Annotated in this window: 54 protein-coding genes and 1 pseudogene (1 of these 55 running past the window's edge); 30 read left to right on the plus strand and 25 right to left on the minus strand. The window is 58.7% G+C overall.

All coding sequences use genetic code 11. The features are described 5' to 3' along the window. Positions 1–132: 132 nt before the first annotated feature. Positions 133–396: pseudogene (locus QSK43_RS17780) on the minus strand (IS110 family transposase); the annotation flags it as partial. A gap of 201 nt (positions 397–597) precedes the next feature. Between QSK43_RS17780 and QSK43_RS17785 the strand changes: the two are divergent. Further along, the gene (locus QSK43_RS17785) at positions 598–1758 is read left to right on the plus strand and encodes an AAA family ATPase (protein ID WP_332304571.1); all 1161 of its coding nucleotides are present in this window, start codon (positions 598–600) and stop codon (positions 1756–1758) included. Positions 1759–1877: 119 nt separating this feature from the next. Here QSK43_RS17785 and QSK43_RS17790 read toward each other — a convergent pair whose 3' ends face one another. Beyond that, positions 1878–2345 carry a heme-degrading domain-containing protein gene (locus QSK43_RS17790; RefSeq protein ID WP_332304572.1) on the minus strand — a complete coding sequence of 156 codons (468 nt, stop codon included), beginning with the start codon at positions 2343–2345 and terminating at the stop codon, positions 1878–1880. A 705-nt stretch (positions 2346–3050) separates the two neighbouring features. Here QSK43_RS17790 and QSK43_RS17795 point away from each other — a divergent pair. Continuing rightward, a complete protein-coding gene (locus QSK43_RS17795; RefSeq protein WP_332304747.1) occupies positions 3051–3407 on the plus strand; it encodes a gamma-glutamyl-gamma-aminobutyrate hydrolase family protein in 357 nt (118 codons plus the stop codon). Positions 3408–3590: 183 nt separating this feature from the next. Here QSK43_RS17795 and QSK43_RS17800 read toward each other — a convergent pair whose 3' ends face one another. Genes QSK43_RS17800 through QSK43_RS17810 form a run of 3 tightly spaced genes read right to left on the minus strand, consistent with a single transcriptional unit; the run spans position 3591 to position 6176 of the window. Next, positions 3591–4487 (minus strand): dihydrodipicolinate synthase family protein, encoded by an 897-nt coding sequence (locus QSK43_RS17800; RefSeq protein WP_332304573.1) that lies wholly within the window; start codon positions 4485–4487, stop codon positions 3591–3593. 32 nt (positions 4488–4519) lie between these two features. Next, a complete protein-coding gene (locus tag QSK43_RS17805; RefSeq protein ID WP_332304574.1) occupies positions 4520–5401 on the minus strand; it encodes an SMP-30/gluconolactonase/LRE family protein in 882 nt (293 codons plus the stop codon). 55 nt (positions 5402–5456) lie between these two features. After that, positions 5457–6176: a FadR/GntR family transcriptional regulator gene (locus QSK43_RS17810; RefSeq protein WP_332304575.1), complete on the minus strand. Its 720-nt coding sequence runs from the start codon at positions 6174–6176 to the stop codon at positions 5457–5459. Between the two features lie 300 nt (positions 6177–6476). Between QSK43_RS17810 and QSK43_RS17815 the strand changes: the two genes are divergently transcribed. The 6 genes from QSK43_RS17815 (at position 6477) to QSK43_RS17840 (ending at position 14498) form a co-directional block, all read left to right on the plus strand. Beyond that, a complete protein-coding gene (locus QSK43_RS17815) occupies positions 6477–8426 on the plus strand; it encodes an ABC transporter substrate-binding protein (protein WP_045020731.1) in 1950 nt (649 codons plus the stop codon). 121 nt (positions 8427–8547) lie between these two features. Then, positions 8548–9534 (plus strand): ABC transporter permease, encoded by a 987-nt coding sequence (locus QSK43_RS17820; RefSeq protein ID WP_045020733.1) that lies wholly within the window; start codon positions 8548–8550, stop codon positions 9532–9534. A gap of 9 nt (positions 9535–9543) precedes the next feature. Continuing rightward, positions 9544–10668: an ABC transporter permease gene (locus QSK43_RS17825; RefSeq protein ID WP_332304576.1), complete on the plus strand. Its 1125-nt coding sequence runs from the start codon at positions 9544–9546 to the stop codon at positions 10666–10668. Positions 10669–10676: 8 nt separating this feature from the next. Then, entirely contained in the window at positions 10677–12401 is a 1725-nt protein-coding gene (locus tag QSK43_RS17830; RefSeq protein WP_332304577.1) for an ABC transporter ATP-binding protein, read from the plus strand. Between the two features lie 44 nt (positions 12402–12445). After that, a complete protein-coding gene (locus tag QSK43_RS17835) occupies positions 12446–13633 on the plus strand; it encodes a galactarate dehydratase (RefSeq protein WP_332304578.1) in 1188 nt (395 codons plus the stop codon). Beyond that, on the plus strand, positions 13620–14498 hold the full coding sequence (locus QSK43_RS17840) for an aldose 1-epimerase (protein ID WP_332304579.1): 879 nt from the start codon (positions 13620–13622) through the stop codon (positions 14496–14498). Before QSK43_RS17835 ends, QSK43_RS17840 begins: the two co-directional genes overlap by 14 nt. Positions 14499–14558: 60 nt before the next feature. On the opposite strand, the gene QSK43_RS17845 is transcribed toward QSK43_RS17840, so the two are convergent. Beyond that, positions 14559–15485 (minus strand): LysR family transcriptional regulator, encoded by a 927-nt coding sequence (locus tag QSK43_RS17845; protein WP_045020741.1) that lies wholly within the window; start codon positions 15483–15485, stop codon positions 14559–14561. Between the two features lie 122 nt (positions 15486–15607). Between QSK43_RS17845 and QSK43_RS17850 the strand changes: the two genes are divergently transcribed. Genes QSK43_RS17850 through QSK43_RS17885 form a run of 8 tightly spaced genes read left to right on the plus strand, consistent with a single transcriptional unit; the run spans position 15608 to position 24558 of the window. Continuing rightward, positions 15608–16528, plus strand: a complete 921-nt coding sequence (locus QSK43_RS17850; RefSeq protein ID WP_332304580.1) for an ABC transporter permease — start codon at positions 15608–15610, stop codon at positions 16526–16528. A 10-nt stretch (positions 16529–16538) separates the two neighbouring features. Continuing rightward, entirely contained in the window at positions 16539–17378 is an 840-nt protein-coding gene (locus tag QSK43_RS17855) for an ABC transporter permease (protein ID WP_332304581.1), read from the plus strand. A gap of 26 nt (positions 17379–17404) precedes the next feature. Beyond that, positions 17405–18982 (plus strand): ABC transporter substrate-binding protein, encoded by a 1578-nt coding sequence (locus QSK43_RS17860; protein WP_332304582.1) that lies wholly within the window; start codon positions 17405–17407, stop codon positions 18980–18982. 8 nt (positions 18983–18990) lie between these two features. Beyond that, entirely contained in the window at positions 18991–19806 is an 816-nt protein-coding gene (locus QSK43_RS17865) for a creatininase family protein (protein ID WP_332304583.1), read from the plus strand. Between the two features lie 2 nt (positions 19807–19808). After that, on the plus strand, positions 19809–21455 hold the full coding sequence (locus QSK43_RS17870; RefSeq protein WP_332304584.1) for an ABC transporter ATP-binding protein: 1647 nt from the start codon (positions 19809–19811) through the stop codon (positions 21453–21455). Then, positions 21452–22129, plus strand: a complete 678-nt coding sequence (locus tag QSK43_RS17875; protein ID WP_332304585.1) for an RraA family protein — start codon at positions 21452–21454, stop codon at positions 22127–22129. Before QSK43_RS17870 ends, QSK43_RS17875 begins: the two co-directional genes overlap by 4 nt. Continuing rightward, entirely contained in the window at positions 22126–23676 is a 1551-nt protein-coding gene (locus QSK43_RS17880; RefSeq protein ID WP_332304586.1) for a gamma-glutamyltransferase, read from the plus strand. Before QSK43_RS17875 ends, QSK43_RS17880 begins: the two co-directional genes overlap by 4 nt. Before the next feature lie 12 nt (positions 23677–23688). Further along, entirely contained in the window at positions 23689–24558 is an 870-nt protein-coding gene (locus tag QSK43_RS17885) for an N-formylglutamate amidohydrolase (protein ID WP_045020755.1), read from the plus strand. Between the two features lie 9 nt (positions 24559–24567). On the opposite strand, the gene QSK43_RS17890 is transcribed toward QSK43_RS17885, so the two are convergent. Next, on the minus strand, positions 24568–25464 hold the full coding sequence (locus QSK43_RS17890; protein WP_332304587.1) for a LysR family transcriptional regulator: 897 nt from the start codon (positions 25462–25464) through the stop codon (positions 24568–24570). A gap of 316 nt (positions 25465–25780) precedes the next feature. On the opposite strand from QSK43_RS17890, the gene QSK43_RS17895 reads away from it, so the two are divergent. After that, positions 25781–26674: an MBL fold metallo-hydrolase gene (locus QSK43_RS17895; protein WP_332304588.1), complete on the plus strand. Its 894-nt coding sequence runs from the start codon at positions 25781–25783 to the stop codon at positions 26672–26674. 129 nt (positions 26675–26803) lie between these two features. On the opposite strand, the gene QSK43_RS17900 is transcribed toward QSK43_RS17895, so the two are convergent. Beyond that, positions 26804–27289 carry an Lrp/AsnC family transcriptional regulator gene (locus QSK43_RS17900; protein WP_045020763.1) on the minus strand — a complete coding sequence of 162 codons (486 nt, stop codon included), beginning with the start codon at positions 27287–27289 and terminating at the stop codon, positions 26804–26806. 161 nt (positions 27290–27450) lie between these two features. Between QSK43_RS17900 and QSK43_RS17905 the strand changes: the two genes are divergently transcribed. Together QSK43_RS17905 and QSK43_RS17910 are read left to right on the plus strand one after the other, a co-directional pair. After that, positions 27451–28017 carry a DUF296 domain-containing protein gene (locus QSK43_RS17905; RefSeq protein WP_332304589.1) on the plus strand — a complete coding sequence of 189 codons (567 nt, stop codon included), beginning with the start codon at positions 27451–27453 and terminating at the stop codon, positions 28015–28017. Continuing rightward, positions 28004–28411, plus strand: a complete 408-nt coding sequence (locus QSK43_RS17910; RefSeq protein WP_332304590.1) for a PPC domain-containing DNA-binding protein — start codon at positions 28004–28006, stop codon at positions 28409–28411. The genes QSK43_RS17905 and QSK43_RS17910 overlap by 14 nt, the downstream gene beginning before the upstream one ends. 56 nt (positions 28412–28467) lie before the next feature. Here QSK43_RS17910 and QSK43_RS17915 read toward each other — a convergent pair whose 3' ends face one another. The 8 genes from QSK43_RS17915 to QSK43_RS17950 form a co-directional block, all read right to left on the minus strand. After that, complete coding sequence (locus QSK43_RS17915; protein ID WP_425961410.1) at positions 28468–29346, minus strand: PCC domain-containing protein; 879 nt, start codon at positions 29344–29346, stop codon at positions 28468–28470. Further along, on the minus strand, positions 29343–30122 hold the full coding sequence (locus QSK43_RS17920; RefSeq protein WP_045020770.1) for an SDR family NAD(P)-dependent oxidoreductase: 780 nt from the start codon (positions 30120–30122) through the stop codon (positions 29343–29345). The genes QSK43_RS17915 and QSK43_RS17920 overlap by 4 nt, the downstream gene beginning before the upstream one ends. Positions 30123–30153: 31 nt before the next feature. Beyond that, a complete protein-coding gene (locus QSK43_RS17925; RefSeq protein WP_332304591.1) occupies positions 30154–31794 on the minus strand; it encodes an acyl-CoA synthetase in 1641 nt (546 codons plus the stop codon). Then, positions 31791–32960: an acetyl-CoA acetyltransferase gene (locus QSK43_RS17930; protein WP_332304592.1), complete on the minus strand. Its 1170-nt coding sequence runs from the start codon at positions 32958–32960 to the stop codon at positions 31791–31793. Before QSK43_RS17930 ends, QSK43_RS17925 begins: the two co-directional genes overlap by 4 nt. Continuing rightward, positions 32957–33814: an IclR family transcriptional regulator gene (locus tag QSK43_RS17935; protein WP_332304593.1), complete on the minus strand. Its 858-nt coding sequence runs from the start codon at positions 33812–33814 to the stop codon at positions 32957–32959. The genes QSK43_RS17930 and QSK43_RS17935 overlap by 4 nt, the downstream gene beginning before the upstream one ends. Before the next feature lies 1 nt (position 33815). After that, positions 33816–34619: an SDR family NAD(P)-dependent oxidoreductase gene (locus QSK43_RS17940; RefSeq protein ID WP_332304594.1), complete on the minus strand. Its 804-nt coding sequence runs from the start codon at positions 34617–34619 to the stop codon at positions 33816–33818. 76 nt (positions 34620–34695) lie between these two features. After that, on the minus strand, positions 34696–35706 hold the full coding sequence (locus tag QSK43_RS17945; RefSeq protein ID WP_332304595.1) for a TRAP transporter substrate-binding protein: 1011 nt from the start codon (positions 35704–35706) through the stop codon (positions 34696–34698). A gap of 65 nt (positions 35707–35771) precedes the next feature. After that, complete coding sequence (locus QSK43_RS17950; protein WP_332304596.1) at positions 35772–37649, minus strand: TRAP transporter large permease subunit; 1878 nt, start codon at positions 37647–37649, stop codon at positions 35772–35774. 476 nt (positions 37650–38125) lie between these two features. Between QSK43_RS17950 and QSK43_RS17955 the strand changes: the two genes are divergently transcribed. Next, positions 38126–38800 (plus strand): DUF2161 domain-containing phosphodiesterase, encoded by a 675-nt coding sequence (locus QSK43_RS17955; RefSeq protein ID WP_332304597.1) that lies wholly within the window; start codon positions 38126–38128, stop codon positions 38798–38800. Positions 38801–38818: 18 nt separating this feature from the next. On the opposite strand, the gene QSK43_RS17960 is transcribed toward QSK43_RS17955, so the two are convergent. Further along, positions 38819–39715 carry a LysR family transcriptional regulator gene (locus QSK43_RS17960; protein WP_045020785.1) on the minus strand — a complete coding sequence of 299 codons (897 nt, stop codon included), beginning with the start codon at positions 39713–39715 and terminating at the stop codon, positions 38819–38821. Between the two features lie 105 nt (positions 39716–39820). Between QSK43_RS17960 and QSK43_RS17965 the strand changes: the two genes are divergently transcribed. The 6 genes from QSK43_RS17965 to arsK all read left to right on the plus strand — a co-directional run bounded on the left by QSK43_RS17965 (position 39821) and on the right by arsK (position 45314). Further along, entirely contained in the window at positions 39821–40903 is a 1083-nt protein-coding gene (locus tag QSK43_RS17965) for a 4-oxalomesaconate tautomerase (protein WP_332304598.1), read from the plus strand. Positions 40904–40951: 48 nt separating this feature from the next. Further along, positions 40952–41953 (plus strand): ABC transporter substrate-binding protein, encoded by a 1002-nt coding sequence (locus QSK43_RS17970; protein ID WP_332304599.1) that lies wholly within the window; start codon positions 40952–40954, stop codon positions 41951–41953. Between the two features lie 63 nt (positions 41954–42016). After that, a complete protein-coding gene (locus tag QSK43_RS17975) occupies positions 42017–42784 on the plus strand; it encodes an ABC transporter ATP-binding protein (RefSeq protein ID WP_045020883.1) in 768 nt (255 codons plus the stop codon). Continuing rightward, a complete protein-coding gene (locus QSK43_RS17980) occupies positions 42771–43547 on the plus strand; it encodes an ABC transporter permease (RefSeq protein WP_332304600.1) in 777 nt (258 codons plus the stop codon). Before QSK43_RS17975 ends, QSK43_RS17980 begins: the two co-directional genes overlap by 14 nt. Before the next feature lie 194 nt (positions 43548–43741). Next, the gene (locus tag QSK43_RS17985) at positions 43742–44113 is read left to right on the plus strand and encodes an ArsR/SmtB family transcription factor (protein WP_332304601.1); all 372 of its coding nucleotides are present in this window, start codon (positions 43742–43744) and stop codon (positions 44111–44113) included. Further along, positions 44091–45314, plus strand: a complete 1224-nt coding sequence (arsK, locus tag QSK43_RS17990) for an arsenite efflux MFS transporter ArsK (protein ID WP_332304602.1) — start codon at positions 44091–44093, stop codon at positions 45312–45314. Before QSK43_RS17985 ends, arsK begins: the two co-directional genes overlap by 23 nt. Before the next feature lie 4 nt (positions 45315–45318). Here arsK and arsH read toward each other — a convergent pair whose 3' ends face one another. The 5 genes from arsH to QSK43_RS18015 all read right to left on the minus strand — a co-directional run bounded on the left by arsH (position 45319) and on the right by QSK43_RS18015 (position 49482). Beyond that, positions 45319–46047 (minus strand): arsenical resistance protein ArsH, encoded by a 729-nt coding sequence (arsH, locus tag QSK43_RS17995; protein WP_332304749.1) that lies wholly within the window; start codon positions 46045–46047, stop codon positions 45319–45321. Further along, positions 46022–46444: an arsenate reductase (glutaredoxin) gene (gene arsC, locus QSK43_RS18000; RefSeq protein ID WP_332304603.1), complete on the minus strand. Its 423-nt coding sequence runs from the start codon at positions 46442–46444 to the stop codon at positions 46022–46024. The genes arsH and arsC overlap by 26 nt, the downstream gene beginning before the upstream one ends. 2 nt (positions 46445–46446) lie before the next feature. Beyond that, positions 46447–47505, minus strand: a complete 1059-nt coding sequence (gene arsB, locus QSK43_RS18005) for an ACR3 family arsenite efflux transporter (RefSeq protein ID WP_332304604.1) — start codon at positions 47503–47505, stop codon at positions 46447–46449. Then, complete coding sequence (locus tag QSK43_RS18010; RefSeq protein WP_045020802.1) at positions 47505–47858, minus strand: ArsR/SmtB family transcription factor; 354 nt, start codon at positions 47856–47858, stop codon at positions 47505–47507. The genes arsB and QSK43_RS18010 overlap by 1 nt, the downstream gene beginning before the upstream one ends. A gap of 82 nt (positions 47859–47940) precedes the next feature. Continuing rightward, positions 47941–49482 (minus strand): M48 family metalloprotease, encoded by a 1542-nt coding sequence (locus QSK43_RS18015; RefSeq protein WP_332304750.1) that lies wholly within the window; start codon positions 49480–49482, stop codon positions 47941–47943. Between QSK43_RS18015 and QSK43_RS18020 the strand changes: the two genes are divergently transcribed. Further along, positions 49375–49671 (plus strand): hypothetical protein, encoded by a 297-nt coding sequence (locus QSK43_RS18020; protein ID WP_332304756.1) that lies wholly within the window; start codon positions 49375–49377, stop codon positions 49669–49671. The two genes, QSK43_RS18015 and QSK43_RS18020, sit on opposite strands and share 108 nt — an antisense overlap. A gap of 182 nt (positions 49672–49853) precedes the next feature. Here the strand turns inward: QSK43_RS18020 and QSK43_RS18025 are convergent, their stop codons facing one another. Then, the gene (locus tag QSK43_RS18025; protein WP_332304605.1) at positions 49854–51890 is read right to left on the minus strand and encodes a DUF4034 domain-containing protein; all 2037 of its coding nucleotides are present in this window, start codon (positions 51888–51890) and stop codon (positions 49854–49856) included. Between the two features lie 260 nt (positions 51891–52150). On the opposite strand from QSK43_RS18025, the gene QSK43_RS18030 reads away from it, so the two are divergent. Next, a complete protein-coding gene (locus QSK43_RS18030) occupies positions 52151–52900 on the plus strand; it encodes a GntR family transcriptional regulator (protein ID WP_045020808.1) in 750 nt (249 codons plus the stop codon). 111 nt (positions 52901–53011) lie between these two features. After that, the gene (locus QSK43_RS18035; RefSeq protein WP_332304606.1) at positions 53012–54484 is read left to right on the plus strand and encodes a mannitol dehydrogenase family protein; all 1473 of its coding nucleotides are present in this window, start codon (positions 53012–53014) and stop codon (positions 54482–54484) included. 133 nt (positions 54485–54617) lie between these two features. Here the strand turns inward: QSK43_RS18035 and QSK43_RS18040 are convergent, their stop codons facing one another. Further along, complete coding sequence (locus tag QSK43_RS18040; protein ID WP_045020812.1) at positions 54618–55844, minus strand: MFS transporter; 1227 nt, start codon at positions 55842–55844, stop codon at positions 54618–54620. A gap of 119 nt (positions 55845–55963) precedes the next feature. Between QSK43_RS18040 and QSK43_RS18045 the strand changes: the two genes are divergently transcribed. Next, positions 55964–56557 carry a TetR/AcrR family transcriptional regulator gene (locus QSK43_RS18045; protein WP_332304607.1) on the plus strand — a complete coding sequence of 198 codons (594 nt, stop codon included), beginning with the start codon at positions 55964–55966 and terminating at the stop codon, positions 56555–56557. Positions 56558–56721: 164 nt separating this feature from the next. On the opposite strand, the gene QSK43_RS18050 is transcribed toward QSK43_RS18045, so the two are convergent. Continuing rightward, a protein-coding gene (locus tag QSK43_RS18050; protein WP_332304608.1) for a glucarate dehydratase family protein crosses the window boundary here: on the minus strand, positions 56722–57671 show its 3' portion. The gene runs 298 nt beyond the window's last position; only the last 950 of its 1248 coding nucleotides appear in the window; its start codon lies off the right edge, out of view; it ends in the stop codon at positions 56722–56724.

Raw genomic sequence — 57671 nt, forward strand, 5'->3', positions numbered from 1 at the left:
TGTCCACCTATTTTTGGTGGACACTTCATGCATCAGAGCACTGCGCCTCAGAAGGCGCACAGAAATTCGCGCTTACGTTGAAGCGGGTGAGCACCAACTTTCAATTCCCGCTCGTTTTCTGCTGCTGATTCAGCCTTTCGACCCGGCCTCCTGGATCGCTACCAGTGAGTCAAGTATGTTCTTTCGCCGAGTGGCTTTCTGCCGAAGCGCTGCAAAGCATTCGAACAAGCCAGCGATATCCCCTTCGGTAACGGTGTGGCGCGATATCTTCTCGCTGCCAAGTGTCAGAGCTGTCGGCAGCCACGTCGATTTACTCAATTCCAACGAGACGAATATTGCGCCAAGATCGACGGGGCTAGTGGTCTGCGCTTGAGTTTGATCTGCTGTTGTCGGCATGATTGGTCTCCAGAGAGTTTTCTAGCGACCCCACTCTGCCATGGTGCATGGCCGTTACTCACCCCTGATGGAATCTCAAGAGCAATGAGGTAGATACCGAGGCAAATACCTGCTGAAGCACCTCTTCTACGGAGACATTGCCGAAATGCCCACACAGCTCGTCTCTTGCCTTTTACCTGCGAACCGGGAGAGCTTACGCACATGATTTTGACTATTGCCATCTCGGGTTATCGTTCGATTCGTAACCTAGTCTTGCCGCTTGAAAAACTTACGGTCGTGACCGGCGCGAACGGTTCGGGAAAATCGAGTTTCTATCGCGCGCTGAGACTTCTCGCTGATGTTGCGCAGGGAAAGGCGATTGCTTCATTGGCAGCAGAGGGTGGGCTGCAATCGACGGTCTGGGCGGGGCCAGAGGCTTTCTCGCGTGGCATGAAGGATGGTAGCCTGCCGGTGCAGGCGACGGTGAGGAGGAACCCAATCGCACTTAAACTGGGGTTCGCTTCGGAAGATTACGGCTATGCCATCGATCTCGGCCTGCCGGTTCCACCGCCTCCGCCTAGCTATTTTTCGCTTGATCCGGTCATCAAGGCGGAGGCTGTCTGGGTAGGTGAAGTGCTGAGCCGCCGCAATGTTTTTGCAGAGCGAACAGGACCTGCGGTAACCTCGCTTTCAGCGAATGGCCGACGTGAAGTCTTGCTTCATGATCTCCCAACGTTCGAAAGCATGATGACGCATTCGGCTGATCCGAAGAACCTTCCCGAACTGCTTTATCTTCGCGCCCGCATGAGTGGTTGGCGCTTTTACGATCACTTCCGCACCGATCCTTCCGCTCCTGTCCGGCAGATGCAGATTGGTACCAGAACGCCGGTGTTATCATCCGATGGTGCCGATCTGGCCGCAGCCGTCGCGACGATCCTGGAGATTGGAGATGCAGCGGGCTTTCATGCGGCAATAGAAGATGCATTTCCCGGCACCTCCATCGAGATTAGTGAGGATCGTGGTCGCTTTGAGCTTCTGATGCGGCAGGAGGGTTTGTTGCGACCGCTCTCAACTGCCGAATTGTCGGATGGCACATTGCGTTATCTGTTACTTGTCGCTGCACTTATGACACCCCGACCTCCGTCCCTTATGGTGCTAAACGAACCCGAGGCCAGTCTGCATCCGAGCCTCCTGGCGCCCCTGTCGCGCCTAGTCCTGCGGGCGTGCGAACGGTCGCAGATCATTGTCGTTTCCCATGCGGACGAACTGGTGTCGGGCTTAATCGCCGAGGGCGGAGCTCTGATGGTGACACTCAACAAAGTACTCGGCGAAACTATAACGGCAGGGATCGATTCGCCCGCTTGGGCTTGGCCTGGACGCTGAGGTTCCGGCATCCACCGGTTGCTCGCGAGTGTGCAAACCGCATCGAGTCCTTTATTATCTTAGTAGTGCCTTCGTGTGCTCAATCTGTGCCAAGCCCGTCCCCTTATTGGTGGATGGCCTCAGTGGTGAAGCATCTCGCGCAGAGCATCCGTTACCAGATTGTGATCTTCGACATTGGGCAATCCACTGACAGCGATCGAGCCAATCAGTGTGCCGCCCTTGAGGATAAGCGGCACTCCGCCGCCGCTCGCAACATAATCAGCGACCGGAAGCCGAAACTTTTCATTGAAATCGTACTTGCTCTCTTCAGCTTCAAGCCTGATTTGCAGCGAGCTGCGGTGGAACCGATGCGCCACCGCGCACTTGCGACGGGTCCAGTCAAAATTGTCGATTGTTGCTCCACCCACCAGCGTGGCGAACACAACGTCGGTTCCATGTCTCACCTGGATTGCCACTGGCAGACCATCCTGGTGCGCACGCGATCGAATGCGGCTGCCAAGCTCCCAAGCAAAGTCGTAATCAAACCGGTCCAGCCTGATCGCGTTCTGTTCATCCACAAGTTCCGCGATACTTGGTGTTCTCAACATTATCCGATGCTCCTTCAGGTTTACATTCTTGCCAGTCGCGGCTTGCCGCCCACCGGCAGGCCCGGAATGCGGTAAATTTCTTCCAGCGCCGCCAATGTATGCAAAGGAATGCTTTCGCTACACTCTATTCGAGGCAATATCCATGCGTCGTCAAACGAATAGTTCCAGCCTTCCGAGCCCTGTTTATTTTGCCACGTACGGGTCTCTTCGAAAATGTCTGCGGGGGTCCTCCCGTCTCAAGACCTACCGCTGAATTTCAATTTCAGGGTTTTGTCGTTCATCAATTGCGCCATGAATCGCTGGTTGTGATCTCATGACCAAGCATGTTCAAAAGACGCGTTAAAAACGACCGAAGCGGAAAGTTAGATATACATGCGGCAGCCTCGCATAGCCATAATTCTTGACGAGAACACCAGCTCAGGCGGAACTCGTTATGAAGCAGCCAAGAGATATTTTCGCGGGGTAAGGGACGCGGGCAATATACCGTTCGGTATCCCATATCTCCCTGAGGTTGTGGACATTGTTTTGAACGAATTCGATGGCTTGGTATCTGTTGGTGGCCGGTATGCTTACCCCGACGACTGGTACATAGCCGGTGAAGTCTCTAAAGCGCCACGATCGGAACGCTTTGACGTTGAAAGGGCAATCGTTGAGGCCTAACTGGAGAGAAATAAGCCGGTCCTCGGCATATGCGCCGGAATGCAGATGCTCGCTTGCCTGAACGGATGTCGTCTCACTCCGAATCTGCGCGCCTCGTTTCCGGATGCGAATGAACATGACATGCGGGACCCTCTTCATACCGTCGAGATTCTTCCCGGTTCGCAACTGGCTCAGATCATTTGCATGCCTCATATCGAAGTGAATACGTTCCATCGTGAAGCGATCGTACAATTGTCGCCAGCGGTTATGGCGAGCGCTCATTCTGAAGACGGTATCGTCGAGGCCATCGAAGTCTTTTTCAGCTCGTTTGCGATTGGCCTTCAATGGCACCAGGAACTGTTCACCCAACTGGACCATCCAGGAAATTCGGTATTTCGCGGTCTCGTAGAAGCGGCGTCCTAGCGGCCAATAAGTCACTCACTGCCGGTGCGATTCCCCAAAATAGGATGTAATGAAGCAGCCCTGCCGGATACTTTGGCTGCTCAGAGCTGAGGCCGACAGGTCCATCCCATTGGGGGCCGGGTTAACGATGACGGCACTCTGATCGGTGGCGGATGGACGATGTTTCCGCAGATGAGGCTTCGGTCATTGCCAGCTGGCAAGAAGGCCTTCAAGTGTTGCACGATCCTCTTTGTCCAGACGTGCAAGTCCTGGCGCTCGAACGGGACCGACCGCAAGCCCCAGGATTTCCATCGCTTCCTTCACCACCGTCACATTGGCACCGTTTCGATATCGTGTCCGCAGCCGTTCGAACAACTCGATCTTTTCAACGATCTTCCTGGCAGCCGAGAAATCGCCGGCCGTCAGGGCATCATGAACTTGCAGGGAAAATTGCGGTGCGACATTGACGAGACCGGATGTGAAACCGCGGGCGCCGACGGCGCAGAAGGCGGGCGCCCAGCTTTCCGCCAGTCCGCAGACGTAGAGTGCGCCATTCGGATCAGAAGCGGCAATCGCGCGCGACAGAAGCATGATGTCCGTCGTCGCAAACTTGATACCTGCGACATTCGGGTGGCTGGAAAGCCTGACCATGTCATCGACTGAAAACCCGTCGGCACGGACATAGGCCACCAGCGGCAACTCACTGCCCTCTGCCAGGCCGATAAAATAGTCGATCTGCGACTGCGGGGCTGCGAAGGGGTCGACCGGCTGATGTGACATGACGGCGGAGGCGCCCATTTCTCTGGCTTGTCGCGCCATGGACAGGGCCTCCCGCTGCGAACGTCCAATCGCGGCTGTAACGGGAGCTTGCCCGCTCACCCCTTCAATCGCAGCTTCGTAGACCTTGAGAATTTCGGCGGGCGTCAAAGCGTAAAACTCGCCTGTATTGCCTGCGGCAACGATATTGTGGATGCCCGCCCTTGCAACACGGGCATAGGCTTCGGTTGTGACACCTATATCGACTTCCCCGTCTGTCTCGTAAGCCGTTACGGGGACGCCGGAAATGCCGTGCAGAGCCTGGCGAAAATCGAATGTTGTCATCAACTGGGTTCCTTAAAAATCAAAGGGCGTCTTCAGATGGAAAACTTGTGAATGGCTGCACCCGCGACAGGTGCATCAAACGCAACAAGCGTGCCTGCGGTGGTTGTTCCGTTCGTTTCGGTCACGAGGCTCGTGAGATAGATCGTTTTGAGATCCGGGCCGCCAAAACACGGCATCGTCGGCCCCTTGAATGGCAGCCTATAGATCTCGAATAATTCGCCATCCGGTGAAAAGCGATTGAGACGTCCGGCCTGAACGCCGGCGCTCCAGTAACAGCCTTCGCAATCGGTCGCTGCGCCATCCGGCCTGCCTTCGTCGGACGCGAAATCATGAAGGCGTTCGGCCGGACCGATTTTGCCGGTCGCGGCATCGAAATCGAATGCTTGAAACATCAGGCCGCTGCTGTCGGAATGATACATCCGCTTTCCATCGGGGCTCCAGGCAAGTCCGTTTGAAGTGAACATGTCCCCATCGATGATACGCTCGAAGCCACCGTCAGGTGCGACACGGTAGAGCCTCGCATTGCCGGTCGGCACGGCGGCCTCATCGCGGGTGCCCACCCAGAAATACCCGTCCGGGCCAACCTTGCCATCGTTGAGGCGGCTGTCGGGCCGACCTTCATCCGGGTCACACAGAAGGTCGAGCTTGCCGTTTGCCGGATCGAGCAGGTGCACGCCGGTCTTGAGGCCGGCCACGATCAGGCCGTTGTCGCAAAGACCGAGACAGCCGACCTGGGCGGGCATATCGTATCTGTCGAGCTTTCCGTCCGCGCGCAGGCGGAAAATGGCGGGAGCGAGAATGTCCACGAACCACAGGTCGCCGGTTCGCTCGTCCCATGTGGGCGATTCACCAACCTTCAACGGCGTATCGATGAGGGTACGCAGCTTCGGTTCTATGATGCGCGGCTGGCTCACTGATTACTCTCCATCGCCTTTTTACGGCCTCGTCTTTCGAATTGCTGGAACGGTGCTAGCTGCCGACGCCCTGAAACATGCGGGCGCGTGCTTTCAGGATGTGGTCTTTCATTGCGTCATGCGCAGCCTGCTCCCGCCGCGCGAAAATCGCTTCGACGATCAAGGTATGCTCGTTCTGCACCTCGCGCACATGCTGCGGTGTACGCTTGAGGCTGAGGCTGCGTGTCACCGACTGGCCGATTGCGAAATGAGGTTTGAACCATATCCGTACCGTGATGTGGAACTGGTTATGGCTCGCCCTGGCAATGGCTTCGTGCAGCGCAAAGTCCTCGTTCGCGCCAAGTTCGTTGCGCTCGAGGCACTGCTCCAATGCGGCAATGGCCTGTTCGATCCGCGATTTGTCGGCCGCTTGCCAGTTTCGTGCCGCAAGCTCCGCAGCAGAGGCCTCAAGACCGGACCGGAACTCGAAAAAGCGCTGTACGTCGGCCAGCGAGCCGACCGGTACCTGTTGCAACACAGAGGAATCCGGTTGCTGGCGCACATAGGAGCCTGAACCTTTCTGGGAAACGACAAGCTCGTCATTGCGCAGCCGCTCCAGCGCTTCACGCACAACCGGCCGCGATGCTCCGAACAAAGACGCCAGATTTTGCTCCGACGGCAGCCGCTCGTTCACGGGAAACCGCCCGTCCGAAATCATGCCAACGATCTTTTCGTAGACAATGTCGCTGAGCCGGGTCTCGCCTCGCGCAGCCGACGATGTAGTCGTATTGTCCATCAGCACACCTTTCGTTGCAAATCGCTGAAGTTGAACGGTTTCCTGTATGTCATCCGCAACAGAAATACCGGAGTTTTATCAGCGGGGGCGCTGCCGTTCCGATCTTTATCGTCGAGCCTGTTTTCGAAAACTGGGCCTACGAATAAAAAATATGTAAAAATCTGTCAATACTTGTAATCATCTGAAAACGTCCATATGGTCTGCCTGCCGATGGAGGATCGGTGCGCTGGCTGGCCTGGTGGGCTGTTGCGACACAGTGAAAGCCGTTTCGCTGCCGGTGATTTTTTGGGAGGATAATCGATGCGCGATGGCGATACATTTTCACTGGGCGTAACGCGCCGAACCTTTGTGGCGGGGCTTGGCGGCGTCGCCGCGCTTTCCGTCATCGGGACCTCGGCGAAAGCTGCGGCCGGCAAGGAAGCGCCCGAACTGGCAGCCCTGGTGAAAGACGGCAAATTGCCGCCCCTGGCCGAGCGTCTGCCGAAAAATCCGATGGTGGTGACGCCACACGAGAAAATCGGCACCTATGGCGGCACGCTCCGCCGAGGCCTGCGCGGCTCTTCGGACCACAATGGCATCCTGCGCATGGTCGGCAATCAGGGACTGGTTCGCTGGAACATGGACTTCACCGAAGTCCTGCCGAACCTGGCCGAGAAATGGGAGGTTAACGAGGACGCTACGCAGTTCACCTTCCATCTGTTGCAGGGGGCGAAATGGTCGGATGGCCATCCCTTCACTGCGGATGACGTCGTGTTTGCCATTGAGGACTGCATCAAGAACAAGGAACTCTATAGCGCCACGCCGGCGCAGCTTTCCGTTGCAGGCAAAGCGGTCGACGTCGAAAAAGTCGATGATTTCACGGTAAAGTTCAAATTCGCGGCGTCCAATGCGCTCTATCTCGAGAACCTGGCCACGCCGCTTGGTCAGCACCCAACGTTGTTTCCCAAGCATTATTGCAGCAAATTCCTGCCGAAATACAACACGTCGCTCGATGCCGATGTGAAGGCTGCGGGCGTATCAAGCTGGACGGAACTGTTCCGGGCCAAGTGCGGCGATATCGAAATTCCGTCCCGCTGGTCGAATGTCGACAAGCCGACGCTTGACCCATGGGTGGTCAAGGAACCCTATTCCGGCGGCGCGACGCGGGTTGTTATGACCCGTAACCCTTACTTCTGGCAGGTCGATACTGAAGGCAATCAACTGCCCTACATTGATGAAGTCAACTTCGGCATTTCGCAGGATGTCGAATCGCTGATGTTGAACGTCATTTCCGGCAAGATCGACATTCAGGAGCGCCATATCAGCGTGCTGGCCAACAAGCCGACCCTGTCGCAGAACATGAAAAAGGGCGACTACCGCCTGCTGACGCTGGTGCCATCAGCCGCACAGCAATGCCAGATTTACCTGAACATCACCCATAAAGACCCGGAAATGCGCAAGATGTTCGGCGACAAGTCGTTCCGTCAGGCGTTGTCCATCGCGCTCAACCGGCAGGAAATCATCGACATCGTCTATTTCGGTCAGAGCGAGGGGTATCAGGCCGGGCCACGCCCGACACATCCCTGGTATAATGAAAAGCTGGCGCGTCAGTACACCGAGTACGATGCCGACAAGGCGAACGATCTTCTCGACAAGGCCGGTTACGACAAGAAGAACGGCAACGGCATGCGGCTGCGGCCTGACGGTCAACCGATCTTCTTCTCGATCGATGTCATACCGACCCTTTATCCCGATCTTGTCGATGCGCTGGAACTGGTGAAGGCGCAGTGGGCGCAGATCGGCGTCGATATCAAGGTCAACACCATCGAACGCGCGCTTTATTATACGCGCGGCGACGATAACGCTCATGACGCGGCGGTCTGGCCGGGTCCGGGCGGTCTCGATCCGATGCTCGATCCACGCGACTTTTTCGCGTTCCACCCGCAGGGATCGCGCTACGCCATTCCGTGGGCGCTCTGGTACACGTCCAACGGCCAGAAGGGTGAAGAGCCGCCCGAAAGCCAGAAGAAACGCTTCAAACTGTTTGACGAGGCGCGTTCGACAGCCGACCTTGCCAAGCGCGGCGAGAAGATGAAGGAAATCTTCGATATTGCGGCCGAAGAGTTCGAGACGATCGGTCTTTGCCTTGCGGTGGGTGGTTTCGGTATCATCCGCAACAATCTGCGCAATGTGCCGGAGAAAGAACCCGACAGCTGGTCGTGGCCCAACCCCGGCCCGGCGTTGCCGCAACAGTTCACCTTCACAAGCTGACACCGCCACATGGGCGTCGCTGCCTTAAAGCGGCGACGCCTCTCAGGTTGTTTCGACCACCGACAACCCGACTTTCCGGTGAAAGGCGGCGCGTGCGGTATAATGTGATTGCGAGAGCGACATGCTGCTATTTATCGTAAAACGCCTGCTGTGGATGATACCGTCCCTGTTCGCCGTCAGTTTTCTTGCCTTTGTCCTGATCCAGTTGCCGCCCGGCGATTATGTGACGACCTACATCGCCACACTGGCTGCCTCCAACGAGGTCATCGACCACAATACGGCGGCGCAGCTGCGTGAACGCTTCGGCCTCGATGACCCGATGATCATGCAATATCTGAAATGGATATGGGGCATTATCAGTCGCGGCGATTTCGGCATCTCGTTCGAGTGGCAGCAGCCCGTTTCCGGCCTCATCTGGGAGCGCATGGCGCTGACGCTGGTTCTGGCCCTCGCAAGTCTTCTCGCAACCTGGGCCATTGCGCTTCCCATCGGCGTTTTCTCCGCCGTGCGCAAATATTCGATCGGCGATTATCTCTTTACCGCCTTCTCGTTTTTTGGCCTTTCCATACCGTCATTTTTGCTGGCGCTGGTGCTGATGTATGTCGCGGCGGTCGAATTCGGGGCCGATGTCGGCGGGCTGTTTTCTCCGGAGTATGAGACTGCCTCGTGGAGCATCGCCAAGATGGTGGATCTGATGGCCCATATCTGGCTGCCGGTCGCTATCCTTGCTGTGTCCTCCACGGCAAGCCTCATCCGCGTCATGCGTGCCAACATGCTGGACGAATTGCCCAAACCCTATGTGACCACCGCGCGCGCAAAGGGATTGTCCGAGTTCCGGCTGTTGACGAAATATCCTTTGAGAATTGCGCTCAACCCGTTCATTTCCACGATTGCATGGCTGTTGCCCAATCTCATTTCAGGCTCTGTGGTGGTCGCCATCGTGCTCAATCTGCCCACTGCGGCTCCGCTGCTTTTGCAGTCGCTGATGGCGCAGGACATGTATCTCGCCGGCGCTTTCGTGCTTCTGATCTGCGCGCTGACGTTGATCGGATCGCTTATCAGCGACATCCTGCTTGCGCTGGTCGATCCGCGCATCCGTCTCGAATAGGAGGCCGCCATGAGCGATATCGCCGTTACCACCACTATCCGGCCAGACCGTGCCGCCGTCGCCTCGCAGTGGCAGCTCATCTGGTGGGCGTTCAAACGCCACAGGCTGGCCATGGCCGCCCTGTTCGTCACAATAGCCATGTATGTCGTTGCGCTCATCCCCGGATTTTTCGCCATAAACGATCCGGTGTTGCAGAATGCGCGCGCCACCTTCCATCCGCCGCAGAGCGTGCATTTCATCGACAGGACCGACGGTTTCTCGTTCGGACTGCATTATTATCCGCTGAAGCTGACGCGCGATCCTGAGACGCTGGCGGCGGTGTTCGTCGAAGATACGGGCAAGAAAATCCCGATCCAGCTTTTCGGTCGCGGTTACGAATATTCCGTGTTTGGCCTGTTCACCACGGATATCCATCTGCTGGCCTCCACCGACAAAACGCGGCCGCTCTTTCTTTTCGGTGCGGACCGTCTTGGCCGCGATGTCTTCAGCCGTGTCGTACAGGGGTCGCAGATTTCCCTGTCGATCGGCCTCGTGGGCGTGTTTTTCTCGCTTCTGCTCGGCGTCGTCCTCGGTGGTATCTCGGGATATTATGGCGGCCGTATCGATTTCGTCATGCAGCGCGTGATCGACTTCGTTTTGTCGCTGCCCACCATTCCCATCTGGCTGGCGCTTGCCGCCGCCCTGCCGCAGGGCTGGCCGGCAACCCTTCAATACATGATGATCACCATCATCCTGTCCTTGACCGGCTGGGCCCAGCTTGCCCGCGTCGTGCGGGGCAGGTTCCTGTCGCTGAGGACGGAAGAATTCGTGGCTGCTGCCCGGCTGGATGGCGTACCGGAAGGGCGCATCATTTTCCGCCATATGCTGCCCAGTTTTTCGAGCCACATCATTGCCTCGGTCACCTTGGCTGTTCCGGCAATGATCCTTGCGGAAACCTCGCTGTCCTTCCTCGGCCTTGGCCTCCAGCCGCCCACCATCTCCTGGGGCGTGCTTCTTCGCGAGGCGCAGAACATTCGCTCGATCGCAACGGCGCCGTGGCTGTTCCTGCCCGGCGTGGCGGTGGTCGTGGCCGTCATGGCGCTCAATCTCCTGGGTGACGGTCTGCGTGACGCAGCCGATCCCTACAACAAGTGAGGCCCCGGATGAGCGATATCCTTTCCATGAAGCCCGCCAGACCCCTGCTCGAAGTTCGCAATCTGGTGACCGAATTTCCCGTCAGAAACGGTGTTTTCCGCGCGGTCGACGACCTGTCTTTTTCCATCGATCCCGGCAAGACGCTCTGCGTCGTCGGCGAAAGCGGCTCCGGCAAATCCGTCACCGCCCGCTCAATCCTGCAGATCATCGACAGCCCCGGCCACATCGCGTCGGGATCGATCATCCTCAACCGCGCCGATGGCACGTCGCTCGATCTGGCAAAGCTCGATCCGCGCAGCCGGGCCATCCGCTCGGTGCGCGGCGCAGACATTGCGATGATTTTTCAGGAGCCGATGTCGTCGCTGTCCCCGGTTCACACTGTCGGCGACCAGATAACCGAGGTCCTGCGTCTGCATTTGAAGATGAGCAAGGCACAGGCGCGGACTGAGGCCATCGAGCTGCTGCGCCAGGTGGAAATTCCCAATCCCGAAAAGGCGCTGGATCGCTATGCCTTTCAGTATTCGGGCGGCATGCGTCAGCGCGCCATGATTGCCATGGCGCTGGCCTGCAAACCGCAGCTGCTGATCGCCGACGAACCGACGACGGCGCTTGATGTCACCACACAGGCCGAAATCCTCGACCTGATATCAAGGCTGCAAAAGGCGCATGGCATGGCTGTGCTGTTCATCACCCATGACATGGGCGTGGTGGCGCAGATTGCCGACGACGTGCTGGTCATGCATCACGGCGTCGCTAAGGAATACGGCACGGTCGATGAGATATTCCACAGCCCGCAGGACCCCTATACCCGCATGTTGATCGGCTCCGTTCTGAAGCTGGAGCAAAAAGCGGAGATCAGGCTCGCACGGCCTCCGCTCGATCTTACCGCAGCGCCTGTCCTCGAGGTAAAGGACCTCTCCATGCACTTCGGAGAAATGAAGGCGCTGGACGGCGTGTCGATCAAACTTCTTCCGGGCGAGACGCTTGGTATCGTGGGAGAGAGTGGTTCCGGCAAGACCACGATGGGCCGCTCCATCATGCGCCTTTACGATCCGACCGGCGGCGAGATGCTCTACCGCCGGTCGGACGGCTCGGTGGTCGATCTCGCCAAGATCGAAGGTGCCGAACTGAAGGCGGCACGGCGCGAGTTGCGCATGGTTTTTCAGGATCCGTTCGGTTCGCTCAACCCGCGTATGACGGTGGCACAGGTTATCGGTGAGCCATTGCTGGTCAACGGTATTGCCAGGGGCAAGGAGCTTGATGAACGCGTCTGCGCGCTGATGGAGCAGGTAGGTCTGGAGCCCGCCGGGCGTGAACGTTACCCGCATGCCTTTTCGGGCGGCCAGCGCCAGCGCATCGGCATCGCCCGCGCCATCACGTTGAAGCCGCGCATCATCGTTGCGGATGAGGCGACATCGGCGCTCGATGTCTCGGTCCGGTTCCAGGTGCTGGATCTGCTCATGCGCCTGCAGGACGAGCTTGGGCTCGCATATATCTTCATCAGCCATGACATCGGCGTCATCCGCTACATGTGCGACCGCGTCGGGGTGATGTATCGCGGCAAGCTCGTCGAGGTGGGAGATGCGGAAAAAGTCTGCAACACGCCTGATCACCCTTATACGCAGGCCCTTCTTTCGGCCATTCCGCGCCCGGACCCGCGCGACCGCGACCGCACGAGAAGGTTCCGCTACGTCGAGCCGCCCGAGATCAAGAACGGAGCCGCCGCCAGATAACGGCGCGGCTGTCGCTTCTCGCAATTCAAGAGGAAGACCAAAGCATGAAAATCGATCGCATGCGGGTATTCGTTACCCGCGACAAGGACCGCCCCCGCGTCATCGTCGCTCTCGATACCGATGATGGTTTGACTGGTTGGGGCGAATGCTACAATCACGGCCCCGATCTCGCATTGCCCCCGGTTCTGGATTACCTCTACGGCTTCCTTGCCGGGGAGGATCCGACGCGGGTCGAATATCTCTACAATCTCCTCCTCCAGCAAAACCGCTTTCCGCCCGGAGCACTCGGGCTCTCGGCAATCTCCGCTCTCGACCATTGCCTTTGGGACCTTGCCGCCAAGGCGGCGGGGGTGCCTGTCTACAAGCTGCTCGGCGGCGAAGTACGTGACCGCATCAAGGTCTATGCCGGCGTCTACACGGCGCCGGATGCGCCGGCGGCAAAGGAAGAATTCGACCGTCTCAACGAGGACTGGGGGTTCACTGCCTTCAAGCTCAGCCCCTGGCGCGTCGATATTCACGCCCATCGCTGGGGGGAGGTGGTACGCAGTTCGGCCGAATATTTCCGCTCGCTTCGCGAAACGGTGCGGTCCGACTACGATATTGCCTTCGACGCCCATGCCAAGATTTTCGAGCCTGCCGCTGCCCGTCAGCTCGGCAATGCTCTTGCTCCTTACGATCCCCTGTTTTTTGAAGAGCCGTTGCGTCCGGAAAACATCGAGATGTGGGGAGACCTGAAGCAGGGGCTGAACTGCACGCTGGCCACGGGTGAAAGTCTTTATAACCGCAATGAATTCCTGCGTCTTCTACAAGTCCGGGGCGCGGATATCATTCAACCGGATATCTGCGTTGTCGGTGGTATGTCGGAAATGCGCCGCATCGCCACGCTTGCTGAAGCTCATTTCGTCAGCATTGCGCCGCACAACCCCATGGGTCCGCTGGCCACGGCCGTCAATGTCCATTTCTCCGCCGCCCAGCAGAATTTCCGTATTCTTGAATACAGGCTGCCGAAAGGGCAGTGCTACGTTTATGGTGGGACCGATCTCGAAAAACGCGAGGACGAAACGCGCTATGTCGTCGACCCTTATCTGCCAAAGGACGGATATCTGGAACTGAGACCGGATCGTCCGGGCTGGGGGGTCGAGATGGATGAAAAGGCCATGCAGGAAGATAGTTACGTTCATTGGCAAAGACGGGTACCGAAACGTCCCGATGGCTCCTATGCCTTTGCCTGAAACGGTTACGATTGCCTGCGGGCAGCTCTCAGCACGCCTGTGCCCCTCATGGGGCGGCAGGATGACCCATCTGCGCCACATGGATCATGGCGACATTCTGGTGCCGACAGCCGAAGAGGCTTTCGACCCGTTCAACTGGCCGAGGGCCGGTGCCTACCCGCTGTTTCCCTACCACAACCGGCTATATGGCGGCTCGTTCGTTCATGCGGGTATCCGCCATGATCTTCTCCCACATCCGGCCCTTGCGCCGGACGCCATGCATGGCCCCGCCCACCGTCGATCATGGGATATTTCCAGCCTGTCGTCCGATCGGTGCACACTGGTGCTTGACTATAAGGCGGATGAGGAATGGCCATTTTCCTTCCGCGCCGAGCAGTCTTTCGGGCTTGAGGACGAGTGTCTGACAGTGGAATTGTCCATAACCAGTCTGGCGGACAGGCCTGCCCCGGTTTCTCTTGGCTGGCATCCCTATTTTGCTGCCGGGCTCGGCTGCGACGCGCGCACGGATGCCAAGCTGCAATTTCCACTCGATGCGCGGAACGTGCCAACCGGCCAGCCAGCGGTGCCTCGCCCGGAACCTGCCATTCCTGCTAAGACGGGATACACCTTGCATTTCACTGATTGGTCAAATGCGCGTGTCGGGTCAGGCAGATTTTCGCTGCTGCTCGAGGCCGATCCCGTTTTTGGCCATCTCGCTGTCCACCGTATGGACCGCCATCTTTGTCTTGAACCTGTTTCCATGGCGGCCGGAGCGCTTGGCTTGCCGGAAACAAGCCGAAAAGGGCAGGGCGTCGAAACGATCTCGCCCGGCGAGCGACTGTCGGGGCGCATCAGGCTCTCCATCGATGCGGATCACGAACCCTGAAACAGATCGAAGTGGACAGGGGATAGTGATCGATGTCTGCGCAGTATCGAAATTTCTGGATCAGGCAAATTTCGTGAGCAATAGACGGTTCCGACCGGAAAATTGACGGCGGGCAAATTCCACGAAATCCAGAACCGCTTTGGACTCTTCGTTTGCCTGCCATCCAACAACCAGTTCCACCTCGTCCGGAATTTCCGTCAGCGGCCGATAGACGAGATGCGGGCTGAGATTGTGTGAAAGCCAGGATGGGGCAATCGCGATCCCGACACCTGCCGCAACAAGTGTTGCGATTGCAAGCGTGTGCGACACTTCCTGAACGACCATGGGATAAATGCCCGCACGGCGAAACGCGTCCATGATGACGTGGTGATAACTCGCACCCACCGTTGGCGCATAGATAATGATAGGCTCACCAGCGAAGTCCTTTACGCCGACATCCTGCTGGTCGGCAAGCCGATGATGCTTCGGCAGGACAGCGACAAAACCTTCTTTCAGCAGATGCTCTGTTTTCAGAAAACCCGCAGGGTTGGTGGGCCTGATAAAGGCAACCTGCACCTTTCCACTTTGCAGCATTTCCAACTGGCTTGCCGTTCCCAGCAACTGTACGTCCACCTGAATATTCGGGTATTTTTTGTGGAATTCGGCAATCACGCCCGGCAGCACGTGCGACAAAGCCACATGGACGCCGCTCACGTAAATCTTTCCACCATCGTCGCCAGAAATAGAACGGGTGTGCGTGACCGCCCGGTCGATGCCACCTAGAATTTCCATCGCGTGTCTAAGGAATATCTCTCCTGCGGGCGTCAGTTTCACGCTGCGCGTCGTGCGCAGGAAAAGGCGAGTTCCAATCCGTTCCTCAAGCTGACGTATCTGCTGGCTCAGGGGTGCCTGTGCCATGCCCAACTTGTCCGCCGCCCGGCTGAAATGCAGCTCCTCGGCAACGCAGACAAAATAATGAAGGTGACGAAACTCGATGCCATATTTCATATGCTACGAATATCAATGTACGGGCTATTTTGTAATAGATAATACTTTATTCCCGTGATTATCTTAAAAAAAATGAAAATAACGGGAATAGCTGAAACATCAGTTCCAGAAAACGGAGCGCCATGACACGATTCTGGTTGCTAAAAATATTGCGCACGGCTCTCACGCTGTGGTTTGTCGTTACGTTTACATTCGTCGTGCTGAGGACGTCCGGTGATCCGGTGGTTGCTCTTGTCGGCGTCGATGCCACGCCGGAGGAAGTCGAACAGTTCCGGGCGCTCTGGCGCCTGGACGATTCTCTCTGGCTTCAATATCTGCGCTATGTGGGGCAGATGGCCACGGGACAGTTCGGTATTTCTTACCGGGACGGCCGTGAAGTCATTGACATCATCGCCGAGCGAGTGCCCTGGACCATCATGCTGGGCCTGTTTGCCTATGCCGGTGCAATCCTCATCGGCATCCCCGCAGGTATTTTTGCCGCCATCAAGCGCGGGTCGCCGTTCGACAATCTGATCATGGCAACGGCAGTTTTCGGCTTCGCCATTCCCAATTTCTTTCTGGGAATTCTGCTTATTCTTTTGTTTTCCCTGGCTCTCCAGTGGTTGCCGAGTTCCGGTACCGGAACGATATGGCACCTGGTCATGCCTGCTTTGACATTGGCGACCTTTACCGCAGGTACGCTTGCCCGCTTCACCCGCTCGGCCATGCTGGAAGTGCTGGACAAGCTATACATCCGCGCAGCCGCTGCCAAAGGCGTCAGTTACTGGAAGCGCATCGTGTTCCACGCACTTCCCAATGCGGGCATCCCAATTATCACCATCATCGGTCTCAATCTGGGGGAACTTATCGGCGGCGCGATCGTGGTTGAGACGGTCTTTGCCTGGCCGGGCGTTGGGCGCCTGCTCGTCACGGCAGTGTCCTCTCGCGATCTTGCTGTGGTGCAGGGTCTAGTGCTGGTCATGGCGGTAACGATGGTCACGGCAAATCTCATCGTAGACCTGCTTTATGGTCTGCTTGACCCGCGCATTCGCGTCTCGAACTAGGACGAAAACGATGAAGCGCCGCTCTCCCATTCTCGTCTTTGCCATCGTCGTGCTGGTGCTGGCCGTATTTGTCGCCATCGTCGGCAATATTTTCACCTCCCACGGCGTAACGCAGCAGAACCTCCTCGCGCGTCTGAAGCCACCGGCCTTTCTCACAGGCGGCAATCCCGATTTTCCGCTCGGTACCGACCGTATTGGACGAGACATGGTGGCGCGTGTCATCGCCGCCTTGCAGATGTCACTCAGTGTCGCCATTGCGGGAACCATAATCGGCGCCGTTTTCGGATCGCTTATCGGCTTTGTTGCTGCGCATTTCCGTGGATGGGTGGATGAAGCGCTGATGATGCTGGTGGATTTTCAGGCGTCCCTCCCATTCATCCTCATCACGCTGACGCTGCTGGCCTTCTTCGGCAACAGCCTTGTGCTGTTTATCCTGCTGATGGGCCTGTTCGGGTGGGAAAAATATGCCCGTCTTTCGCGCGGCGTGGTGCTTTCGGCGGTCAATCAGCCTTATGCAAAGGCTATCGTTGCACTGGGTGCTGGAAACAGCCGGCTATATTTGCGGCATGTGCTGCCGAATGTGGCGAGCGCACTCATCGTTCAGGTCACTCTGACCTTCCCGCAAATCATCCTGCTTGAGACGTCGCTGAGCTTTCTGGGGCTGGGCATTCAGGCGCCGCAGACCAGTCTCGGCCAAATCCTCGGTGATGGTCGCGATTATCTTTCAACCGCCTGGTGGATTTCGGTCGTGCCCGGCACCGTGATTTTTCTCGTAACACTCTCGATGAGCATTGTCGGCGATTGGCTGCGTGATCGGCTGGATCCGATGCTGCAGGGCCGTAACGCATAAATAGAACACGACCAAGGAAGATGAACATGTTTACCAGACGTGAAGTTGGAAGTCTCATTCTTGCGGCAGGCGCAGCCACGGTCGCGGGTCGCGTGCCGATCGCCCATGCCCAACAACGACCGACACTCAATATTGCCGTTGATAACCTCTGGGCTACCATGGCCCCGATCAACGGCATCTCCACGACCTCTCGCCGTATCTTCCCGAATTTCTACGATACGCTCGTAGAGCGGGATTACATCAATGATGAAAACGGGCTGATCTTCGCTCCCAAGCTTGCCACGAAATGGGAGCAGAACGGAAATATCTGGACATTTACCCTGCGCGAGGGCGTGAAATTCCATGATGGCAGCGAAATGACGGCAGAAGACGCAGTCTTCACTCTGTCCCCGGAACGCTTATGGGGCGAAAAACCCTTCGAGCCGCGCGGCAAGACATTCACGGCCGGTTTCAAGCGCGTCGAGGCAACCGGAAAATATACGTTTGAAATCGAGACGGCCACGCCAGATCCAAATATCCCGAGCAAGCTCACCGGTTACGTCGGCTTCGTCGTGCCAAAGAAATACTATCTGGAAGTGGGCGTGGATGCCTTCGGCCAGAAACCCATTGGGACCGGCCCATACAAGGTCGAGACGTTCCGTTCCGGCGAGGTAATGGTGCTGGATGCATTCGATGATTATTGGGACGGCCCACCACCGGTGCAGAAGATCAACTGGAAGATCGTGCCGGAATTCGCAGCCCGCATGGCGGGTCTGGTATCCAGGGAGTTCGACTTCATCGTCAACATTCCGACGGACCAGGAAGCCACGCTCGAGGGATATGCGGGCGTGACGCTGAAGCGCGTGCTTGCTGACAATTATCCGGCGCTGGCTTTTAACACCCGGCCGGATCCCGTCGATAATCCGCTGGTCGACCCGAACCTGCGTTATGCGATGGTACAGGCCATCGACATGAACGCGATTGTCCAGGCCCTTTTCAATGGCACAACGGAACATCCGGCAGTGCCTTTCAACTTCAAGGAATATGGCAAGTTCTACGATCCGAACCTGCCCGTAAAACTGCCTTTTGATGTGGAAGCAGCCAAGGCGCTCGTCGCCAAGACGAAATACAAGGGCGAGACGCTGATCTGGCACATAACGCGTCAGTTCTATCCGAATTACGAAGCCGCTGCGGAGATCATGATCGAGCAATGGCGCGAAATCGGCGTCAATGTTCAGGCGCAGGTTCTTGACAATTTCGAACTGGTCTACCGCCGCCCGTACCACATGATGAACATGTCCATGAGCTCCGACTTCATTCCGGGCGACCCATATCAGCCGCTCTGGCTCGATTGGGGTCCGACGGCATCGCGCTCGACGGCGACCTGGAAAACCTGGGATCCGACGCCTGAATTCGTCGAGCTCGGCAAAAAGTTCGATGCGGCAACTGATTTCGAGGAGCGCAAGAAAGCTTATCTCGCTCTGTCGGATGAATGGCAGCGCGTTACGCCTGGCTACTATTTGTGGAAGAGCGTCTATAATTGCGCGCACCGCGCGGGCATTGAGTTCCGTTACAAACCGAACGGCGAAATGCGCATCTATGGCGATTACTTCAAGTTCGTATGATGGCTCACATGCGCAAGAATGCCCTCAAGGATATGACGTTCGCGGAGTTTCGCGAGCGTCTTCCTGAAAAACCGGTGATCCTGCTGCCGTTCGGCAGTCAGGAAGAGCAGGGGCCGCATGCCCCCATGGGCGATTTCATGCTGACGGAAGCGATTGCGTTGAAAGCCGCCGTCGCATCGGGCGCCATCGCGGCCCCAACCGTTCCCTTCGGTTACGCCGATTTTTTCAAGACTATTCCCGGCGGTATCCAGTTGCGGCCATCGACGTTTTCGGCAGTCGTGGAGGACACGATCAATGCGTTTCTGGACCATGGTATCGAACATCTTCTGATCCTGAACGGTCACACCACAAACGCGCCGCTGATAGATCATGCCGTACGCCGCATTCGCACGGAAACCGGTGTGTCGGTAGCGTCCATCAATCTTTGGCAGTCCATACCTGAGTCTCTCTGGCTGGAATTGCATGGTCCGGCCTGGGCGGCGGCACGGGGTCACGGTGGCGATCCGCTGACCTCCGTCTATATGCATCTCTTTCCCGATCTGATGCGAATGGACCTGAGCAAGCCGCCCGGCCGCGCCAGGGCATTCGGGTTGCCAACGGGCGGCGTCAACAATGTGCAGTTCGAAGGAATGCCCGTTCATCTGCCGCTGAATTGCGATGAGGTGAATGCCGATGGCATGCTGGGTGGCGATCCGGTTCTGGCAAGTGCCGAAAACGGTCGACGTATTGTCGAGCATATCGTCGGGTTCTGCAGCCGCTTCGTCGAGCATATGCGTGGGTGGGACATGCGCTCGCCCTCTCCCGAAAATCAAAAGGCGAACTGATCATGAGTGACGTGCGGCTGTCGATCGAACATCTCAGGGTCCCCCTGCCGCAAGGCGCGGATCGCGGTTTTGCCGTGGAGGATTTGTCGCTGTCGATCGCCAAGGGCGAAATCCTTTGCATTGTCGGTGAGTCCGGCTCAGGCAAATCCTTGACGGCACTCGCCGCTATGGGTCTTTTGCCACGCAATCTCGGACAGCCGAGCGGCGAAGTCATGTTCGAGGGCAAGAACCTCCTGACGATCGACGACACCACGCGGCGCGGCATAACCGGCCGCAGCATCGCCATGATCTTTCAGGAGCCGACGGCGGCGCTCAACCCCATCTTCAGGATTGGCGAACAGGTGTCGGAGGCGTTCCGGGTTCACACGTCGTTGTCTAAGGCTGAGATCAAGGAGCGGGTCATCAAGCTGTTTCAGGAAGTGCATCTGCCGAACCCTGAACAGCTTTTCTATTCCTATCCCCATCAGTTATCCGGCGGACAGTGCCAGCGCGTCATGATCGCTACGGCACTGGCGCTCGATCCGGCGGTGCTGATCGCAGATGAGCCGACGACCGCGCTCGATGTGACCACACAGGCGCAGATCCTCAAGTTGATGCTGGAATTACGTGAACGGCACGACACGGGCATCATTTTCATCACTCATGATTTCGGCGTGGTCGCAGAAATTGCGGATCGCGTTGCCGTCATGCAGAAAGGCAAGCTCGTTGAAATCGGCACCCGGGATGAGGTCCTCAATCATCCGCAGCAGGACTATACGAAACGCCTGCTGGCGGCCGTGCCGACGCTGACGCCGAGGAAAGAAAGGCAAGGGCTTGGCTCGCCTGTCCTCATTGCCAGGAATATCATCAAGACATTTTCACTTAAAGGCGTGTTGGGTTCCGGTCGAGTCGTCAAGGCCGTTGACGATGTCGATATCACCATCCGCCGTGGCGAAACGCTGGGGCTGGTTGGCGAGTCCGGCTCCGGCAAGTCTACACTGGCGCAATGTGTCATCCGTCTCGTCCAGCCGGAAAGTGGCGATATCGTCATCTCGGACGGAGACTTTTCTGGTCTGCGCGGCAAGGCGCTGCGTGAAGCGCGCCGCAAGGTGCAGATCGTCTTTCAGGACCCCTATACCGCACTCGATCCGCGCCAGCGTATAGGCGATGCCATTGCAGAAGGGCCGATCGTCCATGGTCTTGACGCCAGGGCGGCCATGGCGCGGGCGCTCGATCTGCTGGAGGCCTGTGGGCTTGACCGGGCGTCGGCGACACGCTTCCCCCACGAGTTTTCCGGCGGGCAGAGGCAGCGCATCTGCATTGCACGGGCTCTTGCGGTGGAGCCGGAATTGCTCATCGCTGACGAATCCGTTTCCGCGCTCGATGTCTCGGTGCAGGCGCAGGTCCTGGAGCTTCTCGCCAAAATGCAGGAACGGCTCGGTTTCGGCATTCTGTTCATCACCCACGATCTGCGTGTCGCGAGCCAGATTTGCGACAATATCGCTGTGATGCGTCACGGACGCATCGTGGAGCGCGGTGACCCGGCCTCGTTGTTCGGCGCACCAAAGGACGCTTACACAAGAGAATTGCTCGCCGCAGTTCCGGGCAAGGGCTGGCAACACAAGCCCGTCTTGCAGGACGCCGGCAAATTCCCAGAGGAAACTCCATGAAAAAATACCAAATCGGCGCTCAGCCTGCGCAGATCGATCCTGATCTGCGCGCCAGATTTGAATTGGTCGAAGTCGCCACCATCGGGCATTTTCGCCATCGCGGCTTCGTGCAGCACGCCATTACGCCTGTTGTTGAAGTCGGGCGCACATTGGTCGGCACTGCCGTCACCGTTGCCATTCCGGCGACGGATTCGACACTGCTTCACCATGCCGTCTCCGTCATTCGCCCCGGTGATTTCCTGTTCGTGGACCGGCTGGGCGATGACCGTCACGCCTGTATAGGCGGCGGTGTTGCCTTTGCCATCAAAATGGCAGGTGCGGTCGGTGTCGTTATCGATGGGCCGTGCACGGATGTCGAGGAAATCATCGAACTCGGCATGCCATTATGGTCGCGGGGTGTTTCTGGCATAACCACGCGATTGAACGATCTTGGTGGCTCGCTTAACCTTCCGATTTCCTGCGGCAACGTGCCCGTCATGCCTGGAGACGTCGTGATTGCCGATGCCAGTGGTGTTCTTGTCATCCCGGTGGATGAGGCCGGGGACGTGTTGCAGGAGGCAGAGGCCAGACAGGCGAGGGCCGGGCGCAACAAGGGCAAGATCGAGGCCGGCGAGAAGCTGGGTGATCTTTCGGGTGCAAGCCGGATGGTGGCTGCTGCGCTGGAGGCCAAATGATGGTGAACCCGCAATTCAATGATCTGCGTGTCGAGCGCAGCACCACGCGCAAGACCGCCAGTGTCAGCCCGCGCGGAGTCGTAACCTCCCAGCATTACGTTGCGGCCGAAGCCGGTGCGGCAGTTCTTCGGGCCGGAGGCAACGCTGTCGACGCGGCTGTGACGGCGGCATTCACGCTTCAGACCGTCGAACCATGGATGACCAGCCTTGCCGCATGTGGATACATGCTGGTGGCGCAGCCGGATGGCACCGTTGAGACGATCGAGTTCACCGGTCGCGTTCCATCGTCTTTCGATGCCGATTTCTACAGGCCCGACCCCAGTATCAAGACCTTCATCGGTCATCCGGCATCCGTGGAAAACCGCAATGTTGATGGCTTTACGGCTGCGGTCGTGCCCGGTTGCGTACGTGGTTTTGCGCAGGCGTTGAAGCGCCACGGAACGATCGGTTTCGATGCAGCCCTTCAACCCGCAATCGAGCGGGCACGCAAGGGTCTCGTCGTGGATTGGCATACGACGCTTGCCATTGCCATTGCCGCCTCCGGTCTTGCCAAGGATGAAGGTGCTCGTTCCATCTTTCTTCCCGATGGCTACCCGCCTGAGCCGGGAACGGTGCTGCCCCTGACGGCGCTTGTCGAAACGCTCGAAACTCTGGCGAGCGAAGGTCCTGATGCTCTCCATGGCGGCTCCATCGGAAAGCGTCTGGTCGGCGATATGCAGGCTGGCGGAAGTTTCATGACGCTTGAGGATATTGCAGCCTATGAATCGCTGATCTATCCCGCACGCAGCATGCCGCTGCAGGACAAGACCGTTTATGTGGCGGGGGAAACGAGCGCGGGACAACGCCTGTGCGATGCGCTCGCCTATTTCGACCAAAAACGCGGCGTCGGCCCCGTCGATGCCGGTTTCTTCACGACTATGTCGCAGGCCCTGTGGGAAGCTTTCGGTGCCCATCGCCGCAGGCTCAACCCGGCAGAAACGACGAACAAGACCAGCACGACCCAGGTTAACGCCGTGGATGGTGAAGGGCGGATGGTGGCCATCACCTTCACGCTGCTCAACCGCTTCGGCGCCCGCGCGCTTTCGCCTTCGACTGGCATATTACTCAACAACGGCATGTCCTGGTTCGATCCCACGCCGGGCCGGGCCAATTCTTTGAAACCCAACGCCTATGCGCCCAGCAATATGTGTCCTGTTATCGTGACCGATGCCGATGGCACCTTCGCCGCCTACGGTGCTGCCGGCGGCAACCAGATCGTGCCATCTCTGGCACAACTCACGGGCATGATCATCCATGCAGGCCTGGATGTGGAAGAGGCCATGAACATGCCGCGCATGACGACGGGACCGCACAGCGACATCATCGTCAATGTCGATATGCCTGCTGATTACATTGAGGCACTGGCGCAGATTGCGAAGGTCAGGCCTGCGGCGCAGGTCGTTTTTCCAAGACCCTTCGCGGCGCCGGGCATGATCGGCAGGCGCGGCGACAGCTTCATCGGCATGGCTGACACGACTTACCCCGCCGCTTATGCTGCCACGGCGTAACAGGACCATCTCATGACAGAATTTTCCGTTACTCCTCTCGATATCGAGGGTGTCCTGTCCGTCATCCCGGCAAGCGCGCCTGCCATACCCTTGGTCTTTGATTCCCCGCACAGCGGCCTTGTCATCCCGGATGACTTCGAGCGAGTAGCATCGGATGAGATGGTGCTGGTGGCATCCGATACCTATGTCGATGATTTGTTTGACTTTGCTCCAGCCATCGGAGCGCCCTTGCTTCTGGCGCACTTCCCACGCAGTTTTCTCGACCTCAATCGCTCCCTGCAGGATGTCGATCTGGAACTCGTTGTCGGGCAGTGGCCCTACGCGGTGCGCGATAGCGCGTCTGCGCGGCGCGGCATGGGTTTAACCTGGCGTTTCGCCTGGGGTGATCAACCCATGTATGGCCGCCAGCTGAGTGTCAAAGAGCTTGAGGATCGTATCGATACCTATTGGCGTCCATATCATCGGGAGCTGGTTCGCCTGCTCGATAAAACCTATGACACCTTCGGGCGCGTCTACCATATCAACTGCCACTCGATGCCAGCCGTTGGTCACGTCCTGTCTCCCGACCCGGCAGGCACGATCCGTAAAGACATCGTCGTCGGCGACTATGACGGAGCAAGCAGCGAGCCCGAGTTTGTGCAATTGGTAATCAGCACGTTGGAAAGCTTCGGCTACTCGGTCTCTCGCAACGTGCCTTTTCGGGGAGCCGAGCTTGTATCCGCTTACAGCGCGCCTGCAAAAAATCGCCACAGCATCCAGATCGAACTCAATCGAAAACTCTATATGGACGAAGTCACTCGAGAGAAAAATGCCGGTTACGGTGAGCTCAAGGCAAATCTAGGCAAACTCGGCGCGACCCTCCGAGCCTTTCTTTCCACTTGAAGGGCCAGGCTACCGCTTGAGTGCTGCGGTCATCATTTCCACAAAAGCCGAGACTTTCGGGGGACGGAAGCGCGCGGCTGGGTAGACTGTGTACACGCCGCCGGAAGGTAAGCGCCAATCCGGCAGAGCATGGATCAGGCGTCCGTTTGCCAAATCGGCTTCCGCGAGAAAATCCGGCAAGACAGACAGTCCGCCGCCTTGCCTTACGGCCTCCATCACCGCTGGAGTGGTATTGATGGCGATATCGGACTTCAGACGTACTGTCTGTATCTCGCTTTCGCCGCGTGTGAAGGTCCATCCCAGAGGCTCCCGCAGCGCATTATTGGCGACGAAAGGCAGCGATGTCAGGTCGGTCGGCTCGCTTAATTCGGCTATTTCGTCTGCAAGCTGAGGTGGACCGACCAGATATTGCCGAAACGAGCCGATCCGTCGCGCCTGCATGCTGGAGTCAGCGAGCCAGCCGACGCGGACAGCAAGGTCCATGTTGTCGGCGACCAGATCGACCGTCTTGTCGCTGAGGTTCAGCTCCACCTTGCAATCCGGATAGCGAGACGCGAACGCGGTCACCACAGGTACCACGACCGAGGTGCCATAGTCGTAGGGTGCCGTGACCCTGAGCAGGCCTTGGGGTTCAGTCCGGGCCTGAGCCAGTTCTCCCAGCGCATCTTCCGCCTCACGCAGGATCGACACGCATCGTGCATGAAACATCCGCCCCGCCTCCGTCGGCTGCAGCCGTCGTGTCGTGCGCATCAGCAATGTCGTGCCGACATCCTTTTCCAGCCTCGCCACCTGCTGGCTGACCACCGCCTTGGTAATGCCGAGATAGTCGGCGGCCCGGGTGAACGATCCGGCATCAACGACGGCGACGAAGTAAGCGAGCCGATTGAGATTTGTTGCCGCCTGCATGGAGGGCACTCCGATTGATTGTCAGCTTTTAGCATATAGTTTGTAGCGTTTGTTAGTCTTCCCGATTTAATCCTGCCATGCCATCTATTGCGTCACAAGGAGTGAGCGCATGAGCGGCAATTCCAAGACCGCCTGTCTTTTCGGTCCCCTCTGCGGCTGGCGCTACGGCGCGCCGTATGATCGCGATTTCGTCTTTTCAAGGCCCGACGCCTGACGTCGGACACTGACGATTTACAGGCAGGCTACACGATCAGGCTCACGACCGCACGCGACACAACGAGACCAGAATCTTCGACCAAACCTTCAGGAGACAGCCATGCTGACAAGGAGAACCATCATGAAAACCACCATCGCCGCAGGTGCCGCCGTTTTTGCTCCTGCAGGGCTTGGCCATGCAGCCGGGACCTTGACCTGGAAGCATTTCCCCGCCGGACAGAACGGCTTTTTCCGGGCTCCCGTTCTGGTATCCGGCGCGACGGAAGCGGTGCTGATCGATGGCGGCTTCACGCTTCCCGACGGCAAGGCCGTCGCGGACGCGATCAAGGCGACCGGCAAGACGCTTACGACCATCTATATCAGCCAGTCCGACCCGGACTACTATTTCAGCCTCGGTCCGATCAAGGCTGCTTTCCCTGATGCCAAGGTGCTTGCCGCCACGGCCACGGTTGAGGCCATCAAGGGCAGCGTCGAGAAAAAGCTTGCCGTCTGGGGTCCGCAGCTCAAGGAAAATGGCCCGCAGACATTGGCTGATGTCATCATTCCGGAAGTCTTCGCGGGCAGCAGATTGACAGTCGACGGCGAGACGATCGAAATCGTTGATGCGGAGGGACTTCCCAACCGGCGCTACCTCTTCGTTCCGTCTCTGAATGCGGTCTTCGGCGGTGTTCTGATTTTCAACGGCGTCCATGTCTGGACTGCCGACACGAACAGCGCCGAACTGCGGGCTACCTGGGTCGCCAATCTCGAAAAGATCGCAGCGCGCAAGCCGGCAATTGTCGTTGCGGGCCATATGGCTCCCGATGCACCGACAGACCTTTCCGGCGTCGAGCACACCATCGCCTATCTGAAAGCCTTTGACGAGGAGTTGGCCAAAACCAAGGACTCGGCCGTGCTCAAGGCTGCCATGGAAGCGCGCTTCCCGGGCCTCGGCATGGGCGTCGCTCTCGATATCGGCTCTAAAGTCGCGACCGGTGAAATGAAATGGGGCTGATCCGTCATGGGCGCCAATCTCGTCCTCATCCGCTATGACGGCCAGCTTTGCCCACCTCTATGTCGTTCGCGACGGCAAGATCGCCAGCATGGTCCAGTATGTCGATAGACATATGGTCATGCAGGCCATTTAGCCAGATGGAGGCTCGGCATCGGGCACGACTGATAATGTGTGCTTGAGACATTTAAGCGCGAAACAGGAGCGGGAATGGCGCACGCCCTCGATCTTGTAAAGCTTGCGACGCAGAAACTGCTCGTAGCCTGCGGTTCCCGCCACCGCGACCTTGATGAGGTAATCATATTCGCCGGTGGTCAGATAGGCTTCCAGCACCTCCGGAAGAGCGGCCATGGCTTCGCCGAAACGTTCCAGAACCTCATCGTCGTGACGCTCCAGCATGATCTCGATGATCACGGTCTCGGTGAGCCCCAGTTGAGCCTGATCGAGAATTGCGGTGTAGCCGCGAATGACGCCCTCATCTTCCAGCCGCTTGACGCGCTGCCAGCAAGGGCTGGGTGACAACCCCACCTTTTCCGATAGTTCCGCATTGCTCAGCCTGCCGTTTTCAAGCAGCGCGCGCAATATTTTGCGGTCAATTCTGTCCAGCGGTTTCGCCATGCCGATCTCTCCGAAACATATTGCAAAAAAATCTGCCGCCCATGGGGCAGCACGCGAAAGAAGTGTCTTGTTGTAGACGCATTGGCGTCGCCATTCGAAAGCACCTTCGGCCAGGTTTTCAGTACCGTACTGCATGGTACAGGCAGCAAGGAGGAGCAGGCATGGCACCGATACCGCAACAGCATTTTCCAAGGCCAAGAACGCTGATACATCCCGGCATTTCTTCGCCGGTGCGCATCAACAGCCTGCGCTCGCCATCGGCGCGCCATGTGCGGCTGTTCATCGCGCCGGGTCGCAGCCTTTATGATGGTATCGTGCGGCCGTTGGCCGAAGACGGTATCGAAAACGCCTCCCTGACCCTTCTCGGCGGTTATTTCGACATTCTGTCCTATTGTGTAGCCCCGCCCGACCCTTCCGGTAATGCCGTCATTGCCTATACGAAACCCATCGATGCCGGTGCGGCCTGGCTGGTCTTCGGCAATGCGACGCTGGGGCGCAGCATGAAGGGCGAACCGATCGTTCACTGCCACGCGGCCATGCGTACCGCAGCGGGTGTGGTCAGGGGCGGCCATTTGCTGACGGAATCCTGCATTGTCGGAGAGGGCGGCCTTTCCGCACTTGTAACGTCACTCGACAGTTTTCTGCTGCAACAGTCTTTCGATCCGGAAACCAATATTCCCCTTCTTCAGCCAAAGAACCGCACGGAGCGCGCCGATGAACACGCATAATAATGTCGAAACCGGCTCCATGGGTCGCGTGGCCTATGCCCGCATCGCGCCCAATGAGGACCTGGTGCTTGGTGTCGAGAAACTTTGCCTGGCAGAGGGTTTTCGCAATGCCTTCGTGCGCGGCGCTCTGGGTAGCCTGGTGGACGCATGCCTTGGCACCCGCAGCGGTAATTTTCTGCAGATACGCGGTCCCGCCGTTGAAATCGTCTCGATTGCTGGCGAAGTGCGCGCCCAGCCCGATGGCTCGCTGCGCGCTGCGTTGACCGGTGTCGTCGCCGATACCGAAGGTGTGGTTTATGGCGGCCCGTTCATCGCAGGCGCAAACCCTGTATGCATGACCTTCGAGGTGACGCTGGAGGAGTGGTTGCCGGCGGAAAAACCGCAAGCGGCGTGAGCTGCGGTAAGGTGGGGCGTTGAGTTGCGCAGCGTTACGAGCCGTCCGGGCGCAACTCATGCGGCTGCCTCTTTTCTCTCAGTCAAAAGCAGTTCGAATGTGACGCAAACCGGGTTTTTGCCGCGCACCAGCCGCCCGCCGCTGATATGGCCGGTCAGATCGACCATCGCGATATCCAGCGCTGCACCCTTGGCGGGACTGACGCGGCCGTTGCGGATGAGGATTTCGCTGGCATAGGCGGTTAATGTCGTTCCGTCTTCGTAATCCGCGCCGATAAGGCTGCCGATACCGTTGACCTCGGCCACGGAAAGTCCGAACTGCGCGCAGGCGGCTTCAAGGGCAAGGCAGATGTCGGTATTCGGCCGCACCGTGCATAACAGCGCTCGCAGGCCTGCCTGCTGACGGTTGCGCGGTTGCGGGATGGGCTTGAAGAGCGGGAAATTCGTTTCCTCATCCTGTTGCGCATCGAGAACGGCGCCATCGAGAGCCAGCGCCTCAAGCTGCGTTTCCACGGCGAATTCGGCCTCGAAAGGCAGGAGGTGGCCCATGGACAGGATACCTTCAGCGCTTGTCCACGAACCATGGCAATGCAGAAACGGCTGACCGTCACGCCGGCCGATATGCAGGCCGGCATCGACGATCGTACCATCAGGCATGGAAAAACTTTCGCTATACCATGCGGCATGGGTGTCATCGGGAGCGGCTGCTGGCATGACGTAACACAGCCGCTTCATAGACACGTTTTTCAGCCTGACATAACCGCCATCGAAACCCTGTTCTGCAAAGGCATCGGCAATCGCCTCGTTGACGCTCACGCCGGGCCTGACCGTCAGCGTGACCGGATGGGCGTGGCAGCCGACGACGCGAAAGCGTTCGGGCGTTTCCGGCCCCGGATGGACGATGCTGCGCGGAAGCTTCTCCGGGCTTGTCATCATACCGCGAGCCCGGCGGTAATGAAGCCGCCATCCACAGCCAGCACCTGACCGTTGACATAGCTGGCGTCATCCGAAACCAGAAAGGCCACGGCAGAGGCAATCTCGTCCGTGGTGCCATAGCGGCGCATGGGAACGCGGCTGTGCCACTGGTTACGAACGTTTTCCGTATGTACCGCCTGGGTCAGCGGTGTATCGACCGGGCCGGGAGCGACGGCATTGACGCGAATACCCGATTGCCCCAACTCGTTCGCCATCACCAGCGTCAGCAGATTGACGCCGCCCTTGGAGGCGCCGTAAGCGCTGCGGCCACGATTGCCGCACATGCCGGAGACCGAGCTGATATTGACAATGGAGCCGGGAATATCGTGCTCCAGCCAGTAACGCGCTGCGGTGCGGGCCACCGCGAAACTGCCGATCAGGTTGACATCGACGATGCGCCGAAACTCTTCGACACTGGTGTCGACGGAAAGCTTGTCGGTGGCGATACCCGCGCAATTGACCACGGCCACCAGCCGCGATCCATCTTCGCTGTCGCCAGCCGTCAAGCCCGCAAAAGCCTGCTCTACCGAAGTCTCGTCCGCCACGTTGCAGACGACACCACGGCAGGCATCGATGCCGAGTTTCTCGCAGGCCTCATCCAGAGCCTGACGCTTGAGATCCAGCAACCATGGCTGCCAGCCGCGCGCCATCAACAGCCGGGCCGTCGAAAAGCCGATGCCTGACGCGCCACCGGTGATGGCAACAGCCCCTTTTGTCTGTATCGCCTGCTGTGTCATACCGTCTCCTCCCGGTTATGTGTGCCGACCTTCAGCCTGTCAGTTTTTCCTCGAAAACCGGCATCTGGCCGCGTTTTTCCAGCTCCTCCCGGATCATTTTCTTGGTGATCTTGCCATAGGCGGATTTCGGCATGGCGTCCCAGAACACCACGGTTTTCGGCAGCTTGTAGCGGGCCATCTTGCCATCGAGATATGCCTTGAGGTCGATGCCGGCGATATCCGCGCCTTCGCGCGCCACGCACACCGCCACGCCCACTTCGCCCCACACCGCGTCCGGCACACCCAGAACCGCAGTCTCGTTGATATCCGGGTGCATGAGGATTTTCTCCTCGATCTCCCGCGGGTAGATGTTCGAGCCGCCGGAGATATACATGTCGGAGGCGCGCCCGGTGATGTAAACGAAGCCGTTTTCATCGCGGTGGCCCAGATCGCCGGTGCGGAACCAGCCATTGCGGAAGGCTTTGGCATTGGCCTCAGGGTTATCGTAATAGCCCACAAAAACGGCGGGACCGATAACGCAGATCTCGCCGGTTTCGCCGGCGGCCAGTTCCTCACCTGCATCGTTCTGGATCTGCACTTCCATGCCGGTACGATCAAATCCGCAGCTGCCGATCCGCGCTTCCGGGCCATCTTCGGCGCTGTGGAAAGAAGGAGGCAGCACGGTGATATTGCCGGTCACTTCGCCAAGGCCGAAATATTGCACTAGCACCGGGCCGAGCTTTGTCAGCGCCCGCTTCTGATCGGCGCGATACATCGGCGCGCCGGCATAAATGACGTAGCGCAGCGATGAATGATCGAAACGATCCACGGACGGGTCTTCGATCAGCATTTTCAGAATGGTGGGCACAGTGAAGGCATTGGTGACACGCCATTTCTCGATCAGTGCCCACACAGTGGGGACATCGAGTTTTTCCGCAGCCGGGAGCACCGTTTTTGCCCCATGCGCCACCTGCACAAGCTGGTGAATGCCCGCGCCATGCGAAAGCGGCGCGACGACAATCGAGGCGTCGCCTCTTCCTGTGCCGGGCATCAGATCGCAGAGATGGTTGGTAATGACAAAGGTCATCTGACCATGGGTCAGCACCGCAGCCTTGGGCCGACCTGTCGTGCCTGATGTGAAGAAGAACCAGCAAGGATCATCCCGATCGACAGCCTGGCTTTTCACTTTCTGACCCATATGGCGGGCCACGATGGCATCATAATCGTCGCCGAACTCGGCCGCGCCGATGGCGATGGTGAAATCGATATCTGTTGCCTCACGGCTGGCCGTGGCATGGTCGGAAAAAGCGCTGGCGCAAATCATGCCGCGCGCGCCGCTGGCTTTTGCCAGATAGGCAACTTCATCAGGCGACTGCCGGTAATTGGTCGGCACCCACACCGCGCCTACGCGGAAGCAGGCGAACATCGATTCAAACATCTGGTTGTTGTTGGACGACTGCACCAGAATGCGGTCACCCTTTTTCACACCGAATTCGGTCGCCAGCGCATGTGCCATGGCATCGACACGGGCGTCCATTTCCGCCCAGCTCCAGGTTTTTTCGCCCCAGACGAAACCGATATCGGCAGGGTTGCGGCGCGCTGCCTGGGTCAGGAAATGCGATAGATTCATGACCCGTGTGGTGGAAGGTGCCACACCACCCGGAGGATGCTGCACAGGGCTTTGTGGTGTCATTTCACGCGCTCCATGATCGAGACATAGTTGGCAACCGCAGTGCCCCCCATGTTGAAGACACCGGCCAGCGAGGCGTTGGGGATCTGCATGTCTCCGGCCTCGCCCATCAACTGCATTGCGGCCATGACATGCATCGAGACCCCCGTGGCCCCGACGGGGTGGCCCTTTGCTTTAAGCCCACCCGAGGGATTGATCGGCAAGCGCCCTGTTTTCAGCGCCGTACCTTCGCGCACCACCCGATGGCCTTCGCCGGGCTTTGCAAGCCCCATGGCCTCATATTCAATAAGTTCGGCAATGGTGAAGCAGTCATGGGTCTCAACGAAAGAGAGATCGTCAAGCGTCGCGCCTGCAAGTTCCAGCGAACCCGCCCAGGCGCGGCGCGCGCCTTCAAACGCCAGCGGATCACGGCGGCTCAGCGCCAGAATGTCATTGACATGCTTGCGGCCTCGGAAGCCGATGGCGCGGTTCAGCGTTGCCGCAGTTTCCTCATCGGCCAGAATGATGGCGGCAGCGCCGTCGGAAATCAGCGAGCAATCGGTGCGGCGCAGGGGGCCGGCGACATAGGGGTTTTTCTCCGATACGGTATTGCAGAAATCGAAGCCGAAATCCTTGCGCATATGCGCGTATGGATTGACCGCGCCATTGGCATGGTTCTTGGCGGCAATCATCGCAAGCTCTTCGGAGCGATCGCCGTAACGCTGGAAATAGGCCTCCGCGATGCGCCCGAACTGACCGGCAAAGCCGCCGGCAATATCGGCTTCCTCCGCGCGGTAACAGGCGGAAAGCAGGATTTCGCCGACTTCCGCAGTGGGAAGCGCCGTCATTTTTTCGGCACCGACAACGAGCGCAATACGCCCACGCCCGGCTTCGATGAAGTCCATTGCGCTGTAAAGGGCAGCCGATCCCGTCGAGCAGGCATTTTCGAAACGGACTGCGGGCGTATAGGCCAGACGCTCATCACCCATGGCCACCAGCGCGCCCTGAAAATCCTGTTTCGAGAAACCGTTATTCATCACGCCAACGAAAATGCCGTCGATATCGCCGACATCGACGCCCGCATGTTCGATGGCGGGCGCTACGACCGAAGCCATCAGTTGCTCGGTATTTTCAAGGGCCGATTTGCCAAAAGGCGAATGCGCCCAGCCGACGATCTGTGCTTTGCTCATCTGCTCGTTCTCCTTGCCTGTCGCTTCGTTTCACCATCGCCGCGCGTGCGGGCGCGGCTTGCCATCATTTCCGCAATGCGTGTTTCGATGCGCGCCACTTCTTCGCGCAGCAATGCCGCAAGTTCCGGCTGCCTTTCCGGCCGCATGCGGCTATCGACAGCGGCTATGCTCAGCGCACCCGCCACCGCGCCATCCGGTGCGCGGATGGCAACGCCGATACCCCAGGAATTTGAGAGGATGAGGCCCGGATTGAGCGAATAGCCATTGGTTCTGGTCAACTCGACATCGCGGCGTAGCCCATCAAGGGTGATGCCGGGATAGCTTGCGGCGATCAGCCCGCTATTGGCGGCAATGACACTTTCCACTTCCGCGTCCGGCAAGGCGGCAAGCATGGCGAGCGACCCCGCGCCAATGCCCAGGGGATGCTCAAAGCCAGCCTGAAGTGCATGGGTGCGCACCGGCCAGGTGCCTTCTTCGCGATAGAGGCAGAGCGCAAATGTATCACGACGCACCGAGAGGAAGCTCGAATCCTCCGTGCGGCGGGAAATGCGGGTGAGCCCGTCCTGTGCCATTTGCAGCAATCCGAAACGGCGCGACGACAGGCTGCCCAGCACATAGGCTTCTTCGCCCAGATAATAACGCCTTGTTTCCTCGTCCTGCTCCAACAGTCCCGCGCGGATCAGCGCCAGCAGCAGACGACGGGCGGTTGGCTTGTTCAGCCCGCTTTCGGTGACGATGACCGACAGTGCCACGCCGCGTTCCGCATGCCGTCCCACCATGGAGAGCAGCGCCAGCGCCCGGTCTACCGCGCGTGCACCTGTCAGATCGCTTTCTGCCGGGATCGAAGTTGCCATATCAGGAAAACGCCCCCACCGCACAGCTTTGCCCGCCATCGACCGGCAGGCAGACGCCGGTTATGAACTTCGCCTCATCTGAAGCCAGAAAGGCGGCGGCCCGTGCAATGTCGAAGGCATCGCCCATGCGGCCAACCGGCACTGCTGCATTGCGCGCCGCCACCATCTCCTCGACCGACGAATATTGGCTGCTGATCTGCTTGTAGATCAGCGGCGTATCGATCATGCCCGGCAGAATGCAGTTGGCGCGAATGCCCTGGCGGGCATATTGCATGGCCAGTGCAACGGTCGCCTGATTTACGGCTGCTTTCATCGCGTAATAGGCAAAATAGGGATATCCGGTCCACCGGATCGAGGCGAGGGAAGAGATGTTGACGATGGCCCCGCCGCCCTGCGCCAGCATCACCGGCAGCACCGCCTTGGTGGCGCGGTAGACAGAGCCGATATTGAGATCGACCGAGGCCCGAAAGTGTTCCTCGTCCAGCTCAACCGGCCCGCCCATATGGGTCACACCGACATTGTTGTGCAGAATATCGATGCCGCCAAAAGCGTCGCAGGTTTGGACGACGGCAGATGATACGGAATCGAGCCTGGTGACGTCGGCGGCAACCGCAATCGCATCGAAACCTTCGTCGCGAATGATCCGCGCCGTTTCTTCAGCCGCGTCTGCGGAAAGGTCGATGCAAGCGACGCGCGCGCCTTCGCGGGCGAACTGCACGGCCGCAGCCTTGCCATTGCCGAAACCCGGACCCGATGATCCGGCACCAAAAACGATGGCGCGTTTTCCCGTCAGGCGACCTGTCAAAACAGTCTCCATTACAATCGTCAAAAATAGTAAGGTCTGCCCCGCCAGAGGCGGGGCCAGTTATTCGGCGGACCGATCAGGTCAGGCTGGCGCCAACGGCCTTTTCGAGAATAGCCCAGGCTTCATCGCCATATTTGCCCTTCCATTCGGAGTAGAAACCGGCGTCCTTGAGCGCTGCGCGGAAGAGTGCGGCGTCGGTGTCGTTGAAGGTCATGCCCTTGCCAATCAGATCTTCCTTCACCGAGGCATTGAGCTTTGCCACGTCGGCCCGCTCATCCTTGCCCGCCTGATTGAGGTTTTTGGCAACGATGGTGCGCAGATCATCCGGCAGACGCTCCCAGGCGCGCTTATTGGCCAGGAACCAGAAGCCATCCCACATGTGGTTGGTGACCGAGCAGAATTTCTGCACTTCGAACAGCTTGGCAGTGGAAATGATCGCCAGCGGATTTTCCTGGCCATCGACTACGCCGGTCTGCAAGGCGGTGTAGACTTCAGCGAAATTGATCGAGGCGGGTGCCGACTTGAAGGCCTTGAACATCGAGGTCCAGAGCGGGCTGACCGGCACGCGGATCTTGAAGCTTTCGAGATCGGCTGGTGTGGCAATCGGCTTGGATGAGCTGGTGATCTGGCGGAAGCCGTTATCCCAGATGGTATCCATGGCAATGAGGTTCTGCTTGGCAATTTCGCCACGCACATATTTGCCGAGATCGCCATCCATGGCCGCCCAAACCGAGTCGTAATTCGGGAAAGCGAAGCCGATGCCGCTGATGGACGCGTTTGGCACCAGCGTCGACAGGATCAGCGGCGAAAGTGTGAAGAATTCAACGCCGCCCGAACGCACCTGGCTCAGCATGTCGGTATCGGCGCCCAACTGGCTGCTGGGGAAAATCTTGATATTCACGCGCCCGTCGGTTTCTTTCTCGATACGATCGGCCGCTTCCTTGGCGCGGATGTTCATGGGGTGTGCGGCGGGCAGGTTGTTGGCGTATTTATAGCTGAATTCAGCGGCGCGGGCGCGCGATACGAAAGCGGTGGCAAGAACGGCAGAACCGGCACCGGCCAGCATGGTACGTCTGTTGATAATCATTGCTTTCTCCTCCCAAGTAAAAGCATTTGTCGTTAGTCGGCATGGCGGGCGGACCCGCCATGGTATCAGAGCAGAATTGTCGACAGGCTCGGAATCCCGGCAATCAGCAGCAGGCCGATGACCATGGCTGCGAGATACGGCCAGATAGCGCCCATGGCTTCATCGGGCGAAACATTGCCGATCTTGCAGGCGATGTAGAAGCCGATGCCGATAGGCGGCGCCATCAGACCGATGTTCATGGCGACCACCACGACCATCGAATAATGGATGTCGTTGATGCCAAGCGTGCGGGCAATTGGGAACATGATCGGCGCCAGCAGAACAATCGCCGGCAGACCTTCCAGCACGCAGCCGAGGATCATAAAGATCAGGATCGACACGACCATATAGGTCATCCATCCGCCCGGCAGATCGGTGATCATCGCGGTTAGCTCGAAGGCGAAACCGCTCTGCGTCAGCCCCCATGCCATGGCAGAGGCGCAACCGAGGATCAGCAGAATTGCGCCGGAAAGGGCGGCCGTTTCCACCAGCATGGAGTAGAGTTTTTTCAGGCTGATGCCGCCATAAAGCACGGCGCCGACAATCATCGCATAGAGCACGGCAATGGTGGAAACTTCGGTGGCCGTTGCCACGCCGCCGCCCACCAGGCTGCGGATCAGGAAAGGCAGAACAAGTGCTGGCGCTGCAACCAGCGCTGCCTTGCCCACCAGCGGCCATGGGGTGCGCTTCGCCCCTTCCATATTTTCACCGCGCGCTTTCCAGCGGGCCAGCACGGCCAGCACCAGCAGCAGCACCATGGCAATCATGAAGCCGGAGGTGAACAGCCCGGCAATTGATACGCCGGCGGCAGAGCCAAGCACGATGAGCACGATGGACGGCGGAACTGTATCGGCCATGGCAGCACCGGTGGCCAGAAGCGCAATCATTTCCTTGGGCTTGTGGCCACGGCGCTTCATTTCCGGAAACAGCGCCGGTGCGACCGTTGCCATATCCGAGACCTTGGAGCCGGAGATGCCCGACACCAGAAACAGCGAGCCGAGCAGGACATAGGACATGCCCGCGCGAATGTGACCAAACATCGAGGACAGGAGTTCGACAATCGCCTTGCCCATGCCCGTGGCATCGAGCACGCAGCCCAGCAGCACGAAGATCGGCACCGACAGCAGAATGATGCCTGACATGCCCTCATCCATACGCCCGACCATGACGATCATCGGAACCCAGGTGGTGAAGGTCAGATAGGACAGTGTTCCAAGGCCGAAACAGAAGGCAATCGGCACGCCCAGCGCCAGAAACACCGCAACGAACAGGCCGAGAAAGATCGCCAGATTGAAGTTGCCCAGGGTTTCCAGCGTCGGTGACGCCAGAAACAGGAGGCCGGCGGCGACCGCAACGGTAACAACGGCGACGACGATATCCCGCGCTCTTTCCCTGCGGAAAAGATTGTTGATGACCAGCAGCAGCATCAGACAGGCGCCGAATGGCAGCGCGGCCGCGCGGAAGGTCATGGGAATATTCAGCGCCGCCGAGGTGACGACCCATTCCTCAATGGCATATTCGATGGCGGGTTTGATAATGGCGCCCAGAAATGTCGCCATCAGCACCAGCGCCAGCGAATTGATATAACCGAGGAAACGCTGCGGAAACATGTTGAGAAACAGCGTCAGACGCAGGTGTTCGCTGCGATCAATGGCAATGGCCGCGCCCAGCATGGCAAACCACAGGAAACTCATCGACGCCGCTTCGTCGATCCAGACGATAGGCAGATGCAGGGCATAACGTGATGTCACGCCCAGCAGAAGCAGGCCGATCATCACCGCCAACAACACGGCTGCCACGGCCTCGACAGGTCGCATGAACCGCGAGCCTGTTACCGGCCCCGTGTGCAGCAGCTCGCCATCAAGTACAAATACGTCGTCATTCGCGTTTGCGGTCATGGTCATTGGGGCCTCCTCTCCCGCAGAACAACCTTCGCAATGGCCAGCAAAACAGTATGTCCACGCCCGCGCCACGGTCGTGGTCGCCGCATCAGGATATATCTGCCATTGCCAGACCGGCCAGACCCTCCACAAGTCTGGAACTATCGGTATATTGCCTCCACAATATGGACCATTACAAAATCATATATTCGGGATACACAGAAAAATTGACAAAATCAACTGTAATAAGGCGGTATTACGAAGTTTAAGTTGCTCGTTTATAGGTCCATATAGTGGATCGCACATGATAGCACCCGCAAACCACCGACGATGGCGACGCGGCAAGGGGCCACCAAACTCGGAGCCGCTCCCTGTAGGGAGGTATTGCGTATGCCTCTACAGGCGATCGCTTAACCGCATCGGCGGCTATAATGGCTGTTGTCCTGAGCTGGTGGATCAATGTATTCAGGGGCCGGATCTTCACTTAAACCTGCGGGCACATGGAAACTTCGCTTTATTTGCCGGTCAAAGGCTTTCTTGAGAAGGCGGGCTATACCGTCAAAGGCGAAGTTGGCAGTTGCGACCTCGTCGGCTTGAGCGATGGCGATCCACCTGTGGTCGTGATCTGTGAGCTGAAGCTGAGCTTCAATCTTGAGCTCATTTTGCAGGCCGTCGATCGCGCAGCTATCGCAGACGAGGTCTGGATCGCGGCTCGAGTCTCAGCCAGGGGCAAAGGCCGCGAGACTGACAAACGTTATCGCGATCTCTGCCGCAGGCTCGGGATCGGTATGCTCGGCATTTCCGATACTGGCGACGTCAGCGTTATCGTCAGTTCCGTATCACCGATGCCACGAACCAATCCAAAACGGCGTACGAGGCTGGTACGTGAACACCAGAGGCGACACGGCGATCCGACGGCTGGTGGGAGCACGCGCACGCCGATCATGACCGCGTACCGCCAGCAGGCGCTAGGCTGCGCTTTGGCGCTGGCATCAGGGCCTATGCGCGTGCGTCAAATCAGATCCAGCGTACCGGATGCCGGAAAGATTTTGCTTGCGAACGTCTATGGCTGGTTTGAGCGTCTCGATAGAGGGGTTTATGGCTTGACCGACGCCGGACGGGAAGCAATGCAGCGATGGCCGCAGCAGGACTTCCCCCAATTTCTACAAGTGTAAACCGGCAGGGGTCTTCGGTCACTGAGTTTTCCAGGTCTCAAGCAACATCCCGACGAACTTTTCAGCAGCTGGAGACAGAGCGCTGCTTCGCCTTTGCACGATACCGATCGTTCGGGAGACCACAGGATTTACGATCGGCCGTGAGACGAGGAACGGGTGATCGTCCTGCGGGGTTGCCAATCGCGGTAGGACGGAAATCCCAAGACCCGCCTCCACGAGGCCGAGCGAGGTATTGAGATGGGTCACTTCATAAAACCAATTCAGCTTTAGATTGTGACGCGCGAGCGCCCCATCGAGAAGCGTCCTGTTGCCGCTGGAACGGTCGACGACAACCAAGGGGTAGGGCTCCAATTGATCCCACTGGATCGTTTCGAAAGCGGCCAAAGGATGATCTTTCCGCATCGCCAGCACAAATGGGTCATCGATGAGCGGCTCGAACGCCAGGTCGGGATCAGAGTTGCCCATCAGGTTTATGCCGAATTCCACCTCGCCTCTCGCAACCGCTTGCAGGCCCTCGTTTGCCGTGAGGTCTCTGATACGTAGCCGGATATGCGGATATTGCTTGCCAAAGGTTTTGATCACGGTGGGAAGAAAATAAAACGCCGCGGTGGGAACGCATGCCATCGTAATGAGACCGCGTCGTTGCGCGCCGTCCTTCATCGCAAAAAGCGAGCCGTCGAACTCCTCCAGCATGCGCCGGACGAGCGGCATGACCTCCTGACCCATGGCCGTCGGCGCGACATGTCGGGTGGTCCTCTCCAGAAGCGGCGCGCCAATGGCCTGTTCCAGTTTCTGAATACGCCGGGTAAGCGCCGGCTGCGAAATATGGAGCGTTTCCGCGGCCCTGTGAAAGCTCTCCAACTCAACCACCGCTTGAAAAGCCCGCAGATCCAGGATTTCGCAATTGATGCTCATATCGCAATAATACCTCCAAACATTGCATTTAACAGATTAGCTTCTTTTGCGCATATTGCAACAACAAGGCGGATTGATCCACCAAATGCAAGATTGAGGCGGCCAATGAACGATCTATTGAAGATACCCTGTGTGCTGATGCGCGGCGGAACGTCTCGTGGACCGTTCTTTCTTGCATCCGATCTTCCGAGCGATCGAGCACAGCGAGATGCCGCACTTTTGTCCATCATGGGGTCCGGCCATCCGCTTCAGATCGACGGTATAGGAGGGGGCAATCCGGTCACCTCGAAAGTCGCGATCATCGGGCCGTCGACGGTCGAAGGCGCTGACATCGACTATCTATTCGCCCAGGTTCGCACCGACCGGCAGTATGTCGACTATTCGCCCAACTGCGGAAATATGCTGGCCGCAGTTGGACCCTTCGCAATCGAGGCGGGACTTGTCGAGGCCCATGGGAACGATACCGTGGTTCGCATCCACAACGTGAACACCGGAAAACTGATCGAAGCGAAAGTGCCGACGCGGGGTCGCGAGGTGATTTATCTTGGAGACGCATCCATCGATGGCGTTCCGGGTCTGGCTGCCCCGATCGCCCTGACTTTCGTGGATGCCGCAGGGGCGAAAACCGGAAGACTGCTGCCCACGGGAAACCCCGTCGACACGATCGAGGGAGTAGATGTGACAGCCATAGATTGCGCTATTCCGATGGTCCTGATGCGGGCGACGGATCTCGGCGTCACGGGATACGAGGATCCGCAGGTGCTGACTGCCAACAGTGATCTCATTGAACGGATGACCCGCATACGTATTCAGGCAGGCAGACTGATGGGGATGGGGGATGTGTCGGATATGGTCATACCAAAACCCGTGCTCATAGCGCCGGCCCGCAAAGGCGGCACGCTGTCCGTCCGATACTTCATGCCCAATGAGTGCCATCCCGCGCTGGCGACGACGGGCGCTGTGGGAATAGCAACCGCGGCGGTGACGGAAAACTCCGTCGCATTCGACCAGGCGGGACGTCGTTCTATACCGACCAAGATCTCCATCGAGCATCCTGCCGGTCGGCTCGACGTGCAGCTGGAGGTGCGGGACGGAGCGATAACAGCGGGGCTTGTGAGAACGGCACGCAGACTTTTCGAAGGTTTCGCCTTCGCAAAACCATCCGCTGCGATTGAAGACGCAGCTTAGACAAAGCCATAGTGGCTCAAAACATAGTGAAACTGGGAGGAGACCCTCATGCGTAAATACTTGCTTGCAACAGCGGCGCTCTGTGCGCTGGCCGCATCGGCAAATGCAGAATCCGTAAGAATGAGTGTTGGTTCGTATAACCTCAACAATCTGCCTTTTCCCGTGGCGGCAAGCCTCGGCTTCTACAAGGACGAGGGTCTTGACGTGACGACGGAGAACTTCGCCCAAGGGGGGTCGAAAGTTCTGCAGGCGCTTGTCGCAGGGTCGACGGACGTAGCCGTCGGTTTCTACGACCACACGATCCAGATGCAGTCCCAGAACAAGCACGTTGTCGGCTTCGTTCAGCTTGCCCGCAATTCCGGGCTGGTTCTTGCCGGAAAGAACGACACGGATTTCGATCCGGCAAAACCCGAAACCATCAAGGGCAAAAATGTCGGTATCACGTCCCCGGGTTCATCGTCCGATTTCTTCATTCGTTATTACATGAAGCAGCACAATCTGAGCGACAACGACATTTCCATCATCGGGGTTGGCTCGGGCGCTGCGGCTGTTGCCGCCCTGCAGCAGGGCAAGATCGATCTGCTGGTAAATTACGACCCGGCTGCGACGATCGTGGTTGAGCGCGGCTTGGGCAAGATCTTGATCGATGCACGCAGCGATCAGGGCGCCAAGGATGTGTATGGCGGCATCTATCCGACCTCCGTTCTGTATGCGACCCAGGAATATATCGATGCTCATCCTGAGGTGATCCAGAAGGTCACCAACGCAACCGTGAAGGCGCTGCACTGGATGAAGGAGCATTCGGCGGAGGAAATTGTCGAGAAGCTTCCCGACGACTTCGTGTCCGGTGACAAGCAGACCTACATCAAGGCTGTCGAGGCAGCCAAGGCGATCTTCTCCGAAGACGGAAAGTTCGAACCTGCCGATCTGGAAACGCCATTGGCGGTGCTGAAAAGCTTCAACGAAGCGGTCGCAAAGGCGACGATCGACCTCAACACGACCTACACTAATAAGTTCGTCGAGGCTGTGGCTTCGACGGGCGTAAACTGAGGACTTCCAATGTCATCACCTGTTAGAAAGTTAGAGCCCGTGGCAGACGTCAAACCGCAGCCGATGGTGGCAATCGAGAACGTAACCATGGCCTTTGGTGCGTTCGTCGCTGTCGAGGATGTGAACCTTAAAGTCGGCGATGGCGAGTTCCTCTCAATCGTCGGTCCCACCGGATGTGGAAAATCGACTATCCTCAACGCCATTGCGGGGTTGCTGAAGCCGGCGCAGGGAAAGGTCTCCATCGACGGCTCGGACGTCCAAGGCGTGCAGAACAACATCGGATATCTTTTCCAGCAGGACGCGCTGCTTCCCTGGAAGACCGCGTATCAGAATGTCGAGCTTGGCCTGATGTTTCGAGGCGTACCCGAGAGTGAGCGACGCGCCAAAGTTCTGGCCTGGCTGGTAAAGGTCGGATTGAAAGGGTTCGAAGAACGCTTTCCGCATCAGCTCTCGGGCGGACAGCGCAAACGCGTTCAGATGGCGCAAGCGCTTATTACCGAGCCGAAGGTGATCCTGATGGACGAGCCCTTCTCCGCGCTCGATATCCACACCCGCCACCTGATGCAGAACGAGTTGCTGCGGCTGTGGCAGGAGGACCGTCGTGCGGTGGTGATGATCACCCACGATCTCGAAGAGGCGATCGCGCTCGGAGACCGGGTTGTCGTCCTTGCCGCCGGCCCCAAGAGCCGCGTTATCGAAAGCTTCCCGGTTGATCTGGAGCGGCCTCGCAACGTGGCTGAAATCAAACTCGATCCGAAATTCATGACCCTGTATCGCGATATATGGGCATCCCTGCGCGGCGAAGTGGAGAAAAGCTATGCAAGCCGTTAATGTTCGCATCATTCAGGTCGGGCTTCTGGTCGTGCTCCTCGGTGGATGGCAACTCGGAGTGAGCTCGGGAGCAATCGATCGCTTCTTCTTCCCGGCGCCTTTCGATATCGTCAAACAGGTCATCACCTGGGTTGCCGATGCCGGCTTTTACAAACATGTCGGCATCACCTTGACCGAAACGGTTCTTGGTTATCTCATCGGCACTGGTCTCGGCGTCGGCGCCGGTGTCTGGCTGGGTCTCAGCCCGTTTGTGGCCCGCGTGCTGGATCCGTTCATCAAAGCCGTGAACGCCATTCCGCGTGTCGTCCTGGCTCCCATTTTCGTCCTCTGGCTGGGGCTTGGCCTCTGGTCCAAGGTCGCACTTGCGGTCACGCTCGTCTTCTTCATCACTTTCTTCAACGCCATGCAGGGCGTGCGCGAAGTAAACCCGGTCGTGCTCTCCAACACGCGCATTCTTGGCGCAAAGCGCTCGGATCTGCTGCGTCATGTGTATTTTCCGGCGGCTGCGAGCTGGATCCTGTCGTCGCTGCGCACATCCGTTGGATTTGCGGTCGTAGGCGCCATCATCGGGGAATATCTCGGAGCTTCCGCAGGCCTCGGTTACCTGATCGCCCGTTCCGAAGGGAATTTCGATGCAGTAGGCGTTTTCGCCGGGATCATCATTCTCGCGGTATTTGTTCTCGTCATCGACCTCATTCTCGATATCGTGGAGAAAAGACTGATCACATGGAGGCCGAATGCGGGCGAAGAGCGGTCTGCCTAGGATTTCCTGCGATCTCACATCAAACGGGGGCGGCCAATCGGTCGCCCCCGTTTTCATGAAATGATCAGGCGTCGCCTCCCGATGGCTCCCCAGGCCGCACGGTCAATTCCGCCGCGAATCTATCGGCCGCTATCCTTGTCCATCGCACCCGTTTGCGTTATCTCTCCATACAATAATTCAAGGATTATTGAACTATGGATGAGCGCCAGGCCCTTTCATCATTCGCCGCCCTTTCTCAGGAGACGCGCCTCGCCATAGTTCGAGCCCTGGTCGTAGCCGGGCCCGAGGGGTTGGCCGCCGGCATCATTGCCGAGCGCATGGGCGTCTCGGCGACGAACGTGTCTTTCCATCTCAAGGAACTGGAGCGTTCGGGTCTCATCTCCCAAAGACGCATGTCGCGCTCGATCCTGTATAGCGCCAGCTACGCGACATTGGCCGAGCTCATAAAATTCCTGATGGAAGACTGCTGTGCCGGCCATCCGGAAATCCGCGAAAATGTCGAGCGGAGCGATGGATGCTCCAGTCCGGCTGGTGCTTTGACCGATGGGGACAATATCGTTGTATAATTCGAAAATGCCTGCGGGCATCGTCTCCGCACTCGGCCTCACACAGATCATCGGCTACGGCACCCTCTATTACAGCTTCAGCATTCTTGCTCCCGGCATGGCGAAGGATCTCGGCCTGACATTGGCCGAGGTATTTGGCATCTTCTCCGCGTCCCTGTTCATCGGGGGTCTCTCGGCAACCTACATCGGCAGGCAGATGGATCGGTTGGGAGCCGCCACGGTGATGACGATCGGCTCGGTCCTCGCTTCCCTGACGCTGGCGCTCTGCGCCTGGTCGCCGTCGGTCGCAATCTTCGCCATTGCCATCATTCTGCTCGAGATATCGTCCGGAATGGTGCAATATCAGGCGGCATTTGCATCGCTGGTCGAAAGCAATCCCCGAACGGCGTCCCGCAGCATCACCTACCTGACCCTGATCGGCGGTTTCGCCTCGACAATCTTCTGGCCGATATCGGCTGCGCTTACCGGATATCTGTCGTGGCGCGAGATTTACCTTGTCTTCGCTGGACTGAACCTTTTTCTCTGCATGCCGCTCCACTACTGGATCATGCGCGTCGGAAAAACAGGGACGGACGCGGATTCCACTATCCGAACGCGTGAGACGGTGATCGGCGCGCTTCCTGTCCATGCGCGCCGGCGCGGCATGATCCTGGTGTCGTTTGCCTTCGCCATGCTGGGCTTTTCTCTTTCGGCCATGCTGGCGCATATGGTGCCAATGCTCGGTTCGATCGGGCTCGGCGCCGCTGCGGTCGTGATCGGGTCGCTCTTCGGCCCAGCCCAGGTGTTAAGCCGACTAATCAATATGGTGTTTGGTAAAAGCCTGTCGCCGCCAGCGCTTGCCGTCCTTTCCGCGATCCTGATCGTCACCGGCGTATTGGTCCTGCTGATGGCAGGCAACTGGTTGCTGGGAGCGGTTGCCTTCGCGATCTGCCTGGGGCTCGGATCCGGCATCAATAGTATTGCGCAGGGAAGCCTGCCGCTCCACCTGTTCGGATCGGATGGTTATGGCGCGATCACGGGCAAGATGGCCGCCGCTCGACTGGCGGTGGGCGCCGGAGCGCCGTTCGTTTTTGCAGCAGCGACGGAGAATTTAGGCATCACCTTTGCGCTCGCTGCGAATGCCTGTCTCGGTGCAATCGGCATAGCGGCATTCGTTGCGGTGGCGGCATCCTCACGGCAACCCGCCACTGCGACGGTTTGATCCGTCAGATCGACTTCAACGAGACCCGCTTCTCAAGCTCGGCCGCCTCTTCTTTCCGCTCACTGTATCGGTCGGTCAGATATGACGAGGCATCACGCGTGAGGATGGTGAACTTCACCAACTCTTCGCAAACGTCCACAACCCGGTCGTAATAGGACGACGGCTTCATTCGACCATCCACATCGAATTCCTGAAACGCTTTCGCGACCGAGGACTGATTGGGGATTGTGATCATCCGCATCCAGCGGCCGAGAATGCGCATCTGGTTCACGGCATTGAAGGACTGGCTTCCGCCGGAGACTTCCATGACCGCAAGGGCCTTTCCCTGCGTCGGGCGCACGGAGCCGACCGAAAGCGGTATCCAGTCGATCTGCGACTTCATGACTCCCGTCATCGCCCCGTGGCGTTCCGGGCTTACCCAGACCTGCCCTTCCGACCATTGGGAAAGGTCGCGCAGTTCCTGCACCTTCGGATGACTGACAGGTGCCTCGTCCGGAAGCGGCATCCCCCTGGGATCGAATATCCGAACATCGCATCCGAGCCGTTCGAGCAGCCGTCCCGTTTCGAACGCAAGCAGACGGCTGTAGGACACCTCTCGCAGCGAGCCGTAGAGGATCAGGATGCGGGGCTTGTGCGTCGAGAATGCCGGGCGGAGAGCGTCGAGATCAATCGCATGCAGATGCTGGCCCTTGAGCGCGGGAAAGGTGTCAGGCAATGCGCTTTCCTTCCTGATCCAGGACCTGCTCGCCGTCCTCTTTGGAAAATGGCCCTTTGAAGGTATCGGGCAGGATATCGAGCACGGCCTCGGAAGGTCGGGCGAGCCTGGTGCCGAGCGGCGTCACGACAAAGGGGCGATTGATGAGGATCGGCGTTCCGATCATGGCGTCGAGCAACTGTTCATCGGTCAGGTCCGGCTTGTCGAGACTGAGTTCGGCATAGGGCGTGCCTTTCTCGCGGATGGCCTCCCGAACGGTCAGGCCGGCATCCGAAATCATCCTTGCGAGTTGCTCGCGTGTCGGTGGCTCCTGCAGATACTCGATCACGGTCGGCTCTATCCCGGCGGCACGGATCAACGCCAGCGTGTTGCGGGACGTCCCGCAGGAGGGGTTATGATAGATGGTGATATCCATGCTCATTGCCCTTCGGTGATTGTCGCTCGGGAAACGGCCGGGGCGGCCTCATACCAATCCTTCGAGCGGTTCACGATCCAGACGACCGAGAGCATGACCGGGACCTCGATGAGGACACCGACAACGGTCGCCAGTGCCGCGCCTGACTGAAAGCCGAACAGGCTGATGGCGGCCGCGACTGCCAGTTCGAAGAAGTTGCTGGCGCCGATCAAGGCGGAAGGACCGGCGACACAATGCCGTTCGCCCGCCATGCGATTCAGAAGATAGGCGAGCCCGGAATTCAGGTAGACCTGAATCAGAATCGGGATGGCGAGCAAGCCGATGACGGCCGGCTGGGCAATGATCTGCTCGCCCTGGAAGGCGAAGAGAAGAACCAGCGTTGTAAGCAGCGCCACCAGCGAAACCGGCTGCAATCTTGCAAGAATTCGATCCAGCCTCCCCGACGTTCCGTCAGCCATCAACCGTTGCCGGATAAGCTGCGCCAGGATGACCGGCACGGCGATATAAAGGGCAACGGAGAGAACAAGCGTGTCCCATGGAACGGTGATCGCCGACAGGCCAAGTAGCAGGCCGACAATCGGAGCGAAGGCGACGACCATGATCGCGTCGTTAAGTGCGACCTGCGAGAGCGTGAACAGTGGCTCGCCGCGTGTCAGGTTGCTCCAGACGAAGACCATGGCCGTGCAGGGCGCTGCGGCGAGGATGATCAGTCCGGCGATGTAGGAGTCGATCTGGTCGGCGGGAAGATAGGGGCGAAACAGCCAGCCGATAAACAGCCAGCCCAGCAGCGCCATCGAAAACGGCTTGACGGCCCAGTTGATGAACAGCGTGACGCCGATACCGCGCCAGTAGCTGCCGACCTGCGCGAGAGAGCGGAAATCGATCTTCAGCAACATTGGAATGATCATCAGCCAGATAAGGACAGCGACCGGAATATTCACTCTGGCGATCTCTGCTGCGCCAATGAGTTGGAAGAACCCGGGCATCAGATGGCCGAGGGCGACACCGGCAATGATGCACAGAAACACCCAGACGGTCAGATAACGTTCGAACATGGACATCAGGCAATGTTTCCCTGCGGCGTACAGCACGGCGTCAGCTCGGCGATCAGTGGCGCGCAAAGCTCTGCCGATCCACCGCAGCAATCCTTCAGAAGAAACAGCGTCATGTCGCGAAGCTGTTCTATCTCGGCGCGATAGATGATGATCCTGCTCTGGCGCTGCGAAGATACGAGGCCGGCGCGGGAGAGAATATTCAGATGGGCGGACAGGGTGTTTTGCGGCACCACCAGTGCGCGCGCAATGTCGCCGGCGGGCAGACCTCCCGGTGCGTGCCGCACGAGCAGCCGGAAAGTTTCGAGACGGGTCGGCTGCGCGAGCGCTGCCAAAGCGAGAATAGCCTGTTCTTGTTCCATATATCCAGATTAATGGAAATATTGAGAGAGTCAACTATTCGTTCGCGCGTAGCGGCGGAATCGTCCACGGCGCGGGGGCGGCTTACGGTGGGGTCTGGTTCTCGAAAAGCGGAACGGTCGTGCCGGCCTGGGCGATCAAGCTGGCTTGCGTGCAATGAGCCGGGATCGGATCATCCGGCCCGATAAAATACACCTCCGGATGGAGATGCAGCCGCGCCTGCAAACGGTCCAGCAGCCGCCTGCAGGCGGAGGCCTGTAAATCTTCCTCTCCAGTCAGCCTGCCGACCAGACGCATGAACCAGCTGTCATAGGCCGCAACATAGAGGAACCATCGCGGCGGGGTTAGTGCATCAGGCGGCGTGTCCCGGCAAAGCCAGATGGCGCGCGCATGCTGAAAGAGCGGTTGAAGGGTGGTGTGCAACAAGGCGAGTTCGGACACATCCATCCCATGAGGATGGAGACCCTCGAATATCAGCCGTCCAGCATCGTCGCTCGTCCATGACCGGTCGGCAGCCTGCCGATGGTGTTCTGCCGCCGTCTTGTCTCCCGCCCGCAAATGGAGTTCACACAATCGGCGATGGATCTGATATTCGCTGGAAGACGGATTCTGGCTGATGCGATGCCATAGGGATATTACTCCGGGAATATCACCGGCCTGCTCCAGATCGTCGGCCTTCAGTTGCAGCAAAGCCGCATCTTCTGGCGAATGGCGCAGTCCTTCTGCGATCGCCTCGGCTCGAAGGGTGCCTGCCCGATCAAACTTTTCTGCCAGTTTCGCCAATTGCAACCAGTCCTCTTCGTCAAACACCTGTTGTTCGCGACGTTGCAGCAGCTTTAAGAATTCGCTTTTCTGATGTGCATGCCATTCTTTGGCATCGCGCCAGCCTTGCGTGGCGTTTTTACGCCAATCGCCATCAAGCTGTGCGGCGATGATTTGAGCATGTTTCCCCAGCCAATCCGCAGCCGCTGACGTCTCTTCGAGGCGCCAGGGCAGATGATCGGGCAGAGGCTCTGCCGGATCGAAACCAGTCGCGGCGATACGCTCGGCAAAGACCGGGTGGGTGCTGTGAATATCCGGTTTCTGGCAGAGGCTTTCATGCAGCCAGACGGATGCCTGGGCGCCGTCACGCGGATGGCTGTCCGCCGGCTCCGTCAAAAGCTGCACAAACGGCCGTGCCCGCGCAATATCGTTCTTATCCGCCTGCGCAAATATGCCCGGCCAGAACTGGCTGGACATGGCCCTTTGCCGCAATGCCAGGGCGACCTCCGCCTGAAATGCAATATCGCTGCCGCAAACCGCAATCGCCTGCGCATCGGCAACAAACTCGCAACGACGTGAAAACTCCAGCGTTTCGCGCATCATGCGAGGCACGTACCAGGAGAGAAACAATCTGAGTGGCGCGGTGATCAGCCGGTGATTGCGTTCATGCAATTTTCCAAGTGCCGCCCAGCGTTGGCGGGCCACATAGGCCCAACGCGCTAAATGACCGTGCTGCCGTGAAATATGTGCGTATTCATGGGCGATGACGGCGGCGGCCTGCTTTGCCGTCAGAAGGCCAAGAAGCGGCAGGCCAAGCACCAGAACATGCTTCGGCTGACCTCCACGGGACCCCGTCTGATAGATGGACGCATTAAGCTCGGCATTGATATAGACGGCCGTGAAGGCCGGAGCGTCGCAGGCAAGCCGAAGTCGTTCAAGCTCTACGGCAAGGGCCGGGACTTTCCCGGGTTCCAGCAATATTCCGTCCGAGACCGGTGGCGGCGGTACCGTCGCATAGGAGCGCAGGACCATCAGCCCATAAAAAAACCATGACAGCGCCGGCAAGGCAAAAAGCACCAGCAGAAGCCGCGAAGGCACCAGCAGCACAAGCAAAAGAGGCGACAGGACCAGCGCAGAGCCGCAGGCGAGCAAAAACATGTCGCCAAAGGCGAGCCAGATCAAAGCTCGCCATCTGCCTTCACGCGGTGACTGGACGGGACTGGCCATGATGTCGCTTATTTCGGCGGGAGATGTTCGCTTGAAAGCTTCTTGCCGAGGATGAAGGCTCTCAATGCCCGCCCGGCCATTTGCCATCCGGTCGATCCATAGACCTGCGTTTCCATCCAGTCCAATGTCGAATGGTCGGGGAAGAGTTCCTTGTAACGGTCGAACCATTGCATGGCGATGAACTCGCTCTTGGGAACGCCGTCGCCATATTTATAAGCCAGGATGACCTCGCCATAAGCTTCTCCGGCAATGTGGTCGTCATGGTGGGCAACAAGGGATTTCATGTAGGCGACGGCCTGCTGCTTTTCCTCTTCGGTTCCGTGCCTGCGGTCGACGCTTGCAAGCCGGATGACAGACATATCTACGCCGCCTTCAAGGCCCCCGCGGTAATATTCCTGAACCCGTTCGAAATTTTCCCGAACCGACAGATCGAGATTATCGACATTTTCCAGCCGCCAGGCATAATTGTAGAGCGCAACCGGCTCGCCCTCCTCAACCGCGCGCTCAAGCCAATGATCGGCTTCGCCACTGTCAAGCAATTGCGGCTCGGTGTCAGGCCGGAATCCCCTTGTAATGTCATACATGCTTGCCGCAGCGGAATAGGCGCGTCTCTCGGCGAATGCGCGGGTGAGATAAGTCGACTCTTTCTGAAATCCGCCATCCCAAATCATCCGGCAAGCGTGCATCGGAGTAAATTCGTCGGGCTCGTAGAACGGTTCGAGCTGTGCTGCGCGGTCGATCAATCGCGTGGCAAGGGCCGGGTCCGCGTTGATACCCCACATGCCGAACTGCCAGGCAAATGCAGCTATGGTCAGCATGGTCGGCTCATCAAAGCGGCGGACAGCGGTTTGCAACACGTTTGCGAAGGCGCCCTCGTGATCTTCGAGATGCTTGATCAGCATCAGATTGGTGAAGTCCCGGAACGGGCCATCAATGGCCGGATAGGTTCCCGGTGCCCTGCAATAACGGACGGATTCGACGTGACGCTGGTGCGCCAGTTCATCGTCCTTGAGAGAATAGTGGGTAAAATTGGCGTATTTCCCGAGGGAAATGAAACGCAGGCGATCAGGTAGATCCCGCGCCAGCCACTTCTTGAAGATCTTCTCGCGCGCGGCGATTTCGCGCGTATCGCCGGGCTCCGGATAATCGGGAATGGTCAAGGCGTCATGCACACCGGGCCAGCGGACGGAATTGCGTTCCTGCTCGGTGAGCGCGGAACATAACGGACCATTGGCGAATTTTTCGACCTCTCCTTCGTCACCACCCCATCTCGGGCTCAAATATTGGGCATAGGTGGCCAGGATATCGGCCCATCGGGGCTTGAGCGAAAGGCAATAGCGCAGCCAGTAATAGCCCGGATTTTCGGCGTCTCCCTGTTGCAGGGGCGGAAGAGAGGCGGGGAGTGTCGCGGTTACAATTCCAGGTGGCTTTATTTCGTGTCTGGTAAGCTGGGCGCAGGCCGCGTCATAAAGATCCGGTTCGAACTCGTCGCGCTGCATGGTTTTCTCGATGCGCGAGCCACGAAATAGTGCATCGACAAAGTTGGGCTGACCCAGATACTGGCTCATCTCCATCATGGTTTCGGCTGCGAGAGCCGGCCGCTCTGAAAGGGCCATCGCTTCCAGCAGATGTTCGGCTGCGGTTGCGCAGGCCATGTGGGCGCCAAGCCATTGGTCGCTTCCCACGTCGGCTGCCCAGGCTGCCGTACGGATGTCGCATGCGCGGCGAAAATAATATTGACCAGTGATTTGTCTTGCATGGTAGGAGGCCGGATAAGTCCGGCTCCATTCATACAGCAGCTCAAGCCTGAGGGCCGCATCGACACTGGCGAAGTCGAACACTCCAGCATCGGTTGCCAGATAAGTGTAGTGGTCATCCGCCAGATCAACGGGCTGCCACCAAGCCGCCTCAAGCGCTGCCAACAGGCGCTCGACTTCATCGAAACGCCGGTCAAGCATCGCCTTTCGCAGCTCTTCCCGCTGGCGGAACCGCTCCCATTGCGGACCGTCCAGCGGCAGGAGAGGTGAGTTTGTATCGATCTGCATGGACGGCTCCTCAACGAATATGGCGGACGACGGCTGTCAGGGATTATCAGGGCGTTAGGATTGACATGCCGTTCGGCAATATTCAATCCGCTGCGGACTCAGAGGCCAGCAGGGCGTTGCCGCCCGGAGCGGAGCCTTCGCGGGCAACGATTGAGCCTTGTCCCTGAAGGGCTGATCCCTTGATCGCTCTTTCTCCCAACTGCCGGCTTGCGTATGCCGTCAGAGACACTAGTATACTTGTATACAAGCCGGGAACGTTCATGACGAAAAACACCAATGGCGAATTTGCCGGGCACGGCGGGCATCAAGATGCTGCTGGCCCTGGCATCGAAAGCGTGGAGCTTGTGGTCAATCGCTATGGCTCCGTTGCCGATCAGGTTCATGCGGCGCTGCGTCAGGCGATCGTGGAGGTCCGGCTGGCGCCCGGTGCGCCGATCAGCGAAAATTCGATCTGCCGTCAGTTTTCCGTTTCGCGCACGCCGGTACGTGCAGCGATCCAGCGCCTGTCGGAGGAGGGGCTGGTGGACGTCTATCCGCAACTCGGCAGCTTCGTCGCGCCGATCAGGCTTGGTGAAATTCAGGACAGCCATTTTATCCGCCGTTCGCTCGAAGTGGCTCTGCTGCGCGAGGTCGCGCCGAAATGGACGAAAGAGATGAGCCGGACGATGCGAGACGTGATCGCCGAACAGGAAAGGGTGATTGCAGCCAACGACGCATCCGGTTTCTTCCATGTCGACGAGGCGTTTCACCGGTTGCTCGGCACGTTTTCCGGCCGGGAGGGCGTCTGGCAGGCGATCCTCGCCGCCAAGGTGACCCTGTCGCGCTTTCATCGCTATTGGGCGAAGCCGGACCGGCTGCCCGCCGTGATCGAAGAGCATCTGGCCATCGTGGACGCCCTCGACCGGGGTGATGCCGACGGCGCGGAAAAAGCGCTGGTGACGCATCTCGATATGGTTTTCGTGATTTACGAACAGCTGCCTGAAGAGCAACGCAAGCATTTGTCCATTTGATAGTGGACGTGGAGGAGGCGGAATGGAAGTGAAACACAAGCTGGTGCCCGTTATCGGCGCGTGCTGGACGTCTGGCGGTCTGCAATCGGCTAAAACGCGGGATAAACGACCATGACAAACCGTCTCTCACCCCTTGCGCTGCCGCATTTGCCGCAAGACGTTCTTTTGCCCGCCTATGACCGCAAGGCGGTGACGCCGGGCATCGTGCATCTCGGCGTTGGCGCTTTTCACCGTGCTCATCAGGCCGTATTCATAGACGATTGCCTGGCGCGCGGCGAAACCGGCTGGGGCATTGTGGCCGCCTCGCTGCGCGGCCCCGACACCCGCGACGCGATTGCGCCGCAGGACAATCTCTATACCTTCTGCCTGCGTGACGGCGAAAACGAGAAGCTACGGATCATCGGCTCCATCCTCGAGACCATCGTCGCCCCGGAAGATCCGGAACGGCTGCTGCAAGCCATGGCCGATCCCCGCGTGCGGATCGTCACTTTGACGGTGACGGAAAAAGGCTATCTCGCCGATTTGTCGGCGGGCGCGCTTCTTCTTGATCATCCCGATGTGGTGCATGATCTCGCACATCCGCAAAAGCCGCGCTCCGCGCTCGGTTTTCTGCTGGAAGCGACAAGGCGGAGACGGGCCGGCGGTGCGGTGCCGCTGACTTTGCTTTCCTGCGACAATCTTCCGTCCAACGGCCGTATCCTGCACCGGCTTCTGGTGGAGATGGCTGGTCTGACCGATAAGGATCTCGCAGCGTTTATCGCGGAAAACCTCTCCTGCCCCTGCGTCATGGTGGATCGCATCGTACCTGCCACAACCGCCGCCGACCGGGAGCGTGTGGCGGCGCGTCTCGAATGCGAGGATGCCTGGCCGGTGATTGCGGAACCTTACTTCCGCTGGGTGATCGAGGATCGCTTTCCACATGGTCGCCCCGGCATCGAGCTGTCGGGTGCCGAACTCGTTGAAGATGTCGAGCCCTATGAGCATATGAAGCTCAGGATGCTGAACGGCGCTCACACCGCCATGGCCGCGATCGGCCAATGCAGTGGGCTTGAGACGATCGCCGATATCTATGCCGATCCGCGTGTGCGCGGTTACATCGACCGTTACTGGCGGGAGGTTGGTTCGACATTGAGCCCAGCCGTCAGCGGCCCGGACTATGTCGCCGGTCTGCGCCAGCGCTTCGCCAACCCCGTGCTTCGCCACCGCGCCGCCCAGATCGCCTCGGACGCCTCGCTGAAAGTGCCGCAACGCATTCTCGCGCCGCTTGCGGAACTGCGTGCCGCGGGCGCGCCGAATGCGGCTGCGATTGTTGCTGTCGCCATGTGGATACGTTCCTGCGCGGCGTTGAACGAGCGGGGTGAGCCAGTTGTCATGGCCGATCCGGCGTTTGCGGAATGGGGTTTACCCATTCGCGAGGGCGAGGATGAGGACGCGGTGATCGACCGGTTTTTGTCGTTCCGGCGCGTCTTCGGTCCTGAATGGCAGGATGACGAGACGTTCGTCACGGCGCTTCGGGCCGCTTATCGCGACATCGTTCAACACGGTGCGCTTCATGCCATCGATCGGCATCTTTCGGAGGAATGAGTTCGAAGGAAACGTGATCGGGTCCGGGAACCGGACCCGATCACGTTGAGCACGTGCGGCGGCCAGCGCCGTGACGGGATGGTAAAGCAGCACACACTTTTCCATCCTGTCCTTGGGGCTATTTCGTGCGGCTTTACTCGGCTGGCTGCGCCACGGACGTTGCGCCAGAGCGGCTACTCTCTCCCGAGAGGCTGCGTTGACCGAGGGCAATGATGACGACTGTGGACAGGCTGGCAGCAACCGATACCCAGAAACCGTTGCCCGGGCCAAAATTGTCGACCACCCAGCCGGAGACAAAAGCGCCAAGCGCCATGCCGATACCGATGCCGGTCATCACCCAGGTCACACCTTCCGTCAGCATCGATTCCGGCACGCGGCGCTCGATCAGGCCAAATGCGGTGATGAAGATGGGAGAGATCGCAACGCCGCTGACGAAGACGGCGAAAGCCAGCAGGGCAACTGTCGTGCTCGCAAAAAGAAGCGGCAGGGCGGTCAGCGCAAGAACACTGACGGCGATCAGCAATTGACGTTGCAGCGGCATTTTGGGGTTGATCGCTCCCAGAAGCAGGCCGACGACGAACGAACCGATGGCATAGACGCCGATGACGAGGCTGGCGGCTTCCGGCTGGCCGAGCTGTTTCGTGATGGCAACAGCGCTTACCTCGGCGGTGGCGAAGGTCGAGCCGACGAAGATCAGGGCGAGTGTGATGATCTGGACCGGACGCTGCCGGATCGCCGAATGCTGCCGGCTTCCGCTTTCAACCGGACGCACTTTGGGTTCGGTCGAGCGTTGCAGGAGGAAGGCAAAGGTGCCGAGCGCGAGGAAGGCGGTGCTGATCATCATGCCGGCTTCTGGAAATAGCGACACGGCAAGACCGACGGAAAGCGAGGCTCCGGCGATATAGACAAGTTCGTCAGCGGCGGATTCAAAGGCAAAGGCCGTGTTCAGTTCGGGCCGGTCACGGAAGATTTCCGTCCAACGGGCTCGCATCATGGCGGGAATGCTCGGCATGGCGGCGGCAAGGAACGCGGAAAGGAACAGTGTCCAGGCAGGCCACCTCTGATGCGTGGCGATAATCAGGACGGCAAAAGCGATGACCGAGATGATTGTTGCCGGGATGAGGACACTGCTCTGGCCCCTGCGATCCACCAGACGGGAAATCTGCGGCGCAACGGCGGCATTGGTCAGCGCGAAGGTTGCCGAGACGGCGCCGGCAAGCCAATACTCGCCATAGGCCTGGGAAAGCATGGCGACGATGCCGATCGGGGCCATCGCAATGGGAAGGCGGGCGAAGAAGCCTGCGGCGGAAAAGCCTTTGGCGCCTGGAGCCCGGAAAATTTCTCTATATGGATTGGACATCGGGATGCACCTTGTTTAGGGGGTATCCACCACACACATACGTGGCGTATGCAAATTAGATAATTGCATACGGCGCGTATGTCAACTAATATACGCCACGTATGTTAAATGAGGAAAAAATGCGCAAACCTCGCAGTGAAATGATTGCCGAGACGCGGGCGAAGCTCTTGGCCGCCGGCCGCAAGGCATTTGGCAACGTCGGTTATGCCGAAGCGTCGATGGACGACTTCACCGCCGAGGCGGGGCTGACCCGCGGCGCGCTCTATCATCACTTTGGCGACAAGAAAGGCCTGCTGCTGGCGGTTGTGGGTGAAATCGACGCGGAGATGACAAAAAGGCTCTGTGACATCTCGTCAGGGGCGGCGACGCGGTGGGAAGGTTTCGTCGCGGAGAATGTCGGTTATGTCCGCATGGCACTGGAACCGGAAATCCAGCGTATCATGTTCCGCGACGGACCGGCCGTGCTCGGCGATCCCTCCCGCTGGCCAAACGCCAATGGTTGCATCTCGGCTGTCGCGCGAAGCCTCGAGGCACTCAAGCAAGAAGGGACGATCGGCAATATCGACCCGGAAGCCTGCGCCCGTTTCATCAATGCGGCGAGCAGCAGCGCAGCCCAGTGGATCGCAAATTCCGACGACCCCGAAACGATCTCGAAACGGGCCGTCGAAAGTTTCCGGGCCTTTCTGGACGGATTACGGATCAGGAAAGACTGACCTGCGTATCACCGGGGGTGAAGTTTCGGTCGTTTCCGAAACCAGGCATGTCATCTGGACCGTTTACGGCACGCCCACACGAGCAAAGGCCAAGAAGTCATGTTCCTGATCGCAGATAGTCTGTCCGTTGTCCACCGTACTGCCGTCTGGATAAGCGGTTTTCGTTACCAGCGCGGCACACGTCTTTCATAGGCCGGGTCGAAGAGCTTCATGTAGGCTGTGTCATCTCGCTCTTTCATTGCGGTCTGCTCATAGAGCGCCGCAAGTTCCGCGAGCTTCTGCCGATTGAGCGTAACGCCAAGTCCCGGTCCTTCGGGAACATTCAGGCGGCCACCTTGGAAAGCGAATGGAGCACCCTCGATCACGTCGACGCCGGTCCACGGGTAATGGGTGTCGCAATCGAAGTTCAGGTTCGGTGTTGCCGCGGCGACATGGATCATTGCTGCAAGCGTGATACCGAGATGGGAATTGGAATGCATGGAGACGCAAAGCCCCAAGGTCTCGCAGATCTTCCCAAGATGAGTTGAAGCACGCAGTCCTCCCCAATAGTGGTGATCGGACAGGACGATCTGCACCGCCTTTTTGCGGAAGGCTTCGGCTATCTGATCGAACTCCAGGACGATCATGTTCGTGGCGAGCGGGATCGAAGTCGCGGCTGCGACTTGCGCCATCTGGTCCATGCCGATGACGGGATCTTCGAGATATTCCAGAACATTTTCAAGCTTGCGGGCAATGTAAATGGCTGTCTCCACGGTCCAGCCGCCGTTGGGGTCGATCCGTAGAGGATGATGGGGGAAGGCTTCCCGGAGCTTCAGCATCGTCTCGATCTCGAGATCGGGATGCAGCACGCCGCCCTTGAGCTTCAGCGACTGGAAGCCGTATGTGTCGACCATCCTGCGGGCTTCGCCAACCATTTGCTCAGGTGTGAGAACCTCTCCCCATTTATCCGGAGCCTCGCCGACATGGGCCGCGAACTTGAAAAACAGGTAGGCGCTGAAGGGAACGCTGGTACGAACCGCACCGCCAAGCAGGTCCGCAACCGGCCGCCGCAGCAGTTTGCCCTGGATGTCGAGGCAGGGGACCTCGAAGGCCGAGGCGACGACGTCCGTCAGCT

The organism is Rhizobium sp. GR12 (genome assembly GCF_036596185.1).
Classification (GTDB): domain Bacteria; phylum Pseudomonadota; class Alphaproteobacteria; order Rhizobiales; family Rhizobiaceae; genus Agrobacterium; species Agrobacterium nepotum.

Coding starts and splice junctions, on each gene's coding strand:
- QSK43_RS17785 (WP_332304571.1), top strand. CDS start 598: ATGATTTTGACTATTGCCATCTCGGGTTATCGTTCGATTCGTAACCTA.
- QSK43_RS17790 (WP_332304572.1), bottom strand. CDS start 2,345: ATGTTGAGAACACCAAGTATCGCGGAACTTGTGGATGAACAGAACGCG.
- QSK43_RS17795 (WP_332304747.1), top strand. CDS start 3,051: ATGCTCGCTTGCCTGAACGGATGTCGTCTCACTCCGAATCTGCGCGCC.
- QSK43_RS17800 (WP_332304573.1), bottom strand. CDS start 4,487: ATGACAACATTCGATTTTCGCCAGGCTCTGCACGGCATTTCCGGCGTC.
- QSK43_RS17810 (WP_332304575.1), bottom strand. CDS start 6,176: ATGGACAATACGACTACATCGTCGGCTGCGCGAGGCGAGACCCGGCTC.
- QSK43_RS17815 (WP_045020731.1), top strand. CDS start 6,477: ATGCGCGATGGCGATACATTTTCACTGGGCGTAACGCGCCGAACCTTT.
- QSK43_RS17820 (WP_045020733.1), top strand. CDS start 8,548: ATGCTGCTATTTATCGTAAAACGCCTGCTGTGGATGATACCGTCCCTG.
- QSK43_RS17825 (WP_332304576.1), top strand. CDS start 9,544: ATGAGCGATATCGCCGTTACCACCACTATCCGGCCAGACCGTGCCGCC.
- QSK43_RS17830 (WP_332304577.1), top strand. CDS start 10,677: ATGAGCGATATCCTTTCCATGAAGCCCGCCAGACCCCTGCTCGAAGTT.
- QSK43_RS17835 (WP_332304578.1), top strand. CDS start 12,446: ATGAAAATCGATCGCATGCGGGTATTCGTTACCCGCGACAAGGACCGC.
- QSK43_RS17840 (WP_332304579.1), top strand. CDS start 13,620: ATGCCTTTGCCTGAAACGGTTACGATTGCCTGCGGGCAGCTCTCAGCA.
- QSK43_RS17845 (WP_045020741.1), bottom strand. CDS start 15,485: ATGAAATATGGCATCGAGTTTCGTCACCTTCATTATTTTGTCTGCGTT.
- QSK43_RS17850 (WP_332304580.1), top strand. CDS start 15,608: ATGACACGATTCTGGTTGCTAAAAATATTGCGCACGGCTCTCACGCTG.
- QSK43_RS17855 (WP_332304581.1), top strand. CDS start 16,539: ATGAAGCGCCGCTCTCCCATTCTCGTCTTTGCCATCGTCGTGCTGGTG.
- QSK43_RS17860 (WP_332304582.1), top strand. CDS start 17,405: ATGTTTACCAGACGTGAAGTTGGAAGTCTCATTCTTGCGGCAGGCGCA.
- QSK43_RS17865 (WP_332304583.1), top strand. CDS start 18,991: ATGCGCAAGAATGCCCTCAAGGATATGACGTTCGCGGAGTTTCGCGAG.
- QSK43_RS17870 (WP_332304584.1), top strand. CDS start 19,809: ATGAGTGACGTGCGGCTGTCGATCGAACATCTCAGGGTCCCCCTGCCG.
- QSK43_RS17875 (WP_332304585.1), top strand. CDS start 21,452: ATGAAAAAATACCAAATCGGCGCTCAGCCTGCGCAGATCGATCCTGAT.
- QSK43_RS17880 (WP_332304586.1), top strand. CDS start 22,126: ATGATGGTGAACCCGCAATTCAATGATCTGCGTGTCGAGCGCAGCACC.
- QSK43_RS17885 (WP_045020755.1), top strand. CDS start 23,689: ATGACAGAATTTTCCGTTACTCCTCTCGATATCGAGGGTGTCCTGTCC.
- QSK43_RS17890 (WP_332304587.1), bottom strand. CDS start 25,464: ATGCAGGCGGCAACAAATCTCAATCGGCTCGCTTACTTCGTCGCCGTC.
- QSK43_RS17895 (WP_332304588.1), top strand. CDS start 25,781: ATGCTGACAAGGAGAACCATCATGAAAACCACCATCGCCGCAGGTGCC.
- QSK43_RS17900 (WP_045020763.1), bottom strand. CDS start 27,289: ATGGCGAAACCGCTGGACAGAATTGACCGCAAAATATTGCGCGCGCTG.
- QSK43_RS17905 (WP_332304589.1), top strand. CDS start 27,451: ATGGCACCGATACCGCAACAGCATTTTCCAAGGCCAAGAACGCTGATA.
- QSK43_RS17910 (WP_332304590.1), top strand. CDS start 28,004: ATGAACACGCATAATAATGTCGAAACCGGCTCCATGGGTCGCGTGGCC.
- QSK43_RS17915 (WP_425961410.1), bottom strand. CDS start 29,346: ATGATGACAAGCCCGGAGAAGCTTCCGCGCAGCATCGTCCATCCGGGG.
- QSK43_RS17920 (WP_045020770.1), bottom strand. CDS start 30,122: ATGACACAGCAGGCGATACAGACAAAAGGGGCTGTTGCCATCACCGGT.
- QSK43_RS17925 (WP_332304591.1), bottom strand. CDS start 31,794: ATGACACCACAAAGCCCTGTGCAGCATCCTCCGGGTGGTGTGGCACCT.
- QSK43_RS17930 (WP_332304592.1), bottom strand. CDS start 32,960: ATGAGCAAAGCACAGATCGTCGGCTGGGCGCATTCGCCTTTTGGCAAA.
- QSK43_RS17935 (WP_332304593.1), bottom strand. CDS start 33,814: ATGGCAACTTCGATCCCGGCAGAAAGCGATCTGACAGGTGCACGCGCG.
- QSK43_RS17945 (WP_332304595.1), bottom strand. CDS start 35,706: ATGATTATCAACAGACGTACCATGCTGGCCGGTGCCGGTTCTGCCGTT.
- QSK43_RS17950 (WP_332304596.1), bottom strand. CDS start 37,649: ATGACCATGACCGCAAACGCGAATGACGACGTATTTGTACTTGATGGC.
- QSK43_RS17955 (WP_332304597.1), top strand. CDS start 38,126: ATGGAAACTTCGCTTTATTTGCCGGTCAAAGGCTTTCTTGAGAAGGCG.
- QSK43_RS17960 (WP_045020785.1), bottom strand. CDS start 39,715: ATGAGCATCAATTGCGAAATCCTGGATCTGCGGGCTTTTCAAGCGGTG.
- QSK43_RS17965 (WP_332304598.1), top strand. CDS start 39,821: ATGAACGATCTATTGAAGATACCCTGTGTGCTGATGCGCGGCGGAACG.
- QSK43_RS17970 (WP_332304599.1), top strand. CDS start 40,952: ATGCGTAAATACTTGCTTGCAACAGCGGCGCTCTGTGCGCTGGCCGCA.
- QSK43_RS17975 (WP_045020883.1), top strand. CDS start 42,017: ATGGTGGCAATCGAGAACGTAACCATGGCCTTTGGTGCGTTCGTCGCT.
- QSK43_RS17980 (WP_332304600.1), top strand. CDS start 42,771: ATGCAAGCCGTTAATGTTCGCATCATTCAGGTCGGGCTTCTGGTCGTG.
- QSK43_RS17985 (WP_332304601.1), top strand. CDS start 43,742: ATGGATGAGCGCCAGGCCCTTTCATCATTCGCCGCCCTTTCTCAGGAG.
- arsK (WP_332304602.1), top strand. CDS start 44,091: ATGGGGACAATATCGTTGTATAATTCGAAAATGCCTGCGGGCATCGTC.
- arsC (WP_332304603.1), bottom strand. CDS start 46,444: ATGGATATCACCATCTATCATAACCCCTCCTGCGGGACGTCCCGCAAC.
- arsB (WP_332304604.1), bottom strand. CDS start 47,505: ATGTCCATGTTCGAACGTTATCTGACCGTCTGGGTGTTTCTGTGCATC.
- QSK43_RS18010 (WP_045020802.1), bottom strand. CDS start 47,858: ATGGAACAAGAACAGGCTATTCTCGCTTTGGCAGCGCTCGCGCAGCCG.
- QSK43_RS18020 (WP_332304756.1), top strand. CDS start 49,375: ATGGGCGATGACGGCGGCGGCCTGCTTTGCCGTCAGAAGGCCAAGAAG.
- QSK43_RS18025 (WP_332304605.1), bottom strand. CDS start 51,890: ATGCAGATCGATACAAACTCACCTCTCCTGCCGCTGGACGGTCCGCAA.
- QSK43_RS18030 (WP_045020808.1), top strand. CDS start 52,151: ATGACGAAAAACACCAATGGCGAATTTGCCGGGCACGGCGGGCATCAA.
- QSK43_RS18035 (WP_332304606.1), top strand. CDS start 53,012: ATGACAAACCGTCTCTCACCCCTTGCGCTGCCGCATTTGCCGCAAGAC.
- QSK43_RS18040 (WP_045020812.1), bottom strand. CDS start 55,844: ATGTCCAATCCATATAGAGAAATTTTCCGGGCTCCAGGCGCCAAAGGC.
- QSK43_RS18045 (WP_332304607.1), top strand. CDS start 55,964: ATGCGCAAACCTCGCAGTGAAATGATTGCCGAGACGCGGGCGAAGCTC.